Annotated in this window: 34 protein-coding genes (1 of these 34 running past the window's edge); 1 reads left to right on the top strand and 33 read right to left on the bottom strand. The window is 38.5% G+C overall.

Annotation, left to right across the window (positions count from 1 at the left end; genetic code table 11):
* The 17 genes from N8M20_RS06490 to N8M20_RS06410 all read right to left on the bottom strand — a co-directional run.
* On the bottom strand, window positions 1-10,303 hold the 5' portion of the coding sequence (locus N8M20_RS06490; RefSeq protein ID WP_261079485.1) for a MiiA motif-containing surface protein. 1,919 nt of this gene lie to the left of the window's left edge; 10,303 of the gene's 12,222 nt are visible here — the first part of the coding sequence; it begins with the start codon at window positions 10,301-10,303; its stop codon lies beyond the left edge, outside the window.
* Window positions 10,304-10,857: 554 nt separating this feature from the next.
* Entirely contained in the window at window positions 10,858-11,781 is a 924-nt protein-coding gene (locus tag N8M20_RS06485; protein WP_261079484.1) for an Rpn family recombination-promoting nuclease/putative transposase, read from the bottom strand.
* A 100-nt stretch (window positions 11,782-11,881) separates the two neighbouring features.
* Window positions 11,882-13,570 carry an alpha-L-fucosidase gene (locus tag N8M20_RS06480; protein ID WP_261079483.1) on the bottom strand — a complete coding sequence of 563 codons (1,689 nt, stop codon included), beginning with the start codon at window positions 13,568-13,570 and terminating at the stop codon, window positions 11,882-11,884.
* Between the two features lies 1 nt (window position 13,571).
* Window positions 13,572-17,360: a glycoside hydrolase family 2 TIM barrel-domain containing protein gene (locus N8M20_RS06475; RefSeq protein ID WP_261079482.1), complete on the bottom strand. Its 3,789-nt coding sequence runs from the start codon at window positions 17,358-17,360 to the stop codon at window positions 13,572-13,574.
* A gap of 237 nt (window positions 17,361-17,597) precedes the next feature.
* Window positions 17,598-22,427, bottom strand: a complete 4,830-nt coding sequence (locus tag N8M20_RS06470; RefSeq protein WP_261079481.1) for a ZmpA/ZmpB/ZmpC family metallo-endopeptidase — start codon at window positions 22,425-22,427, stop codon at window positions 17,598-17,600.
* A gap of 202 nt (window positions 22,428-22,629) precedes the next feature.
* Window positions 22,630-23,514, bottom strand: coding sequence for an SPFH domain-containing protein (locus tag N8M20_RS06465; protein ID WP_004235732.1), 885 nt, complete (start codon window positions 23,512-23,514; stop codon window positions 22,630-22,632).
* 145 nt (window positions 23,515-23,659) lie between these two features.
* The gene (locus tag N8M20_RS06460; protein WP_261079480.1) at window positions 23,660-24,811 is read right to left on the bottom strand and encodes an iron-containing alcohol dehydrogenase; all 1,152 of its coding nucleotides are present in this window, start codon (window positions 24,809-24,811) and stop codon (window positions 23,660-23,662) included.
* A 146-nt stretch (window positions 24,812-24,957) separates the two neighbouring features.
* The gene (locus N8M20_RS06455; protein ID WP_261079479.1) at window positions 24,958-26,724 is read right to left on the bottom strand and encodes an L-fucose isomerase; all 1,767 of its coding nucleotides are present in this window, start codon (window positions 26,722-26,724) and stop codon (window positions 24,958-24,960) included.
* A gap of 56 nt (window positions 26,725-26,780) precedes the next feature.
* A complete protein-coding gene (locus tag N8M20_RS06450; RefSeq protein ID WP_261079478.1) occupies window positions 26,781-29,897 on the bottom strand; it encodes a glycosyl hydrolase family 98 C-terminal domain-containing protein in 3,117 nt (1,038 codons plus the stop codon).
* Between the two features lie 9 nt (window positions 29,898-29,906).
* On the bottom strand, window positions 29,907-32,201 hold the full coding sequence (locus N8M20_RS06445; RefSeq protein WP_261079477.1) for a glycoside hydrolase family 95 protein: 2,295 nt from the start codon (window positions 32,199-32,201) through the stop codon (window positions 29,907-29,909).
* A 58-nt stretch (window positions 32,202-32,259) separates the two neighbouring features.
* Window positions 32,260-33,060, bottom strand: coding sequence for a PTS system mannose/fructose/sorbose family transporter subunit IID (locus N8M20_RS06440; RefSeq protein WP_000981723.1), 801 nt, complete (start codon window positions 33,058-33,060; stop codon window positions 32,260-32,262).
* Window positions 33,057-33,830, bottom strand: a complete 774-nt coding sequence (locus N8M20_RS06435; RefSeq protein ID WP_000899622.1) for a PTS mannose/fructose/sorbose/N-acetylgalactosamine transporter subunit IIC — start codon at window positions 33,828-33,830, stop codon at window positions 33,057-33,059. The genes N8M20_RS06440 and N8M20_RS06435 overlap by 4 nt, the downstream gene beginning before the upstream one ends.
* Before the next feature lie 24 nt (window positions 33,831-33,854).
* Window positions 33,855-34,325, bottom strand: coding sequence for a PTS sugar transporter subunit IIB (locus N8M20_RS06430; protein WP_000020992.1), 471 nt, complete (start codon window positions 34,323-34,325; stop codon window positions 33,855-33,857).
* Window positions 34,316-34,747: a PTS sugar transporter subunit IIA gene (locus tag N8M20_RS06425; protein ID WP_061372632.1), complete on the bottom strand. Its 432-nt coding sequence runs from the start codon at window positions 34,745-34,747 to the stop codon at window positions 34,316-34,318. Before N8M20_RS06425 ends, N8M20_RS06430 begins: the two co-directional genes overlap by 10 nt.
* Entirely contained in the window at window positions 34,740-35,180 is a 441-nt protein-coding gene (locus tag N8M20_RS06420) for an RbsD/FucU family protein (protein WP_261079476.1), read from the bottom strand. The genes N8M20_RS06425 and N8M20_RS06420 overlap by 8 nt, the downstream gene beginning before the upstream one ends.
* Before the next feature lie 11 nt (window positions 35,181-35,191).
* Entirely contained in the window at window positions 35,192-35,830 is a 639-nt protein-coding gene (locus N8M20_RS06415) for an L-fuculose-phosphate aldolase (protein WP_001286139.1), read from the bottom strand.
* 114 nt (window positions 35,831-35,944) lie between these two features.
* Entirely contained in the window at window positions 35,945-37,348 is a 1,404-nt protein-coding gene (locus N8M20_RS06410) for a rhamnulokinase (protein ID WP_261079475.1), read from the bottom strand.
* 175 nt (window positions 37,349-37,523) lie between these two features.
* On the opposite strand from N8M20_RS06410, the gene N8M20_RS06405 reads away from it, so the two are divergent.
* Window positions 37,524-38,297, top strand: a complete 774-nt coding sequence (locus N8M20_RS06405; RefSeq protein WP_261079474.1) for a DeoR/GlpR family DNA-binding transcription regulator — start codon at window positions 37,524-37,526, stop codon at window positions 38,295-38,297.
* Between the two features lie 1,170 nt (window positions 38,298-39,467).
* Here N8M20_RS06405 and adcA read toward each other — a convergent pair.
* The 16 genes from adcA to N8M20_RS06325 all read right to left on the bottom strand — a co-directional run.
* On the bottom strand, window positions 39,468-40,973 hold the full coding sequence (gene adcA / locus N8M20_RS06400) for a zinc ABC transporter substrate-binding lipoprotein AdcA (RefSeq protein WP_261079473.1): 1,506 nt from the start codon (window positions 40,971-40,973) through the stop codon (window positions 39,468-39,470).
* Window positions 40,974-40,982: 9 nt separating this feature from the next.
* A complete protein-coding gene (locus N8M20_RS06395) occupies window positions 40,983-41,789 on the bottom strand; it encodes a metal ABC transporter permease (protein ID WP_000950030.1) in 807 nt (268 codons plus the stop codon).
* Window positions 41,782-42,486, bottom strand: a complete 705-nt coding sequence (locus N8M20_RS06390) for a metal ABC transporter ATP-binding protein (protein WP_001269496.1) — start codon at window positions 42,484-42,486, stop codon at window positions 41,782-41,784. The genes N8M20_RS06395 and N8M20_RS06390 overlap by 8 nt, the downstream gene beginning before the upstream one ends.
* Window positions 42,486-42,926, bottom strand: coding sequence for a zinc-dependent transcriptional regulator AdcR (gene adcR, locus N8M20_RS06385; RefSeq protein WP_001249314.1), 441 nt, complete (start codon window positions 42,924-42,926; stop codon window positions 42,486-42,488). Before adcR ends, N8M20_RS06390 begins: the two co-directional genes overlap by 1 nt.
* Window positions 42,927-43,078: 152 nt before the next feature.
* Entirely contained in the window at window positions 43,079-44,347 is a 1,269-nt protein-coding gene (gene dltD / locus N8M20_RS06380; RefSeq protein ID WP_261079472.1) for a D-alanyl-lipoteichoic acid biosynthesis protein DltD, read from the bottom strand.
* The gene (gene dltC, locus N8M20_RS06375; protein ID WP_000351967.1) at window positions 44,340-44,579 is read right to left on the bottom strand and encodes a D-alanine--poly(phosphoribitol) ligase subunit DltC; all 240 of its coding nucleotides are present in this window, start codon (window positions 44,577-44,579) and stop codon (window positions 44,340-44,342) included. Before dltC ends, dltD begins: the two co-directional genes overlap by 8 nt.
* A gap of 13 nt (window positions 44,580-44,592) precedes the next feature.
* Window positions 44,593-45,837 carry a D-alanyl-lipoteichoic acid biosynthesis protein DltB gene (gene dltB, locus N8M20_RS06370; protein ID WP_261079471.1) on the bottom strand — a complete coding sequence of 415 codons (1,245 nt, stop codon included), beginning with the start codon at window positions 45,835-45,837 and terminating at the stop codon, window positions 44,593-44,595.
* A complete protein-coding gene (gene dltA / locus N8M20_RS06365; protein WP_261079470.1) occupies window positions 45,834-47,384 on the bottom strand; it encodes a D-alanine--poly(phosphoribitol) ligase subunit DltA in 1,551 nt (516 codons plus the stop codon). The genes dltB and dltA overlap by 4 nt, the downstream gene beginning before the upstream one ends.
* A gap of 20 nt (window positions 47,385-47,404) precedes the next feature.
* A complete protein-coding gene (locus N8M20_RS06360) occupies window positions 47,405-47,536 on the bottom strand; it encodes a teichoic acid D-Ala incorporation-associated protein DltX (RefSeq protein WP_000813667.1) in 132 nt (43 codons plus the stop codon).
* 312 nt (window positions 47,537-47,848) lie between these two features.
* Window positions 47,849-49,027 (bottom strand): ryptide export MFS transporter, encoded by a 1,179-nt coding sequence (locus N8M20_RS06355; protein ID WP_261079469.1) that lies wholly within the window; start codon window positions 49,025-49,027, stop codon window positions 47,849-47,851.
* Window positions 49,028-49,238: 211 nt separating this feature from the next.
* The gene (locus N8M20_RS06350; RefSeq protein WP_261079468.1) at window positions 49,239-50,816 is read right to left on the bottom strand and encodes an ATP-binding cassette domain-containing protein; all 1,578 of its coding nucleotides are present in this window, start codon (window positions 50,814-50,816) and stop codon (window positions 49,239-49,241) included.
* A 346-nt stretch (window positions 50,817-51,162) separates the two neighbouring features.
* Window positions 51,163-52,026, bottom strand: a complete 864-nt coding sequence (locus tag N8M20_RS06345) for a helix-turn-helix domain-containing protein (protein WP_261070754.1) — start codon at window positions 52,024-52,026, stop codon at window positions 51,163-51,165.
* Window positions 52,027-52,171: 145 nt separating this feature from the next.
* Window positions 52,172-52,876, bottom strand: a complete 705-nt coding sequence (locus tag N8M20_RS06340; protein ID WP_000980824.1) for an MIP/aquaporin family protein — start codon at window positions 52,874-52,876, stop codon at window positions 52,172-52,174.
* 70 nt (window positions 52,877-52,946) lie between these two features.
* Complete coding sequence (glpO, locus tag N8M20_RS06335; protein WP_261079467.1) at window positions 52,947-54,773, bottom strand: type 1 glycerol-3-phosphate oxidase; 1,827 nt, start codon at window positions 54,771-54,773, stop codon at window positions 52,947-52,949.
* Between the two features lie 41 nt (window positions 54,774-54,814).
* The gene (gene glpK, locus N8M20_RS06330; RefSeq protein WP_000076785.1) at window positions 54,815-56,323 is read right to left on the bottom strand and encodes a glycerol kinase GlpK; all 1,509 of its coding nucleotides are present in this window, start codon (window positions 56,321-56,323) and stop codon (window positions 54,815-54,817) included.
* Window positions 56,324-56,646: 323 nt separating this feature from the next.
* The coding region (locus tag N8M20_RS06325) for an LPXTG cell wall anchor domain-containing protein (RefSeq protein WP_261079466.1) at window positions 56,647-57,671 on the bottom strand (1,025 nt) is incomplete at its 5' end.

The raw sequence follows: 57,671 nt of genomic DNA, 5'->3' as shown, positions 1-57,671 counted from the left end.
CGTCCACTACAACTTTAGCTTCTGGGTTGACTGCTTTCACTTTATCAGCGATTGCTTTCTTCTCATCATCAGTAAGTTTAGCTGGATCTTTCACCACAGTCTTATCAGCTGGTGTAACGATATCGTTTCCTGCTTTTGGTTCTTTAGTTTGTGCTTCTGTCTTCGTTAAGTCTGATGCTGGAATTACAACTGGTTTTCCATCTTTTGGTGTTACTGTTGCATTTCCTTTATCGTCAACTACAACTTTAGCATCTGGATTTAAGGCTGTAAGCTTATCTGTGATGGCTTGTTTCTCATCATCAGTAAGTTTAGCTGGATCTTTCACTAAAGTCTTATCTGCTGGTTTAACTACGTCGTTTCCTGCATTTGGTTTAGCTGCATCTTCCGCTGTTTTCACTAAATCAGCTGCTGGAATGACTGCTGTCTTACCTTCTGGTGTTGTTACTGTTGCGTTTCCTTCGTCGTCTACTACAACTTCAGCACCTGGGTTGACTGCTTTCACTTTATCAGCGATTTCTTTCTTAGATTTTTCTAAGTTAGTTGGATCTAAGACTGTCTTATCTGCTGGTGTGTTTACATCGTTTCCTGCATTTGGTTTAGCTGCGTCTGCTTCTGTCTTCGTTAAGTCTGCCGCTGGAATTACAACTGGTTTACCGTCTTTAGGTGTTACTGTTGCATTTCCTTTGTCATCAACTACTACAGTTGCATCTGGATTTAAGGCTGTAAGCTTATCTGTGATAGCTTGTTTTTCTTCATCAGTAAGTTGTTCTGGATTTGCTACTACAGTCTTATCTGCTGGTTTAACTACGTCATTTCCTGCTTTTGGCTTAGCTGCGTCTTCTTTTGATTTCGTTAAGTCTGCTGCTGGAATTACCGCTGTCTTACCTTCTGGTGTTGTTACTGTTGCGTTTCCTTTGTCGTCAACCGCTACAGTTGCACCTGGATTTACTGCTTCTACAGCTTTCTTAACAGCTTCTTTTTCTGCATCTGTAAGTTGTTCTGGATTTGCTACTACAGTCTTGTCAGCTGGTGTGTTCACATTGTTTCCTGCTTTTGGTTCAGCTGCTTCCGCTTCTGTTTTCACTAAATCAGCTGCTGGAATTGTTGCAGTAGTTCCATCATTTAGAGTTACTGTTGCATTTCCAGCTTTGTCGAATACAACTTTTTCAGCATTTGGATTTACCGCTTTGATTGCTTCTGTAACCTTAGCTTTATCCGCATCTGTCAATGCATCTGGATCACTTACAACCACTTTGTCAGCTGGTGTATTCACTTTATTTCCTGCATTTGGTTTAGCTGCGTCTGCTTCTGTTTTCACTAAATCAGTTGCTGGAATTGTTGCTGATTTACCATCTTTCAATGTAACTGTTGCATTTCCTTTGTCATCTACAAATACTGCTTTAGCATCTGGATTTACTGCTTTAACTTTATCTGCGATTGCTTTCTTCTCTTCTGGAGATAGAGCATCTGGATTTGCTACTACAGTCTTATCTGCTGGTTTGTTAATGTTGTTTCCAGCTTTTTCGTTAGCAGCTTCTGCTTCAGTTTTCACTAAATCATCTTTCGGAATAACTACAGTCTTACCGTCTTTAGTTGTTACTGTTGCATTTCCTTTGTCATCTACGAATACAGTTGTTCCATCTGCTGGTGGGTTAACGGCTTTAACTTTATCTGCGATTGCTTTCTTCTCAGCATCAGTTAGAGCTTCTGGATTTTTAACTAAAGTTTTATCCGCTGGTTTCTTAACTGCATCTTGCTTAGCTGGATCTTGTAAATCTGCTTTTGGTTTAACTAAATCTGCTACTGGAATTGTTGCAATGTTACCTTCTTTAGTCTTAACTGTAGCATTTCCTTTATCGTCAAATACTACTTCAGCACCTGGATTTACTTCTTTGATTTTCTTCTCAACTTCTTCAAGCTCTTTAGCAGTTAATTTAGCTGGATCTTTCACTAATACTTTATCTGCTGGAGTATTTACTTTGTTACCAGCATTTGCTGTATTCTTATCAGCTTCTGTCTTCACTAAATCATTTACTGGAATTGTAGCTGTTTGTCCGTCTGGAGTTGTGACTGTTGCGTTTCCTTTTTCGTCCACGTATACAGATGCTCCTGGGTTAACTGCTGCAACTCTGTCTTTGATAGCTTTGATATCTTCAGGAGTTAAGTTGTCTTTATCTGCCACTAATTCTCTATCAGCTGGTTTGTTGATGACGTTACCTGCTTTTGGATCCGTTAATTCTTCATCTGCAGTTTTCACTAAATCATCCGCTGGAATTACTGCTGTTTTTCCGTCTGGAGTTGTTACAGTTGCGTTTCCTTTGTCATCAACTACTACTGTTGCTCCTGGGTTAACTTCTTGAACCTTAGCTTTAATTGCTTCTTTTTCAGGCTCTGTTAAAGAATCTTTATTAGCAACTACTGTTTCATCGATTGGTTTCTTAATCGCATCTTGTTTAGCGGCATTTTCTAAGTCGTCTTTAGCATTTGATTTCACTAAATCTGAAGCTGGAATTGTTGCTGTAGTCTTAGTTCCATCTGGATTTGTTACAGTTACTGTTGCATTTCCTTTGTCGTCTACTACTACTTTTGCTCCTGGATTTACTGATTCTACAGCTTTTTGAATAGCATCTTTAACATCTTTTGGTAATGTTGCATTTGGATCATTCAATACTGCTGGATCTACAAGTGCTTTTTCAGCTGGAGTGTTTACTTTGTTTCCTGCTGATGGAGTTGCTTTAGCAGCTGGATCTTTTAGTAAGTCTTCAACTGGGATTGTTGCTGTCTTACCGTCTGGTGTTGTTACTGTTGCGTTTCCTTTATCGTCTACGAATACAGTTGCACCTGGGTTAACTGCTTCAACCGCTGCTTTAATTTTAGCTTTAACTTCGTCTTTCTTATCTCCAGTTAAGTCTGCTGGTGTTGCTGAAACTTTATCCGCTGGTTTGTTGATGTTGTTTCCTGCTTTTGCACCTTCAGCTTCTTTTGCAGTTTTCACTAAGTCTGATGCTGGGATTACTTCAGTTTTACCGTCTGGTGTTGTTACTGTTGCATTTCCTTTTTCATCTACAACTACTGTTGTATTTTCTGGATTTACTTTTGCTACAGCTGCTTTGATTGCATCTTTTTCAGCTGGAGTTAATTTAGCTGGGTTCTTAACAAGTGTTTTGTCTGCTGGTTTCTTAACTGCATCTTGTTTTTCTGGGTTAGTTAAGTCAGCATTCGTTTTCGCTAAGTCTGATGCTGGGATTGTTGCTACAGCTCCGTCTTTCGTTGTTACTGTTGCATTTCCTTTTTCATCAAATGCTACTTTAGCATCTGGATTTACAGCTTTGATTTTAGCTTCGATTGCTTTTTTCTCTTCTGGTGTTAAGTTAGCTGGATCTGCTACAACTACTTTATCTGCTGGAGTGTTTACTTTGTTTCCTGCATTTGGAGTTTCTTTAGCTGCTGGATCTTTTACTAAGTCTTCAACAGGAATTGTTGCTGTTTTACCATCTGGAGTAGATACTGTTGCATTTCCTTTGTCGTCTACGAATACTTTAGCATCTGGGTTTACTGCTTTAACTTTAGCTTCGATTGCTTTGATGTCTTCAGGAGTTAACGCATCTTTGTTTGCAGATACTTTATCTGCTGGTTTGTTAACGTTGTTTCCTGCTTTTGCACCTTCAGCTTCTGCTGGAGATTTCACTAAGTCAGTTACTGGAATTGTTGCTGTTTGTCCGTCTGGTGTAACTACAGTTGCGTTTCCTTTGTCGTCTACTACTACTGTTGCATCTGGGTTAACTGCTGCCACTTTTGCTTTAATTGCTTCGATGTTTTCAGGAGTCAATGCATCTTTATCAGCAACTACTTTATCTGCTGGTTTGTTGATGTTGTTTCCTGCTTTAACAGTTTCTTTATCAGCTTCTGTTTTCACTAAGTCAGCTTTTGGAATAACTACAGTTTTACCACCTGGTGTTGTGACTGTTGCGTTTCCTTTGTCATCAACTACTACAGTTGAACCTGGGTTAACTGCTTCAACCGCTGCTTTAATAGCATCTTTAGCTTCTGTTGGTAAATCTTGATCAGCTGCTACTAGTGCTGGATCAACTACTACTTTATCTGCTGGTTTGTTTACAGCATCTTGTTTTGTTGGGTCAGCTAAGTCAGCTTTAGGTTTTACTAAGTCGCTCGCTGGAATTGTTGCTGTTTTGCCTTCTGGCGTTGTTACTGTTGCATTTCCTTTGTCGTCAAATACTACATCAGCACCTGGGTTTACAGCTTGGATTTTAGCTTTAATAGCTTCTTTATCTTTGTCTGTTAATGCAACTGGGTTTTCTACCACTACTCTATCTGCTGGAGTGTTTACTTGGTTTCCACCAGTTACATTGTCTTTGTCAGTTGAAGTTTTCACTAATTCGCTTACTGGAATTGTTGCTGTTTTTTGTTCTACACCTGGTGCTGCTGGTGTTGTTACAGTCGCGTTTCCTTTGTCGTCAACTACTACTGTAGAACCAGGGTTTACTGCTTCAACTGCTGCTTTGATTTTAGCGATTTCTTCTGGTGTTAATTTAGCTTTATCTGCTACTTGTACTCTATCTGCTGGGTTGTTGATATTGTTACCAGCTTTTGCAGAAGTTTTCTCGTCAGCGCCTTTAACCAAATCATCAGCATCGATTACTGCTGTTTTGCCTTCTGGTGTTGTTACTGTTGCATTTCCTTTTTCATCAACAGTTACAACTGCATCTGGATTTACAGCTTTAACTTTGTCTTCGATTGCTTTTTTCTCATCTGGTGTTAAAGCATTTTTATTTGCTACAACAGTTTGTGAGTTTGGTTTGTTGATGTCATCTCCACCATTTGGTTTCTCAGCATCTTCTGGTGTCTTGAATAAGTCACCTGCTGGAATTGTAGCAATTGTTCCGTCTGGGCGAATTACTGTTGCATTTCCTTCATCATCATATTTAACTTTAGCATCTGGTCCATTTAATTTTTGAAGTTTTTCAGTTGCTTTTTCTTGATCAGCTGGGTTTGTTGCATCACCAACTACTTTATCAGCTGGTTTACGAATTCCTGTATTAGCTGAATCAGGTTTTGCTGCGTCCTCTAATGTACGTACTAATTCTGATGCTGGGAATGCTGCTGTATTTCCTTCTGGAGTTGAAACAGTTACTGTTCCGTTATCGTCCATAGTTACTACTGCGTTAGGGTTAACGTCACGAACAGCTTGTTTGATTTTTGCTTTTTCTTCAGGTGTTAAGTTCTTAGGATCTTTAACGATAACTTTATCCACTGGACGGTTAATGTTGTTACCACCAGCTGGGGTATCTAAAGCATCTGCAGATTTTGTTAAATCAGCTTGTTTTAATGGCTCTGTTTTACCATTTGGTAATGTAACACTTGCTGTTCCATCAGGATTTACTGTTACAGTTGCACCTGGGTTTACAGCCTCGATAGCTTTTTTAAGCTTATCTTGTTCTTCAGCATCTAGATTTGTTGGGTTTTTAGCAACTAATTTGTTACCTGGTACACGTGCAGAGTTGATTGCTTTAATCGCTTGTTCACCTGCTTTTTTAGCTTTATCAACGTCAGCATTTTTCTTAGCACCAGTGATTGCTGCATCTGTTGCTTCTTTAATATCGTCTACTTCTTTTTTAAGTTTTTCTTTAGCTGCTTCAGATAATGTGTTGTCATTTTGAAGAGCTTGTTTTTTAGCTTCTGCTTCATCTGCTACTGCTTCTTTAGCAGTTGTTTTTTTGTTAGCTGGTGGATTTACCGCCGCTACTTTATCAACACCGTCTTTCTTAGCTGCATCTACTGCATCTTGAGCTGTTTTAGCTGCTTCTGGAGTTGCTTCTTTATCAGGTTGAGCGGTAATCGCATCTGTTGCTTTTTTCGCTAATCCTTTAGCTTCTTCTTTAGCTGCATCTTTTTCTTCTTTTGTTAAATCTGTACGAGCGTCGATTTCTTTTTCTTTTTTAGCTAATTCGTCAGCTACTGCTTTTTTAGCTTTTTCTTTAGCGATTGGGTTTACAGTCTTAACGTCTGCTACACCTTTATCTTTAGCTGCATCTACTACTTTTTGCGCTTCTGCTGCTTCTGCTGCTGTTTCTTTGTTATCAGGTTGTTTAGCAACTTCAGCTAACTGTGCATCTGCTAATTGCTTAGCTTCTTCTTTAGCTTTTGCTTTTTCTTTGTCTGATAAATCTGTACGTTTATCAAGTTCAGCATTTTTAGCTTTTAACTCATCAGCGATTGCTTGTTTAGCTTTTTCTTTCGCTACTGGGTTTACTTTTGCTACAGCATCAGTACCTTCAGTTTTAGAGGCAGAAACAGCATCATTATTTGTAGCTTCATCAATTTTATCTAATGCCGCTTGTTTTCCTTCGTTTACTTTAGCAATAGCTTTATCTTTTTCAGCTTGTGTCAGGTTATCATTACCATTAATAGCTGCGATTTGGTCGTTTGCTTTGTTAGTAACTTCATCGATAGCTGGTTGCTTGTCTAATTTAGCAACTTTATCTACTGGAATCGTATCTTTAGAACCATCTTTATAAGTTACTACTAAGTTAGAGCCATCTTGTGTTACAGTATCTACTGCTTTCTTAACGTTTTCTGGAGTAACTGCTTCATCTTTATTGATGTTCTTATCTTTATTTTTCTTAGAGTATTCTAATTGAAGTTTTTCTTTAACAGCTGCTAAATCATCAGGAGTCAATGTTGCACTATTACTTACAACAATTTTGTTAGCGTCATCTAATTCTTTAACGTCATATTTAGCTGTTTGAGCTTTTAAGACAATTCTGAATCCACCTGGGTCATTTGAATATGATGAACCAGTCGCATTGTTGAAGATATTTCTTCCGTCTTTATCTGTTGCTGTTGCGTAACGAGTTACGATAGGATATTCACCATTCTCATCTGTTGGGAATTTCTTAGCATCTAATCCTGGTGTTGTCTTAGATAAGTTACCAGTGATGTGAATAGTTGCAGGGTTGTTTTCTGTTGCTTCCGTATCTTTAGAAATTTTTCCTACTGTCATATTATATTGATTATCTAAAACATTAGGATCATCTTGTCCAGTCTTCTGAGGTAGTTCTTTATTTCCACCCTGTCTAATAGACGCTTCCACTACCCTACCACTATCATCTGTATATTTAATAGGAATATCGAAATCTTCATTCGCATATACATATACGTCTTTCTTACCGTCTACAGAGTAAGGGATTTTTACTTCTGGAGCGTTGTTTGTACGAACTACATCTGTAACAGGTTTAGTATCTTTAGAACCATCTTTATAGGTTACTACAAGATTATCGCCATCTTTTTCTACTTTATCAACAACTTTTGAAGCATCTTCTACTTCTTTACCTTTTTTGTCAGCTAAACGTGCATCATCATTTGTTTGAGCATATTCAACTTTAAGATTGTTTTTGATTTTTTCAAGATCTGCATCTGTTAAATCATTAGCATCGTTAACAGCAATTTTGTTTTCTGCATCTAGTGTTTTAATGTCATATTTAGTAGTTTGGTCTTTTAGAACAAAACGGATATATCCATTTACAGTCTTATTATTATCAAATGAAGCAGAAGTATCTTTATCATCTGTATCTTTTGCATAAAGGATACGAGTCATCCCTGTATTAGAGTTTAATCCCCATGTTCCTTTTGGAATAGCACCTGTAAGTTTAATTTCGTGTGGTGCATCTTCACTTGCAGTTACTTCTGAAGTTGTCATACCTTCTTGTTTTAGGTACATTGCAGATTTATTTCCACCAGTCATATAAGACTCGTTTTGTCCACCAGGGAATTTAAGAACTGCTTCTTTAACTTTTCCAGAATCATCTTTTACTTTTAGAGAAATATCATTTTCTTCTGTAGTATATAGATAGATTTGTTTTTCTTCTTTATTAGAATATGGAATATCTAATGTTGGAGCATCGTTTTTACGTACAATTACTTTATAAGTGTATTCTGCTGATTCTTTACCTTGGCTATCTACAGCTTTATATTTAACAGTATATGTTCCTGGTGTTGCTAAATCTGCTGCTTCAAGAGTTGTTTTACTTGTATCACCATTGATAGATACTACTGTTGGTGTACCTTTGGCACCTAATGTAGCATTTTGGTCATCTTCATGGTCTGTTACTTTCGCTAGAGTTGAAAGATCTACAGTTCCTCCCTCAGCTACTGTCGTTACATCTGAGTCTGTTGCTGATGACACTACTGGTGCTTCGTTAGTTACATTGATTGATTTTTTTCCTGAGAAACTTCCATGAGAAGCTGAACCATTATGCGAAATGATTTGAATGTTATTATTTCCTTCAGCAACTGGTTTTGTTAGTGTTAATGTAATTGTATCAACAAAATTACCGTGCTGAACAGATTCAATAGTTGCTCTTTCTGGATTTTCTGTAATAGACCATCCTCTGTCTTCGCCTCGTTTCAATGTCACTTGAGGTGCTGAATTTGTTTCTTTATCTTTGTACCAGAAATATGAATATCCTGTATCGTGCGGAACTGTTAGTACAACTTTCTTAGCTCCAGCGACAACACTAGTTTTGTCTTTAGCTGCCTCTGATGGTAAGATTTTTGATTCACCAATAGAAACCTCTAAGTTTGCCTTTTCGCTTTCGATACCATTTGTAACACTCACAACCTCGACTGGATTTTTAGGATCATAGAATGTTCTCGCAGCTTCACTAGCACCTAATAAGGCTTCATTACTATTCAATCCTTTATCTAAAGTAAGTTTCCAGTTTCCATCTTGTCCTACTTCTGTTGTTTTTTCAGACAATACAGCTCCAGTTTTCTGATCTTTGACCGTTACTTTAATTGTTGATCCAGCAGTTCCTGTACCTGTAATTTCATTATCAGTAGAATAGATGGTATTTCTTGCTTTAGTATTTACTACTGGAGCAGCTCCACTATTGATTAGTTTAGACTTATCAATTAAATCAGTTGTTCCATCGTTATAAGTAATAACAACTTTATCACCTTGTTGAGTAACAGTATCAATCTTACCGTTAAGGTTGTTTCCGTTACCTTCTTGCAATTTAGCTTTAATTTGATCCAATTCTGGTTGTTGAAGTTGTGCTGGATTAGCTACAGCAACTTTATCAATGTTTGCAGCTTTATTTGCTAAATCTCCTGTGTATTTTACGTTTTGTGAACGAACTTTGAACCATACTTGAGCATCTGGATCAGAGGCACCTTCGTTGTCCATTTCATTGTTACTTGCATCTTTAGCACGAACTTTACGTGATACTACGGTTGAACCATTAGGCCATGGCTTACCATTAAGGCGTGGTTGTAAAACCCCTGTAACAGAAAGTGTAGCTGGTTGTTCAGGTGTGGCAGTTGTTTCGCCATCAATATTAGAGTTATTTAATCCATAACCTACATTAATGTCAGTTCCGCCACCCATTTTTTGCATCCAACCTTTAACAATCTTACCGCTGTTATCTGTAATCTTGATACGGTCAATAATATTTGTTTCTTCTGTTGGTGTTACCCAGAATGTTTTAGATGCTGGATCATCATAATCGATTGATACTTTTGGTCTTTCTGTATCAGCAGTGTCTGCACGGAAAGCATTATCTTTATCTAACACTTTCCCATTACGTGAATCATGAGATCCTGTGTTTTCGATTGAGTTAGTACCAGCTTTTGGTTCTGTATTTTCTGCTTTTTTACCTACAGTTGGTTGTCCGTTAGTAGTGTCTACTTTCGGAGCTTCTTTTGGTTTGTTTTTTAACCCTGAACTAACAAACGTCACTAGTTTCTGATAAGCCTTTGTCAATTCATCTTGAGTAGTTGCAGAAGCGAGCGTAGACTCAGCAGAAGCCAATTCACTATTCAAAAGAGCAAGGCTTTCCTCTGTTTTATTAGCATACTTACCTGTAGAAAGTTTTGATTTAACTTCTGAAATGTAGTTTTCTAGTTGCTTTTTGTCCAAAGCTGGAGTTGTTACTTCTGGTGCAGCTGGTTGTGTTGGCTCTTCTGCAATTGGTTGTGCTGCTGGAGTACTTTCTGCTGGTTTAGCAGTAGGTTCCGCTACACCTGTATTGTCTACTTGTTTTGTAGTATCTCCCTGAACCTTATCTAATCCAGTATTTTCATCATTTGGTTTAACTTTAAGCTCTGATTCGTCTTGCGGTTGAACAGCAGTCATATCAGCTGATACAGCACCATTTCCTAAGAACATGAAAAGAGCAGCAACGGCTACACTAGCCGCACCAAAGCTATACTTGCGGATTGAATAGCGTGTTACCTTTTCACGATGTAGACGCTCAACGCGACTCATTGATGATTTGTTGTCCATTAATTTAGGATCTCCTTTTTGAAATATATTTTGGATTTTCACGCGAAACTAGCCGTTTCTTAAGCAACAGCTAATTATTATAGTTAGTGTGAATCCCTACATTGACTATTCTACTTTATTTTTGATATATATGCAACTAATTTAATTTAAAATTTTCGCAAAAAAAAAAGCGTTTTGGGAATGTAGGTAATTTTCAGAAAATTCCATTTCGCATTTTTTCACATTTTTATAAATAAAAAGTTCTAAGATTATTATATGTTGATATTTTGCTGTTTATCTGCGATTTGGAAAAATAAGGCATACATTGGTCGAAAAAGGTAAAATATATCAGTTTGAAGTATGAAACCATCTATTCTAACTTTAAAAAAAGAAATCATTCGTAAAAACAATATACTTCAGAAAATTAAAGATCAAACCAGAAAACTCCTCATAGACAGGGCACAATTGGCTAGATACAGCTAAGAGACGATGACATGGATTGGCGAGCCTCCTAAAGAGTATAAACACAAAACAAAACATGCTATCTTACGCGATAACATGTCATTTTTTACTATTTACAACAAGGCCTCAAACTCAGCGACGCTCATGCCCAATTGCTGGCTGGCAACTTCAGAAGTCAGGAGACCTTGACGTACTAGATTTACTAAACCTACTTTTAATCCCTCTTCAATGCCTTCTTCTCGTCCTTGTTCACGACCCTCTGCACGACCACGCTCTAAACCTTTTTCTTCAGCTTGTTCCAAAGCATAGTCCTGTGCTAACAAGGCTTGTTCTTCTCGCATACGTAGTTGACTAAACATCTTCCTGTCCTCCTCGGACCAGCTCTTGTAGTCCAGCAGTTGGTCTGCTTGACTGATGGCTCGCTCAGGTTGTTGGGTAAAGGGCTTGTTACCAAAAAACTCCAACCACGGTTTGCGAATGCTATCTTTGCTGGTTTCTCTGTATTTTCTTAATTCCAAGAATGCCATCTTGACCAGATGGTGTTCTTGTCCATTATTGGTGATGGTTAAAACCTCGCCTGTCGTGTCCTCCCGCATACTAAAGCTGTGAAAAGCCAAGTCATCTGAGAAGTAATTACTATCTACGATGGCAATAGCATAAACGGGTGCAATATGCTTGTAACTCTGGTGTGTATCGCCTTCTCGTTGGCGAATTTTTTCGAGATTTTGATTGACCTGACTGCACAGATAAGCCCATAAACGATTGATAAAAAAATTCTGATGATGAACTTGGATTTCAATAATTACTTGCGTTCCATTATCTAGCTCAGCTAAGACATCAATACTGGTATAGAAATCCTGGGCCGAGTACGGCAGGGAAGGCAAGACATGAATATTGCTCCCCTCCAAAATGGTTACATTTTTGGCTGGTAAGTCCAACATATCGCGAATAAATTGACAAGTGATTTCTGGATTGCTAAAAATTTTCTTAGCAACCAAATCATTTGTTGGGCTGATGCCCGGATGTCTTAAAGTCATCCATTTCCTCCTTCTATTATACCATATTTTTAAATCTAATTTTGCTAGATTCGATGGTTCTATCTATTTATTCGAAAAGGAAATGAATTGTGAAGATATTTTATCTCGTTTCAACTAAAATATGAGCTTGATCAATCAGTTGTCCATCAACAGTCAGATTCAGATAGAAATCCAAGGTCTTATCAGCAGCAAAATACAGGGTTGGTATGGTCAAATCTTTTTTGCATTCCCCAGCTTGGAATTGGAGGACTTGAATTTCGTCCTGATAGGCGATACCATGGACACCTGTCCCCGGTTGAATCGAAATCTTAGCCTCCAAAGGAGTATCACTTTCGCTACGTTCAATCCTAAAATGAAGAGTCTCTCCCTTTGCTACAGCTAGACTTTTTTCTGCAAATGCTAGACTCTGAACAACTACTTTTTGTGATAAGCTAGGAGTTTTATAGAGGGAAATCTTGGTCAATACAGGCATAGATTGTGCCTCTGTAATTATCACGCGCACCTTCTGTGCCTCTACTAGCGGACCTCGCAGGAGACGCTTATAACCAACTGTAAAGCCTGTACCAAATTCTTGCCAGATGCCGTCCACCTCTACTTGCACATGAAAAGCTGCGATTCGTTGGCCCAGCTTCAAATCTTCTCTTAACTCAAGCACATCGAAGATTTTGGGAGAACCTAAATCAATTTCTAGCTGGATGGGCAAGTCTGCATCGCTTGCCCATGAACTAGTCTCAAGTCCGTCTGTCAGATGATGACAGGCAAAGGCTACGGAACGTGCTGGACCAGATACCTTGGCTCCCAGAGCCAAATCTTCTTTATAGAGCTCATTGCGATAGGCCGCAAATTCATAAAGTCGTTCAATATCCTTTGTGTCAAATAGCCCATCTTGATTCGGCGGAATATTGAGCAAGAGTGGAGTTCCTCGCCCTACTGAGTGAAAGTAGATTTCAACCAATTCCTCAAGAGACTTAGGATCCTGGTCCTCATGGTAAAACCAACCTGGCCGAATGGAAACATCTGCCTCACCGATTGAAAAAATAGTGCCTGAAGAATCTCCATGCTGAAGATAGTCCAGCTCTGCCTCTGTCCCTAGTTTGTCAGGATTCACCTTTTGCCATAGGGGATCACCTGCATACCCTCGTTCATTGCCAATCCAGCGTATACTGGTACCTTCTGTTGAAAAAATTAAACAATCTCCCTGCAAGTCACGAATGGTTTCAAACCATTTTTCAAATTCATAATTGACCTTTTGAGCGCCCTCTCCTCTGGCACCATCCATCCAGACCTCAGCAAATATCCCTTCATTTCCATAGGCAGGATTTGATAAAATCTCCTTCAGCTGAGCCAGATAATAGGCATTATAGTCCGCTTCTCGGTCCACATGATAGAGGGGGCTGTGGGCGTCCCACGGCGATAGGTAGACCCCCATATCCATATCAAACTCTGTAGCAGCTTGGGATACTTCAAGGAGTAAATCACCCTCTCCATTCCTCCAAGGGCTGGCCTTGACCGAATAATCCGTGTATGCCGTCGGATAGAGTACAAAGCCGTCGTGGTGCTTGACCACCAAAATCAACTTCTTAAAGCCCGTTTCCTTAAGCACGCGAACCCATTCACGCGCGTCTAACCTTGTCGGGTTAAAGCGTTCAGGATCCTCCTGACCTGTCCCCCATTCCTGGTCATAAAAAGTATTAGGCCCAAAATGAATAAAGGCTGCTAGTTCATCCTCTAAATAAGCTAGCTGGGCCTGACTAGGCAAAGGTTCATGCTGTTTTATTTCTCTTACCATACTACTTCCTATCTACATTTTTCTTTACTTTTTTGGCATGTACTTGCAATTCTGTTAACGCTAGAGGGCTTGCCAAGCCTTCAAATCGAAGACGAAGGGCATAGGTTTCCACCTTGTCAAATTCAAAACGAAGCTCTTCATCCTTGTCGCTTGAAACTTTTCGGATAGCTGATACAGGGCGCCAATTCTCCTCTTGCTTGAGCAGAGAATCCTTGTCCAAATGGTTAGGAGTCCGAGGCAAGGCAGGTTCATTTCCCACATAATAATCGATATAGGTCGGCTCCACCGCCACATAATCTTGATTTTCAACATAATACAAGGTCACATTATCCACAAATCGCGGTTTTAAAATCCCTGCATCTCCAAACAGAATACCGACGCTGGCTTGCTCTGACTTGGTAATCCAAGTATTGGCTGTCGATTTCTTCCGAGCAATGACCTTATCATTGAGGTAAGAGGCTGGGTGATTAGGCTCTGAATGGGAAGCAAAGACCAGAGGCAGGTTAGACCCAGTCCACTGATTAGAAATAACTTCCCCATCTACACTAGCATCTGTCACATGAATGGTGACTGTTGCTGGCAACTCACAGCCCGCTACTTGTCCTGTGAGCACACTTTCTCCTACCTGAGCATAAACTTGAGGTTCGAGTTCATCCCAAGTCACCTTGGCCATATCTCGTCTGCCATCTGATAAGACTAGCTTAACTCGATCTGGCAAGTGTGGGGCTTCCTTGACAAGCGTCCAAACACTTTCAGACTCAATAGCGCAAATCCCTTGGATACAAACCTGAGCAGAAGCCTTTAAATCTAAACCCTCTAGCTGACCATATACCGTAAACTCATGAAAGCTTGCTATATCTTCTTCTGATATTGCCTCCCAAACAACCTTGACTCGTTTTGCACTACCGAACTCATAGTCCACCAAGACTGAAGATGGCAGCTGTGGATAAGTTCTCTTAGCTGTATGCAAGCGAAGTGTTCGTACAAAAACTGCTTGCCCTAGTGAGGTATTTTCTGCGACCTGCAAATGAGTTTGATAGGTTTTCCCTTGATAAATAGCACTGATAACCAAGTCTCCTGCAGACAAGCAATGAAGCACTCCCTGCTTGATAATGGCGTGGGCACTACCACTCGTCTCCCAAATCACTTCACTATTCCCCACCTTGTTCACAGGGTTATCCACAGTTTGTGGATAAAGTCCAATAGCTGGGGAATCCCCTTCTTGTAATCCTGCCTGCTTGTCCACTCGAATCTCAAATAAGCGCTGACTTTTCACTGGCTGGCAATCAAAAGCCTCTCCCACTAAGAGATCAAAACTTGCTGGCTCTAGCCCTCTGGCACTGGCCTTTACTCTTACTTGGCCTGCCTGCTCCAAGCTCTGAACCAAAAGTACACCTCTGCCATGAAAGGCTTTCCGCTTAAACCGACCATTTTTCTGAGCCTGGTAACGTTCACGACTGGCCTGTCTGCCATTATCCACACCTACAATGCGAGCAGGGCCTTCAATTTCAAAATGAAGCTGATTGGAAGCACTCGGCACCCAATTTCCATCCTTGTCCAATACATCAAAATAGAGATAAAGGAGGTCTTGCCCATCTGGCTCCAGTTTTGTTTTCTCGGCATGTAACCCGATTTTGGCTGGCTTACCTGCAGTCACCACCCTATCTTCTGCCACAATCTGACCTTGATAATCATAGGCTACAGCATGCAATTCTCCTGGTTGATAAGCCAAACGCCATTCGAGATAGAGTTGATCATAACCTTGTCCCTCTTGGTATTTTCTACCATCTGAAGTCCATTTTTCCTGAAAAGTCTTTCTGCCTTGGGATTTTCCATTGAGAAATAGCTCTACTGAACTAGCATTTGAATACACTCTAACAGGGATATCCCCATACTTATCCACAACTTGTTGATAACTCTTGTGGATTTCCCAATTCCAGTGGGGTAAAATATGAACCATAGGATGCTGATCCAGATCCAACCACTGACTTTGATAGAGATAATAGTCATTTTTAGGAATCCCTGCTGTGTCCACAATCCCAAAATAAGAACTCTTGACAGGCGTGTCATTTTGATTGTGCCAAGGAGTCGGCTCACCAATATAGTCCACTCCTGTCCAGATAAACTGACCTGCATAGTCTAGACGATTTCTATCTGCTATCCAAGAAGCCGTCGCTGTCTTCCCCCAAGGAACCCGATCATTACCATAGTCCGACTGTTCAAAATTTCGCAAGCGGCGATTATCCCCAACCCATTCCTTATCTGGGCGAAAATAGCTGTCACGCGTCCTTGTAGCCGATGAGGTTTCAGATCCGTAAAGTCGCCACTTGGGATGTCTTTTGCGAATCCCATCAATATTGTCTTCTGAGTAATTCAAACCCACTACATCCAACAAATCAGCAATCTTTTCATGACCTCCAGACCCATCGCCAAAGCGGAATTGATCCATTCCCATGGTCACAAAACGACTATCATCCACTTCCTTGACCCTTTCTAGCAAGCGTTTGATAGTCTTCAATGAATGAGCATCGCCATTTGCTTCACTGACTTCATTTCCCAAGGACCACATAAAGATAGCTGGATTGTTCTTGCCACGCTCAATCATAGTGCGCAAATCATAATCTGACCAGAAATCGCCTGCTTTCGCTTCTGGATGAGTCGCTTCTTCCTCAAAAAAGCGACCATAATCATATTCTTTCTTGCCTCCATACCAGGTATCAAAGGCTTCTTCTTGGATGAGTAGGCCCATTTTGGCAGCTACATCCAGCAAAATACTACTAGCTGGATTATGCGTGATTCGAATCGCATTGACCCCCATTTCTTTCATCTGGCGCAAGCGTCTCTCGGCAGCTGACCTATTTTCCACAGCTCCCAGCGCTCCGTAGTCATGATGCAGACAAACTCCATGAATCTTCAACCAGCGACCATTTAGAAAGAAGCCCTTATCCGCTTGCCAATCCATATAGCGGTAACCAAAAGCCTCCTCTTCTTCATCAACCAAGATGCCATTTTTGTAAAGACGAGTCTTCAATTGGTAAAGGTGAGGGGAATCAATATCCCAAAGCAAGGGTTGAAAAATTGATATTGCTTGTTGGAAAGAATATTTGTCCCCAGACTCAATCATTACAGAATCAGTCGCCTGCCAGTCTGACAGCTGTTGGCCATCATACCAGATACTCTGTTCCAAATACACCGACACGGACTGAGGCCCATCATTTGAAACCTTGCTTGTAAGCTGGGTTTCCACCCAAGATTGCCTTTGTTCCTTTAGCTTGGGACTTTCTATCTTAATCCCATATAAATCCAGATGCACCGAATCTGTAATCAATAATTTTACTTCTCGGTAAATACCGCTACCAGAGTACCAACGACTGCTAGGTTGCTGATTTTCCACAAAAACCGCAAGCTGGTTGGCCGTCCCATCATTTCTTAGATAAGGCGTGATATCATAAGAAAAAGGTGTGTAGCCATTGGGATAATAGCCCAGTACTTGCCCGTTAATATAGACTTGGGCATTCATGTAAACTCCATCAAACAACAAACGCACCGATACAAGACTGGCATCTTCTTCCAAGTAAAACTGCGTACGGTACCAGGCTTGACCCCCGTTTAACTGCCCACCCTCATTTTGCGCTGGCGAATACTGGTCAAAATCATTGTAAATACTCCAGTCGTGTGGCACTTGAATAGCCTGCCAATTTCCCCTCTGAAAATCCGACGCCAAGGCCTCTTCCTTCCCCACCTCTTGGCTAAAAAACCAGTGATTTCGTAAAACTTCTTCTCTTCTCATACAAGCATTCCTCTTTAAACGAATCGATATACTTGACTATAGCACAAAACAAAAGCGCTTTCAAGACTTCCTCCATCACTCCCTAAATCCTCAGAAAAGATTCTATAATTTGTGGAAAAGTTTGAAAATAACTCCATGTTCATATAAACTGTCATTTTTAAGAAATAAGATCAAATCTGACAAGAGCCAAAAAAACACCCCTCTGAATGTTCATTCCAGAGAGATGTTCCTTTTACCTTAGCTATTGTAAATCGATTGTCTAAAGTCATCTGAATCTTTGAGATAAGCTTTATAAATCGCTTTTTTCAGTTTTTGAACGGGAGTTTCGATAAATTTAAACTTTTTAGCCGTTGTATTGCCTGCTTTTATTTGAGCAAGTTCTTCTTTAACAGCTTTCTGCATCAATTCACTTAACTTCTGACCTGTCAGACTTATTTGCTGACCTTCATATTGGATTTTCAAAGGTTTCAATTGATTAAGCCTATCTACTCTTTCCTTGATCTGTGCTTTTTTGAACTCAGCATAACTCTTACCATTCAAAATGTTATTAAAAATGTAAGTATCAGATAAAGGCTTGTTTTCAGCCTCTGCTTCTTGCTTATATTGATTTGACACATAAGGAACAAATCCTTCATAATAGCCCAAAGTAGCCATCAATTCAAAGGCTTGTTTTCTAAAGGTGATATCCCCACTCATACCAGAGTCATTTTGACTAACACCATAAATGGTATCAAACATATCAACGGTATAGTAACCATTTGCTGCAATTTTACCTTTATCTGAAAAACCAGCAATGATATAACGATTGACCATGATATGATTGTCAATCAAACTATCAATATCTGTCAATTTTTTGGCATCTTCTAAGGTCAGAGCTTGGATTTCCTCACTCTTATGAGTCGGTTTAACCGCTGTATTACGGTAATCTACCCAAGTTCTAGACCCTGTTGAAGGAATCGGCATTATTTTTTTGAAATAACTCATCTTGTCTTCTGCAGATAAGTCTTTACTTGCCTCTGCTTCTAGGTAATCTAGAGTATAAAGGACATCAAAACTTCCCTTCATGTAAGATTGTAAATCTTCTGCCGTTTTAAATCGATCAGGTGTTTTATTGTAAAATCCATTCTTATCACTCTCATCATATACAAAGTTGAGATTAAAATAAGTATCCTTTTCCGGATTATAGGAGTTTTCAAAAATACCACGCGCATAAAACTCTGCCGCTGTACCATCTCGACGACCATGATTATTAAACAAGACCGTTCTATCTAGTAAGTGCGTCATTTCATGAGAATAAGTCGCTGAACCCCTATCATCCAGAACTCTGTCTATGAAGTAACGGACACCTACTCCGTTCGCTTCTGCACCTACATTTTGCGATGGCGAGTACATTCCTAAAGGTGTCATGAAGTCTTTAACCCCTTTATCCGCTGTTGGTCCTGATTCTTTAGACCATGTTGTCGCTATTCCAGCAGACGTATCCGTCGTATATTTTTTCATCGTATCGACAATCACTCTACTTGTAACTAATTTAGAACGATTTTCTTCTTTTGTAATTCGATATAAAGTATCAACATAATTAGCCTGCCTTGTAGCTGTTAATTCTATCAATTCTTTAACCTTATTAAGCTCTTCGTTATACTTAGCTTTATTGGTTTTCTCTAAAGAAGTATCCATATACGTTCCAATGTTTCCATAGGTTACCGTCGCCATATTAGTTATAGCATACACGCTTGGTTCTTTAATATTTACCAAGCCTAATAATGTAGCTATGTTCTGTTGTCTTCTATTTTTTATTTGAAGTTCTTCTGCCCCGTATTTCTCAGGAGGCGTAGTTAATTTTGTATATAATTCTACTTTTTCATCAGGTTTTTCTTTTGAAGTTTTTTCAACCACGATAGCTTTAGTCGCTTTCTTCAACCACGTATCACCGTCCATATTAGTGAATGTAGTTCTATTGTAATCTAAGAATTCTAATAATGTTGGTTTATCTGTAATTTTCCCAAAATATTTCTCAAATGTTTTTGGACTATTCGTTAATCTTAATTCATCATAACTCATAGACCCAAGGTGTGTTAACCAATCCAAAGAAGTAAGGTCTTTTTTACCGAACGAGCTTGGATTATAAGCTAGAATATCACGGATATTGGTATCTCCAAAATCAATATTATAAAAACGATTGATATAGGATAACCCTAGTAATATTTTCTCTTTATTAGCTTCAATATCACCTTTTACTTTTTCTCTATTTTGTTGATTGTCACCTAAAATACTCAAGGTATGCGCCGCAACTTTTTTCAAACTAGCTTCTAAATCGGTTTTAGTCGCATCGAGTGTTTCTTTAATAGATAATTTTTCAAGATATTCTTTTCGTAGAATTTCTTTTACTTCAGACTCTGTTATATTTGGATTAGTTTTTCGTAATTCGTTTCGTTTTAAGAATAAATCTCGATTTATTTCTATATCTGATGGAGCTAACTGCGCTTTTAACTTCTCATTTGTCAACAAGTCTACATTTCTCATCTCCGCAGTAGCTTCCATCACATCCACTGCATTTTCTAACTCGCTATTTTCTGGCAATAGATGTGGTTTGTCTTCTTTAGTACCAACCAAGATTACTTTTTGGCGCATAGCTTTAGTTGTTTCAGTCTTCTCTACTGGATTTGTTAACTCTCCTGTCTCCGGATTAACTTTATAAGTTTTAGTTATTGTTGTTTCACCTTGTTCACCTGTATCTTCAACTACTTCTTTTCCTTTCGGAAGTTCAGGGTTATCTTTTCTCAACTCAGTGATTTCTATAGGTGACACTATCTTTTCCACATTTCCAACTTTTATTACTTTGTCTTTAGCTGGAATATTTTCAGTTGTAGTTTCTTCTGAAATAGCCCCTGTTTCTTGATTTAATGTGTATTTTGTAGTTGATACTGAGCTACCATTCTCCCCTGGTGTTTCTTCTTGTTGCACATTGTAACTTAAATCTGGCGATGCTTTATAAACTGTCTTAAAAGGAATTTCTTGTGATTGAACTGTTGGTTTTGTTCCTACTGCCGTTATTTTCGCTTGCATTGGCTTAGCGATTTTTGTCGTTACATCTGGCTCAGTCAAGTCTCCTGTCGTCGAATTTACTTTATAAACACTTATAGTCGTTGTTTCTTCATCCTGACCTTGATTTCTGACTTCTTTGACACCTTTACCAAGTGACTCATCCGCGACAAACTGTTCACCTCTTTTGGTTGTTGAGGTTGTTTCTTCTACATTTCCAACCTTAACAACTCTATCTACTGGATGTTTTTCTATCTTTGTTGAAGTGTTTTCTACTATTTTCCCAGTACTTTCATCAAAACTGTAAGAAGTAGTTGTCACTTCCTTACCATTTTCGCCTGCTACTTCTACTCGTTGCTCTTTGTAATTTAAGGCTGGTGAAGCTTTATATGTTGTTTTATAGTCCAGTACTTTTTCTTTCATTACTGGACTTGGGACAGTTGGTTGCTCTTGGGGAGCTAAGGGTTCAGGCTGAACAGCTGGTTCTGGTTCGTTTCCTTGACTTGGGTTGACCTCTGGAGATGGAGGCGTTTGTTCTGGTTGTTTTTGGGTTTCTTGTGGGGCAGACTCACCAGTATCTTTTACCCCCTCAACTGAATTCTCCAGCTGTTTCTCCTCACCCTTTTGTTCCTCAGGAGATTGATCTTCTTCGCGTCCTGATTCCACGGCTGGGGTTGCTGGATCTGGTTGCTTCGGCTCGGCTTCGGGTTTGTCAGGTGTTTGTTTCTCGCCCGATGTTGCTTCTGTACCCGGCGTTTCTTCTGCTCCTGGTCTTGGTTGTCCTATTCCATCAGCTGGTTTTGTCTCTGTTTCATTCTCTACTATTGGTTTTTTCTCAATTTTTTCAGGTTGAACTGGTTTAACTTCCTCCGGCTCTGGAGTTACAGGTTGTGTTGGTTTTGGTGCAACTTCTTCCTTAGTCCCAACTGCAATCACCTTGTTCACCGGCTCTTTTGTGATTATATTTTCTATAACTTTGCTAGATTTTTCCCCATTAACGATAGTGACTTCCGTATAGATGGTGCGTTCACCAACAACACCGTCTTGAACAACTTTAATTTGCCCTTTAGCTAAGGTTGAATCTTCTTGTTCCATCGTTTGGAAAGCAACCTCCTCTGTAGTGATTAGCAATTCTGGTTTCTCTACTGTGACATTTAACACACCTTCCTCAGGACTTGTTTTATAATCACTATTATTTTCTGCTTTCGGTTGTTCTACTTTGGGATTTCCTGCAACTTCCTCCTTAGCCCCTATAGATCCAATTTCAGCAGGTGCTTGTTGGCTTACAGGAGCTTCAACAATTTTCTCAACTACGTAGGATGGTTGAGGAGATTGCACAAGATCTTCAGTTGAGCTAAAATGAGATGCAGTCTGTGGTACAATCTTCTTAGATTGAGGTTCTGAACTTTCCTCCTTTTGAGATAATGCTGGCGATTCTACCTTATCAACAGAAAGTTCCTTGCTAGCACTATCTCTTACCAAATAATATCCCGTAAATTCATATCCTTGAACTGTTTCAGGACTTGGTAGAAACTGACCTTCTACTCTCTTAACAAGGGCTGGTTGCAATTCTACCAGATTTTCAAAAGCAGAGATGGATGCTCCCCAGCCACCAACAGCAAAGACGGTCACAAGGAAGTAAGACGCTCCCTTTTTTCTCTTGATTAAAGTGAAGGAAAGCAATAATAATCCTGCTCCCAAGATAAACATCCCATCATTAGAAAACAGACCTGTTTCTGGTAATCTTGTAGCCAATTTTCGATAGACAAAGTAATATTCTTTTCCCTCTTTTACCTCAATCTTATTTTCTTCAAACCATTGCAACTCAGATTTCAGCTTTTCAGGTAAATCCTGCTCATCCAAATAATGACTTGAAATTAGTGTTGAACTCGTTTCTGTAGCCTGTACGGGTTGAGCACCCATACCAGCAAAAAATAAACTCGTTCCTAGCAAGACCGAACAAGCTCCTATTGTATATTTCCTCAAAGAAAAACGCTGCTTTCTCTCAAATTGAAATTCTTTCATCCCATATCCTATCATTCATTATTACTGTATATTTAGTATATCAGAAATAGTTTGTATTCACAAATCTTTCTAGTTATTCCCTCATCATTCCAAGTTAATGGGGATAACATACAATAATTTTTATTTAAATGTATATCAATGCTCTTTGTTTTTCTTAACAAATGCAATGCAAAAAGAGCCTGTTGCCAAGCTCTTTAGTCTATTATTTCTTCTCAGCACGGAGAGCTGACAAGATTTGGGTACGGATATCATCCACACCATTTGGTGTATTTGGTAAAAAGATAGTTTGATTTCCTTTAGAGGCAAAGGTATTCAAGGTATCCAAATACTGGTTGGTCAAGAGGATGGACATGATTTGTTCTTCTGTCATGCCAACATTGGCTTCCTTGAGTTCTGTGATAGACTCTGCCAATCCATCCACAATCGCCTTACGTTGTTGGGCAATCCCCACACCATGGAGGCGGTCTTTTTCTGCTTCGGCTTCAGCTGCAGTGACGATCTTAATCTTATCGGCTTCCGCCAATTCTTGCGCTGCGACCCGCTTACGTTGCGCCGCATTGATTTCATTCATGGATTGCTTGACTTCTGCATCTGGTTCGACCTTAGTAATCAAGGTTTTCACGATAATATAACCGTAAGTAGTCATTTCTTCTGCTACTTGGTGTTGAACTTCAAGGGCAATCTCATCTTTTTTCTCAAACAATTCATCCAAGGTTAATTTTGGAACAGAAGAGCGAAGGGCGTCTTCGATATAAGATTTAATCTGAGATTCTGGACGCATGAGTTTATAGTAGGCATCTGTCACGCTCTGCTCATTAACACGGTACTGAGTCGCTACATTCATCATAACAAACACATTATCCTTGGTTTTAGTCTCAACAACAATATCGCTTTGCAACAAACGTAACTGAATCCGCGCTGCAATCGAGTCAATCCCAAAAGGCAAGCGAATGTGAATACCGCTATTGGCAACCTTTTGGTATTTCCCAAAGCGTTCAATAATCGCCACCGACTGCTGACGAACCACATAAACTGTACTCAGTGTGACTATCACCAATAGGAGCACACAAACCACCACAAAAATCATCAAAAATGTTGCCATTATCGTGACCTCCATCATTATTTTTCCTGTATTATAGCACATTTAAAGAAGGCTGTGCAGTTTTTACTGCGATTTTTCCTGAAATGTCAATATTTAGAGGTGAATTGTCACATTGTCGTCTAATCTCTGCCTAAAACAACTCTTTATAAAAAGCAATCGTTTCTTCTAAAGTTGGCATAAATGGATTTCCTGGTGCGCAGGCATCAATCAAGGCATTCTTAGAAAGGTATTCAAAGTCAAAGTCTTTTTCTTCAATACCAAGCTCAGTCAGTTTCTTAGGAATACCTACTGTTTCAGACAGTTTCTCAATTTCAGCAATTGCATAATCAGCACACTCTTCATCTGATTTACCTTCCACATGAAGTCCCAAGGCCTTGGCAACATTGCGGAAAGCTTTCGGAACACGTTTAGCATTTTCACGTTCGATAACTGGTAGCAACATGGCACAGCAAACACCGTGTGGCAAATTATATACTGCGCCAAGTTGGTGAGCCATTGAGTGAACATAACCAAGACCTGCATTATTAAAGCTCATACCACCAAGGAAGATGGCATTGACCATGCCTTCACGCGCTTCAATGTCATGTCCGTTTGCCACTGCATGAGGAAGGTATTCCTTGATAAGCTCAATTGCTCCAATAGATAGCTTCTTGGTCACATCATAAGCACCAGGTGTCACCAAAGCTTCAACAGCATGCGTCAGAGCATCCATACCTGTCGCTGCAGTCAATCCTTTAGGCTTAGAGAGCATCAATTCTGGGTCATTAACAGAAATCAAGGCAAGGCTATTCTTGTCAACCATTACCATCTTAACCTTGCGTTCTTCGTCGGTAATCACATAGTTAATAGTGATTTCTGCAGAAGTTCCTGCCGTTGTATTGATAGCCACAACTGGCAAGCCTTTTTTAGCAGACTTATGAAGCCCCTCATAATCCTGTGGTTTTCCTCCATTTGTAGCTATGATAGAGATACAACTAGCTGCATCCTGTGGAGATCCACCACCAAGACTGATAATAAAGTCACAGCCATGTTCTTCTAAAGCAGCTACCCCATCTGTGACATTCTTACAAGTAGGGTTTGGCTCTACATCGCTAAAGATGACATATTCGATTCCTTCTGTATCTAGCGGTTTTAAAACCTTAGGCAAAATGTCACTGCCTTCGATGTACTTATCTGTCACCAAAAGTGCCTTTTTATAGCCAAGCTCCTTGATATAAGGACCTACTTCATTTACAACACCTTTCCCAATAAGGTTGACTGCCGGAACGTAAAATGTCGCCATATAATTTTCCTCCTGCGCCTCCGCGCTATTTACTTAACATCATTATATTACTTTTTGTATTCGTTTTCAATTATTTGTGAAATATTTAACAAATGTTTTTTAAAAGGATAGGAGGGACGTAAGTTCACCTCCTATATACACAATTTTTATTTATGTAGCGGTCCCAACAACTGACATGCACGATAGTCTGCTGATTCTAGATCTTCTGTCCCGAATAGAGACCAATTTTTAGGTCTAAAGATATCTTCCTCAGGTACATTATGCATATTGACAGGAATTCTCAACATAGAAGCTAAGGTAATCAAGTCTGCTCCAATGTGTCCATAGGTTATCGCTCCGTGATTGGCTCCCCAATTATTCATGACGTCATAGACAGACTTGAAAGCCCCTTTTCCGGTCAAACGTGGAGCAAACCAAGTAGTTGGCCATCCTGGATCTGTACGATTATCTAAAGTATGGTGAACATCTTCAGGAAGTTCAAGTGTGTAACCTTCTGCAATTTGTAGCACTGGACCAACCCCTTTTAGAAGATTGAGACGTACCATTGTTACTGGCATATCACCCTTCGTCAAGAAACGAGTTGAGAATCCTCCTCCACGGAAGTATTCGCGGTTTGCTGGTGGAAAGTCTGTGTTTTCAAGCATAGCCTGTACTTCACTTTCATCCAACTCCCAGAATGGTTTCATAACAGGTTTGCCATCTCGAGTAGCTTGACCTGTACCATCCAATGTACAAGAGCCAGAGTTGATTAGATGTAAGAATCCATCTGCAGCACGCCCCTCTAAAGTATGTCCTGTTACACGTTTAACAGCCTCGGGACTCCAATAAGTACGAACATCAGCAAAGATTTGTGGAGTATTTGTTAACAGATAATTAAAGAGCATAGACACACCATTTAGTGAATCATTCTCTGTCGCAAATACAAATGGTTTTCGAATACCATTCCAGTCAAACTGAGTATTGAGGAAAGTTTCCATAAAGTCCCCATTTGGGAAATGGTCTGTCCACTGGCGTTGGCCTTGGAATCCAGCTACTAAAGCATGGTGACCAACTGCTTCTTCCTCAAAACCAAGCTCTGCTAAACGAGGATTCCCCTGCATAAGATCTCGACCAATCATGAACATTTTTACCACAAATTCCCATTGTTTTTCTTTCTCTTCTTTAGAGAGAATCAAATCTTCACGATTTCGGTCAACGCCTTCTTTGATATGTTCTTTTACCCAAACCATAGCACGTTCGAACTCTTCTGGGTCATAAATACCACGGTCAATACGGCGCGTGAACTCCGTCATATCTACCGATTCATTTCGCATTCCTAGGTATTCTTGGAAGAAATCTGGATTTACAATAGAACCGCCAATCCCCATCGAAACACTACCCATTGATAGGTAAGCAGTGTCTCTCATCAAACCAGTTGCAAGAGCTGCACGCGCATAACGTAAAAGTTTTTCTTTGACATCTTCTGGAATATCTGTATCATTAGCTTCCTGAACATCTCTACCATAAATCCCAAACGCTGGAATCCCTTTTTGAGCATGTGAAGCTAGTACAGCTGCAAGATAGACAGCTCCTGGGCGTTCTGTCCCATTAAATCCCCAAATAGCATGAGGAATATCTGGAGACATATCCATAGTTTCACTACCATAACACCAGCATGGTGTAACTGTAATTGTTGCGCAAACATTTGACTTTTTAAACAACTCATGTGAAGCTGCTGCCTCTGGTACACGGCCAATAGTAGATGGAGAAATCACGCATTCCACAGGCTCTCCATCTGGATATTTCAATGTACTTGAAATAAGATCTGCCACACTTTTAGCCATGTTCATTGTTTGCACTTCAAGTGATTCGCGTACACCTTGACGACGACCATCAATAGTCGGACGAATACCAATACGTGGATGTTGAATCATAATATTTTCCTCTTATTTTTCTGTTTCTTTCATACTACCGATGATAATTTTTAAAATTACTTATAAGTATAAACCTCTACCTCTGCCAAACTTAAAGGAATTCCTGCGTTTCTCAAAGAAATTCTAACCTTTTTTCCCTTCAGTCCTTTTAAGTCTATGGATAGATTATTGCTTTCTAAACTGTCAATATGTTGTTTAAAAACTTCATGATTATTTGAATCATATATAATAATATCAAAATTTGATAATCTCTGAATTTCAGCATCTATTCTATTATAAATAATTAACTTTTCTAATTCTTCGGTTTGTGCTAAATCTATCTCCCACCATGAAGGAGAATCTCCTTTGGTATGAGTCACCGAATGATGACCATAATCTCCGTTTTTATTTCCATCAACTGCTAGACGAGAAAAACCATTGTAATCCGTTGAACTCTGTCTAGTTTCTTTTGCTAACGCAATATTGGAAAGTTTCTTCGGAGTTCTCTTTGAACCATAGACTTCAACTTCCGCTAAACTTAACGGAATAGCTGATGATTTTAATTCTATTTTGACTAGCTTAGCCCCTACAGAAGGTACTTTTAAAGATAACAGACCATCAACTACTTTATCAAAATGTCTTCTAAAAACTTCTTCTCCTGATGAAGATAGAAAAATAACATCAAAATTAGATAAACGCTGAGGTTCGGCGTCTGTTCTATTATAAATATCAACTTTAGAAACTGTAAACTCTTCTCCCAGATCGACCTGCCACCAAGCATTAGAATCTGCCTTAGTATGAGTCACCGAATGATGTCCGTAATCTCCGTCTTTATTACCATCAACTGCTAAGGCAGCCACACCTTCATAATTAGTTGAACTTTGAGTAGCTACCTTATTTGTAGAAACTACTTTATCTTCTGTTATTTTATCTATATCTTCTTCAGATTGCTTACCATCTGATTCTCTAAAAACCTCTACTTCTGCTAAACTCAAAGGTACACCACTCGTTAGTAATTTAACTTTAATATACCTTGCTCCTTTTTCTTTGAAATCTAGACTAACAGATTCACCCGACAAGTTATTAACATGTTTCTTAGCAACTTCGTTTCTATTATTGTCATATAGAATCACATCAAAATTAGATAGTCGTTGAGTCTCAGCATCTGTGCGATTATAAATTTTAACAAGCCCAACTTTATCCATTTTTTTCAAATCGACTTCCCACCAAGAGGGATTATCTGCCCTAGTGTGTGTTACCGAACCAGAGTTAAAATTACCATTTCTGTTACCATCTACAGCTCTATTAGGGTCTCCATTGTAATCTACAGAACTTTGTGTTGTTGGTTTTGCATATGCTATATTCAAATTACCATCATTAAATTTATCTGGTGTTGGGAAAGAGACTGGGCCTGTCCCCTCAGTATTTATAGACATCTCTACCATTCCATTATGATTAACCGTAATGGTATAAACATGGGTATTCTCATCCCAATTTTCTGTATAAGTATAATGATTTTTATCGCCACTTATATTTATCTGAGGTTTATGACCAGTATGCCCTTTTAATGTAAGTGTTGTTGTCCTAAAGTCATTATCTACAGGATTGATGGAATAATTTTTGCTTATCCAGTTCGCTAACTCTAATTCTTCTTTCTTCCAACTTTTTGATGCATCAAAATTTCCTGATAATGCCCACATAGCTGTCTTATCTGTCCTGTAATTGTTCAATAAAATATGTAAATTATTTGGATTTTCTTTAACAACAGCGTAAGTATGAGGCGTTAAATCTAACGATAACGACTTTGTATTATTAGTATACATAGGCAACATTACTTGCTGATTTTTATTGATGTTAGCATTACTATTATAAATATACCAGGAATTACCTACACGCTGAGCATACCCATCTCCTTCATAAAGTTTTGGATAAAGCGAGTTTAAATAGTTGACTTTACTAGACAATTCCTCACTATTTTTAGTCAAAATTTTTGCATTAGGGAATATAGATGAAATCTTTTCCTTATCAATTTTCTCATGTATTACAGGAAGAATATGGTATCTCCCATTATTATATAAAGGCATTGTTTCATCATTCGAATAAAGTCCTTGATAAAATCCGTTTAATGAACTAATCCTACCTTCTCCATTCCAAAATACAGCTTTTGTTCTATTTACAACTTCTTCCTTACTTGGAGCTGGATTTTGTATAGCATGTCTAAAGAAAGGAATAATACCTTTAGTAAATGCTGGAGTTGGTACATCATTTGTCATAAATGTATACGCGGCACATTCGAAATTATAAACTGTGCCTCCCCCAGTATATACATTCATCATTTCCATAGCAATCATTGATTCTGGTTCCGATGCATAGGATCTCATATCCCTAGCTCTTCCAGTTTCAAATGTGTTTGTATAATGTTTTTCCCACCATTTCCATGTATCTGTTGATGAGCCCCAGTTATCACATAAGCCACTCAACCAAAATCCACTAACGATAGAATCTGTACCCGCATCATCTCTTATTGGCGTATTTTTAGTTGCCAACACCAAATTTTTATGATATTTTTGACTCGCTTCAAAGAATGTCGGATCATTCATAATAGTTTCCCAGAACCATTTTTCATGATCATGCCAGATAAAATGCGCTCCATATTTGGCACAAACTTCCAAATATTTAGCACTATGCGGAGCTAACTGGTTATTGTAAATCCAATAATTCTCAATATTTAAAACACCTTTTAACACACTATACTTTTGGAATTGTTCATCTAACCACTCTGGAGGAACTGTATTACGCTCTCCAGCCGACATAATAACCAAGAAAACTGGAATGTTTAGACTTTGAGCTTCCTCCAACATCTTGACATACCATTCTCTCAATTCTTTCGTATCTCGTGGAATACAACTTGTTGGTTTACAGACTTTTGCAGGATGAAGTTCAATCGCTGCATATGGCTTTACATCTTCAGGAATAGCTTCCCATGCTCCCTTCAATGTGTTCCCCCACCATAATCCGTTACCATTATCATTGCCATACAACGGAGAAAGCAACAATGGCGATTCATTATTAATCGTCGTTCGCATTTGAACACGATTATCAGCCTTAACTCCTGCTAACAATCCAAAACATAACATCCCAATACATACAAACAGTATTGTGATTAATCTTCTTTTTATTTTTTCTTTATTCATGACTTATACCTAAAAATTTAACTCAATAATTTTTTCTGAATTAAATACCAATTCAATATTTTGTACATCAGTATTTTTGCCATATATTCTTACTCTTACTTTTTGATCTTTGTTTCCTCCTTCCAATTTTAGGAATGTTATATCCCCATTTTTCCAAGCAAACGATATCTTATATCCTCCTCTTACTCTGAGACCTTTCACTTCTCCTTCTGACCAAGCAGAAGGTAAAGCTGGAATTAGGGATAACCAATTATGATGGCTCTGTACTAATAATTCACAAATTCCACTCACCAAACCTAAATTACCATCAATTTGAAATGGTGGATGGTCAAGAAATAAATTCCCAAGAGTCGCATTATTTAACAAACCATTAATCTGGTTATAAGCAGGTTCACCTTGATATAGTCTCGCAAAAAAATGAATCAACCATGCAGCGCTCCAACCTGTTTGTGTACTAGCATGCAAACCACTTACTAACCAATTATTAATCGCTTGTTCCCTATCCTGCGAAGATAAAAAGTTAGCATTTGATAATCTCCTATTTATGGTGATTTCCGCTGCTTCTGCTAATTCAGGAGTTTTATAAATATCAATCTCATTATAAGGATAAAGCCCAAATAGAGGTGAAATGTGTCTATGACCAGGCTCTACTTCTTCATAATCCTCTAGCCATTCTTGTATTTGCCCATTACTACCTATTTTTGTTTTAGGTAATTTCTTTTTTAACTCCTTCACACGACTAATAAAATCCGAATTGTCTCCTAATTGTTTTGCAATTCCAATGCATGAGTCACAAAAATATCTTAGAATTTGATTATCAATTGTAGATGATAGACAAGCATTTCCTTCCGTACCATTTTTTAAACGATATTTATTTTCCGGTGAAACACTTGGACCTGTCATCAAGTAGCCGTCCACCTCAAATAAATAATCTTCAAAGAAAAGAAATGCTTCTTTTATCATTTCAAAATGTTCCGTAAGAATACGCTCATCTTGAAAATATAAATAGTGTTCCCAAATATGAGTACATAACCACGGAATAGTTAATACCCAAATTGCAGCGCCCATAGCATGAGATTGGGGAGCCGTATCGCCAAAACCATCCGTATTATGATGTGCTGTAAAACCTCTAGCTCCATACATTTTCGTAGCGGTTAGTCTTCCCGGTTCTCTCATTCTTTCGAGCATATCAAATAATGGATATTCTACTTCTGGTAGATCACATGGCCCGACCATCCAATAATTCATTTGAGTATTAATATTAATTGTATATTTAGAACCCCAAATTGGATTTAATTCATCACACCATATTCCTTGAAGATTGGCAGGTAAACCATTCGGCTGACTAGACGATATTAACAGATATCTTCCATAATGAAATAGCAAATTAGTCAAGTAGTTACTATACTTTTTAGTGTTTTCAAGAAGTAGATTCGTTGGAATGCTCAGACAATCTTTACTATAGTGTAGTTTAAAATCAACTCTATTAAATTGCTCCTGATATTTTTTTACATGTTCATCTTTTTCTGTAAAGTAATCAATACTACTAAATTCTCCTTGAAGAGAAGAAATATCTATGTCTCCCCAATAATCCGTCATTGATTTGAGATAAAGAAATACCTCTGTAGCATTCCGAATAACTATTGTCTCTCCCAATACACTTACTTCACCATCCGTAACCTTAGAATGACATACTACTTTAAACTGAACACCTTTTCTACCTCCAGCAGAGGCCGACATTAAAATTGTACTTGAATCCAGTTTAGATACTTCATCATTAAACCGTTTATTTCTACCCAAATTAATGTTTAAATTTAATGTGTTTTGAACTGATGATACTATACGGCAACATAAAATATTCTTATTAAAACTCGTAAAATATTCTCTTTTTATTTGTAAATTACAACTATTAGGCTCAAACACAACATTAGAAATAGCTGTATCTAAATCTAGCTCTCTTTCATACAATGAAAGAGCAGAATGCTGAATATCTATATGCTCAATGTAAAGTTCCCCAAGTAATTCATAGTGGCTTTGATCTCTTGGAGTAGCAAACATTGTTAATTTTATCAATTCTTCAGCTTTCTGAATTTCTCCATCTAACAGATATCCCCGAATTTTTTTAAGATGCAATAGTGAGTCTGGATTATTTCTATCTGACTTTCCTCTATACCAAATAGTCTCATCATTTAGTCGAATACATTCTTTTGTAGCTGAACCATAAATCATACCACCTAAATGACCGTTCCCAATCGGCAAGGCTTCATTCCAATTTGAGGCAGCTTTCTTATACCATAATTTCACTCTTTACCTCTCTTCCAAAATGGAGGTGATATCCCAAATACCACCTCCACACTTTCTACTACTTCAAAATTCCTAAAACAACTAGGATAACTCCAATAGCCATAACACTAAAGATTAGTACAACCGGATTTTTTCCTTTTCTAATTAATTTACACATTAATAAAGTCAAAGCCATAGGGATAAATCCTGGAATTAATTTTGTAATCATTTCTTGAACAGAAATAACAAGTTCTCCCTGCTTAAATTCTAATCCAAAATTAATACCAACCATTGATGGAATCAAACCACCCACTAGTACTAGCCCTAATGCTGTCGCCATACTCGTAACGCGATTCAATGTCCCTTTTGTATTATTTTCTTGGATAAGACTAGAACCCTTAGTATAGCCATATTTCAAACCGAAATATTTAACAGGAATATTAATAACATTAAACAATATTAAGGCGATAAAGATACCTAAAGCACCGCCGTCTTTAGAATAAGATGCACCAATACTAAAACAGATAGGAACTAGTGTCAGCCAGAACAAACTATCTCCTAGACCAGCCAGTGGCCCCATCAAGCCAACTTTAATACCAGTAATTGAATCTGCACCTTCATTTCCTTCTTGTTCTTCCATAGCGGAAGTAACTCCAAGAATAAATGGTGCCGCTGTTTGATGAGTATTGAAAAACTCAAGGTGACGTTTCATAGCAGGAGAAGCTGAATCTTTGTCTGGATATAGTTTTTTCAATACTGGAAGAATTGTATATAGAAAACCTAGGTTCTGCATTCTCTCATAGTTCCATGAAGAACCATACATAAAACTTCGTTTGAAAACTTTTTTAAGTTCAACTTTAGTTACTTTATTATTCATCATAGATCAAGATCCTCCTCAACATCACTATTTGAAGTTGTTTCTTGTGGTTTACTTCCAATCATATCGTAGAAGTATGCTACCGCAATACCAACTAGTGAGATCCCAATGGTTGACATTCCTCCATACACAGAACAAATGAAGCCAATCAACAAGAATACCCACATATTTTTCTTGAGCATCATATTTAAAAGCATACCAAAACCAATTGAAGGTAATAAAGCACCTGCAGAGTTAAGTCCCTGCATAACGATTGGTGGAACCTTAGCAAACAAGTCTGCCACATATTCCCCTCCAAGCATAATAGCTAGGAAAATTGGCACAATTTTAAATAACGTGATTAAAACCAAACTTGAATAATGATAAAAACCGATCTTTGAGTAATCTCCGTTTTTAGCATCATTATCAGCTTTTTTCACAAAATAAACATCTAAAGTTTTTGCAAGAACATCCAACTGTTGGGTAGCAACTGCAATTGGAACCGCTATAGCGATACCAGCAGTTTCTCCTTGCCCAGATAAAATACCAAATGCAGTACCAATAATCGCACCTGAAATAGTATCTGGTGGAGTGTAGCCTCCAATACCTGTTACACCAAGCCAAGTTAATTCAAGAGCTGAACCAATAAGAACACCTTGGGTGAAATCTCCTAAGACTAAGCCAACCATTGCACTTGTAACTAACGGACGGTGAATCATAAATAACGGTCCATTATAGTCAATAGTGGCAATAATCCCAACTAATGTCACCAGTAATGCTTGTGTGAATAGCATATACTGTACCTCCTTAAATTATTTTTATAAAAATTTTTCCAACATTGTAACTTTATCATTGGGAACCATTTGAATTTCAACTCTCGTTCCCTTATCAACTATTTTCTTAAAATAATATTTGTCTTCTTCACCTAGAGCTACACCTCCAGTTACCTTTTCATTTTCCTCCGTTTTACTCATCTGTCCTACATTGAGGTACTCCAATTTTAAATTTCCTTCAATAGAGTCATACACATCTTTTGGATTGGTATATATCAGCATTGTTCTCTTTTTTATTGGCACAGAGTTTAAAACTTCCACAAACCGTTTTACACTAAAGAAAACAATTTTTAAACCTACCGGTGCAGAAATCTTTAAAATAGATTGTCGTGTTTTATCTTCTGAGATGCGATCATTAACAATGATAACTTGCTCAATATCATACTTTTTTAGCCACGTAGTGACAACTTGACCATGTACCAGACGGTCATCAATACGAACAAACTCTATAGACATAAATCCTCTTCCTCCTCTACGTTAAGTTGTTGTTTAACATTAAACAAACTATTTTGAGCATTGTGAATAATTTCTTCTAAATTAATTTTTGAATCATAACTTGATATTAATTCCACTAGGAGAGGAATATTAAAACCTGTTACAATATCAACTGAATCCAAATTTAAAAACTGTGACAAAGCCACATTATTAGGACTTCCTCCAATCAAGTCAGTCAAAACGATAACCTCTTGATTTGAGTCTAACAGTTCATCCACTTGATTTTTAAAATAATGCTCAAACTCTACAATATTCTCTCCAGGCATCAAACCTAATGTTCTAACTCTATCATTTGTTGTCTCACCAACAAACATTTCTGCTGTCATGAGAGCTCCGCTAGCAAAATCACCATGACTGGCAACTAAAATTCCTCTATTAAACATTTCCTCTTTCAACAACTACTCCTTTCTTAAGGATAATATTAGCATAAAGTGAAGTTTCTCCTGTAGCAACAATAGCATAAGCTTTCTTACTACGTTCATAAAAATCTTCTCTTCTAAGATAAGTAATCGTTTTAAGATCTGTACCATGACCTTCAATCATCTGTCTATAGGTACCCCATATCTTAGGAATATCATCCCCCGAAACAACGTTCATAAACTGAATTGAACTATCAACGTAACTATCTAATGGCATTAAATACAGAATAGAATCTAATAATTCGGGAATATTTACACCATCACAACGAATTAACTTATTCGCACATGAGGCAGAAGGATAGTTCGCGTCAGCTAATACTATTTCATCTCCATGTCCCATTTCCATTAAAGTCTTCAATAAATCTGGAGAAATATTCTTCGGTATATGTTTTAACATTAATATCCTCCCTATTTTCTCTGACCGTATGTTTTAAATTTTTCTGCCATTAAATCCATCTCCTCATCAGGAAGAACTACTGGCTCTCCAAAATTCTTAGCTAAACAATAAATTTTTGCACAATATTCAACTTCTTCAACAATATTAAATGCATTCAATAAATTTTGTGCACCTGCTAAAATTCCATGATTCGCTAGTAAAACTGCTCTACGACCTTCCATTGCTTTAGCTGCATTCACAGCTAATTCTTTCGTACCATATGTTGCATACTCAGCTACCCGAACATCTTTCCCTGCCACTGCAATCATATAATGACTCGCCGGAAGTGGTTCTCTGAGACAAGCTAATACTGTTGCATAAGTTGTATGAGCATGGATAATTGCATCGATATCATCACGAGTTTGATATTGAATCAAATGCATATACCACTCGCTAGATGGCAAGCGTTCTCCCTCTACAACATTTCCATTAATGTCCATCACTACAATATCGGATTCTTTGATTTCAAAGAAATCAATACCCGACGGAGTAATTGCCATTAATTGTTTTTCACGATCGAAAACACTGAGATTTCCACCTGTTCCTTTCGTCAAATCTGTTTCTACTAGCTTCTTACCATATTTAATTAATTCTTGTTTTACATCTGACATTCTTGTCCTCCTTATATCAAAACACTAAAGATTTTTCAATTCACCAATTATTCCCCCTTCTTGTACAAAACTTAAGAAGGGGGAGGGAGGCAAATTTACAAACTCTCAATCTTTTTAATTCTTTTGGGAGTAATAACTCTCTAATTGTAGGAACTCCTCAATAACATGGTGAGCTTCTTCCATCCCTTTTAATTGTCCCATAGCTATGAGCTGCACAACAATATTCCCCACAGCTGTAGCTTCAGTTGAACCTGTAAGAACCTCTTTACCAGTTCTATCAGCAATCATTTGATTAAAGTAACTGGCTCTAGCACCTCCTCCAATCACATATATCCTCTTATAAACCTTATGAGTTAGTTCCTCTAGTAACTCTATCGTTTTCTTATACGTTTCAGCTAGGCTTTCATAAACGATCTTAAATAGTTGTCCATCTGTCCACTCTCTAGTTTCATGATGATAAGCTAGATATTCTGTCAAAGTCTTGTACATATCAGATTCGGTTGCAAATTCAGGTGATTCAGTATCAATCAGAGGAAGATCTTCTTTTTCTTTCTCTATCATTGTTTTTATATCACTAAAAGAATAGGCTTTCCCTCTTCGTTCAAATGAACGTCTTAGTTCCTCTATGATCCACAACCCTGTACAATTCTTCAAAAAAGTAATCACTCCATCTTTGCCTACCTCATTTGTAAATCCATAGCTGAAAGATTCGGTATTAAGAATCGGTGAAGTAAGCTCCACTCCAACTAAAGACCAAGTACCTGATGAAATAAATAAACTAGCTTCTGTCTTAGGAACTGAGACAATCGCACTGGCTGTATCATGGCTACAAACATTCACAACAGGAATATCTCCTAAACCATACTCCTCTTTTATCCTTCCAAGGACATTCCCCTCTGAAACAATTTCAGGAAGTAAAGATGAATCCAATTCAAATAGTTTTAGAATATTCTGATTCCATTTTTGAATCCTAGGATCAAATAATTGAGTTGTTGAAGCAATGCTTTTTTCTGTAGCAAATTTACCTGTCAAGAGATAATTAAACAAATCTGGCATTAAAAGAATCTTATCAGTTTTATAAAATGAATTAGGAAATTCTTGCCGTACCTTAAAGAGTTGAAATAAGGTATTTATCTCCATAATCTGATTTCCTGTTTCTGAATATAGTTTTTCTAATTCAGTAATTTCAGATATTTCCTTTAACACTCCTTTTGTTCTTTCATCACGATAGTGAACAGGTTGTGATAATAGCTTACCTTCATTATCAATAAGCCCAAAATCAACACCCCATGTATCAATACCGACAGATAAAATCTTGTAACTAGTATTAGCCAATCGGATACTTTCAAGAATTTTAGCTAGTAGAAAGTCAACATCCCAAGATAAATGCCCTTTTACTCTAATAGGTAGATTAGAAAAACGATTTATTTCTTCCATTACTAGTTTATTTTCAGAAAGGTAACCAACGATTGCTCTTCCAGAAGTCGCACCTAAATCTATTGCTAAAACCGCTTCCATTTCTCTCCTCTCTTCGTCCTTAATTAAGTTTATTATAATCCCCACGTTTTATTTTTTCAATATGTGAACGCTTACTTGAATAAAATTCATATATTTACTCCATAAGCATAGAAATAATTCAAATTCCTCCAATTTGTGCTATAATATAGTTGAAATGATAAATTAGGAGGAGCTTATGATAAAAGATGAACGTGTACTTGAATTGATTGAAATTATCAAAAAGAAAAAAAGAATTGCCGTAAAAGAGTTGGCAGAAATCACTTTCTCCAGCACAAGTACCTTACGTCGTGATTTAATTTTCTTAGAAAATCAAGGTCTTATCAAAAGAAAGCACGGATACGTGACCTTGTCCTCCATGAATACAATTGAACTTTCCCATCAAATACGTGAAGGAGAAAGTACTAGACAAAAAAGACTCATCGCTAGTCTAGCTAAAGATTTTATTCGTTCTGGCATGTGTATCTATCTAGATTCTAGTACTACTACCTACGAACTTTGTCCCTATCTTTCTGAACTAGATAATTTGATTATTTTTACAAATGGTTTACATACTGCACAAACATTATCTGAAACAGTTAGAGATAGTTCTAAAATTTTTATCACATCTGGAGAGGTAAAGCATCAATCTTGTTCCGTCATCAACTATGATAAAGAAAATTCTTTATTAGATCATTTTAATATCGATTTGGCATTTTGCTCAGCAAGAGGTATTGATGACCAATATGTTTATGAAGCTTCTCTCAGCCAAGCTATTTCAAAAAAGAATATTATTGACAAAGCCCATGAAACCATCTTACTGATTGATAGTTCTAAATTTTACAAGACTGGATTTTTTAAAATTAATCCCCTCTCTAAATATACAACCTTTATCTCTGACACCGTGCCAGATCAAAAATTATTAGACGCAGTCGAATTATTTGATGGAGAATGGGTTTCTGATATTCAATGAAAATCAAACAGGAAGCTAGTCTCAGCTTGCTCAAAGTACAGATTTGAAAACTGATGAAGTCAGCTCGAAACACTATTTTGGGGTGGTGTATAGAACTGACGAAGTCAGTCACATATATACGGAAAGACGAAGCTGACATGGTTTGAAGAGATTTTTGAAGAGTATTCGTTCTGTCTGCTGACTTATCTACAAATACTCACCACATGATATTATTTTCTCAGCAACCCCAAAAACAGAGGCTGGACAAATACCCAATTTCAGGAGAAAATGGAGTAAATCTTCCCACAAGAAAACGCATAATATCAAATTTTTGCACACCTGATATTATGCGTTTTTCTGATTTTAAATACTTTTTACCTATCCCCTATATTTAAAGCATTAAGCAATGTTGATGATCTAAATTTGATGTGGTATAATATTTTTGTCATCGGTTACCGATTACGTTCCTATGGGTTCGTGAGAGGAGGTGAAACTAATGAGCCTTATCATAGAGCTCGCTCTTACTATTATAGCGGATGTCATAGCTGGAATTATCTTGTATTTCGTCTGCAGATGGCTAGATAGTAAGGAGTAGACCGAGTGACTAGCCTATCAACACCCGTTAAATCGCTAAGATACGTAAAAAAAGCCCTTAACTACGGCCATAGTTAGGGGCTTTGGTGTTCTAATGAACCTTATCAATTAACTATATTCTAGCATATAAGTCCTAATATTTCAAGCATTAAGTAAGGTTGATGGTCTAAATTTATTGTGGTATACTATTTTGGTCATCGGTTACCGATTACGTTCCTATGGGTTCGTGAGAGGAGGTGAAACTAATGAGCCTTATACCTGAGCTTGCTCTTACTATTATAGCGGATGTTATAGCTGGAATTATCTTGTATTTCGTCTGCAAATGGCTAGATGGTAAGAAGTAGACCGACTGACTAGCCTATCAACACCCGTTAAATCGCTAAGATACGTAAAAAAAGCCCTTAACTATGGCAGTAGTTAGGGGCTTTGGTGTTCTAATGAACCTTATACACTACCTACATTCTAGCATATAAGCTCAGATATTTCAAGAGTTTTATTTATTTTTTTAAGTTCCTTAGGTATTTGAAAGGTCTATAATGAAGTTAGCCATCTAATATCTAAAAACCGACTAGCTCTTATGAACTAGTCGATTTCTCATCAATGCGCCAACATTTCTTGGGCGATTTCTTGTCCAGATAGGTTATCTGGGTAATAGGTTGGCCAGTTATCCATTTCTTCAAAGAGGGCTTCTTGGCTTGTGCCTCCAAAGAAAATATGGAAATGTTCTGCCTTAACTGGGGCGATATTGTGGTCACTAAACTGAACATACTTGAACTGTCCAGCATCAGCATCTGTCGCTTCAAAGAGGAAACGCACACCACGATTGCCTTTCTTATAAGTCAAGATTTTCTTGCCAACATACTTGTAAGTATGTTTCTTACTTTGTCCACCTTGAACAAATTCCATAGTATTATCAGTAATGTTGATCTTAGTGACATCTGTCTGATAGCCTTTTGTATAGTAAGCCTTGTACTCAGCCTGGGTCATCTTACCAGTCAACTTAGCCTTGTAGTCAAAGACTTGATCAAACGTGCCATCTTCAAGGAAAGGATAAACTGATTGCCAGTTACCTGCATAGTCACTCAAGGTGCGGTCCTTGACAGCTGCATCCTCAAAGTAACCATTTTGAACTGTCTTGGTATCCTCTGCCTTTTCAGGTTCGATAGCTGGACCTTCTTGGTCTGTTGTTTGTTTCAAAGCTTTGAGATTTTTCTCCATGATAGAGATGTAATTTTCTCCCGCCTTGGTGTCCTCTTCTGTCAGACTTTCTAAAGGATTGAGGACATCAGTTTTGACACCTGCTTCTTTTGAAAGTGTATTAGCAAGGGCTTGTGAGGCATTTTCCTCAAAGTAGATATAGGCGATTTTATTTTTCTTGACGTACTCTGTCAATTCTGCCAAGCGAGCTGCTGATGGCTCTGCATCTGGAGAAAGGCCTGAGATTGCGACTTGTTTGAGTCCATAGTCCAAGGCAAGATAGTTAAAGGCTGCGTGTTGCGTTACAAAGCTCTTTTGTTTGGCTTGAGACAAGCCTTCTGCATAAGCCTTATCTAAGGCTTGTAATTTTTCTATATAGGCAGCAGCATTCTTCTCAAAGGTATCTTTTTTATCCGGATAATCTGCTGATAGGCTATCACGGATGTGCTCTACAAGTTTAATAGCACGAACTGGTGATAACCAAACATGGGGATCGTACTCATGGTGATGACCTTCTTCGCCATGGTCATGGTCTCCCTCTTCTTCCTCGCCACCTGGCAAGAGCAACATATCTCCTGTCGCCTTGATGGTTTTGACCTTTTTCTTATCCAAGGTATCTAGCAATTTAGGAACCCATGTTTCCATATTTTCATTTTCATAAACGAAGGTATCTGCATCTTGAATTTTGGCAACTGCCTTGGCAGACGGTTCATATTCATGGGGTTCTGTACCAGCACCGATGAGGAGTTCTACATTAGCAGTATCTCCTGCGACTTGCTTAGTAAATTCATAGACAGGGTAAAAGGTTGTCACAATATTTAGTTTACCATCTGCCTGCTTTTGATTGGAACAAGCCACTAAAAACAAGGCACATAGACTGGCTAGCAATAAGCTAATTTTTTTCACATTAGTCTCCTATTTGATAAAACGTCTTACTAAACTGATCAGTAAAAAGACAGTTACAAAAATAATAGTAATACTTGCGCTTGCAGGTGTTTCTGCATAGTAGGAAATGTAGAGTCCTGCCACCATTCCCAAAAATCCAATAGCACTGGCTAGCAGCATAACCGATTTAAAGTTTTTCCCCAGACGCAGGGCAATACTAGCTGGCAAGACCATAATGGTCGATACCAGAAGAGCTCCTGCAGCAGGAATCATAAGGGCAATGGCCACCCCTGTAACCATGTTAAAAAGAATAGACATGGTACGAACGGGCAAGCCATCCACAAAGGCCGTATCCTCATCAAAGGTCAAGATATACATAGGACGAAGGAAGAGGAAGGTCAAAATCAAAACAACCGCCGCAATGACAAAGAGGGAAATAACCTGCTCTTCGCTGATAGTCACGATTGAACCAAAAAGATACTGGTCCAAACTCATTGAGCTAGAGCTTTTACCCTTGCTCATAACAATCAGAGAAACAGCCAGTCCTGTTGACATGAGGATAGCTGTCCCGATTTCCATAAAGCTCTTATAAACCGTACGGAGATACTCCAGAAAGACCGCCGCAATCAAGACAATAGCAATAGTTGAAATAGTCGGAGAAATCCCCAGAACCAGACCAAAAGCTACACCCGACAGCGAGACGTGGCTAAGAGTATCACTCATCAAACTCTGACGGCGCAAGATAAGAAAGGTTCCTAATACTGGCGAGAAAAGACTCATGGCAATAACGGCCAGAAAGGCACGTTGCATAAAGTCATAAGATAACAAACTAAGCATGGCCCACCTCCTGGTCATTCTCATGAACGTTGAAACAACGCCATGGCGAGTCTTGGTTACGAACTAGATGGATATTGCGGTCCGCATAGTCCTTAACTTCTTCAGGGTCATGGGTAATCATCAAAACAGCCTTGCCATGATGATGGGCGCTGTGGTGCATGAGTTCGTAAAATTCATTTTTACTTCCTGCATCCATCCCCGTTGTCGGCTCATCTAGAATAAACACATCTGGATCCGAAGCAAACATGCGCGCAATCACCGCTCGCTGCTTTTGTCCTCCGGATAGAGACCCCAAGCGTTTGTCTCGGTGTTCCCACATACCAACTGAGTCCAAACTAGCCTTGATATGCTCCTCATCATGAGCATTCAAACGACGGAACCAACCTTTTCGCGGATAGCGACCCGACTTGACAAATTCATAAACTGTACTTGGAAAACCCGCATTAAAACTGGCAATCTGCTGGGGAAGATAGGCTATTCTCAATTTCTTACCCTGCGTATTTGTCTTTGAAATAGTCACCTTGCCAATGCGTGGTTGGAGGATTCCAAGACTGGCCTTGATGAGTGTCGTTTTAGCTGCCCCATTCTCCCCTGTCAAGGTAACAAATTCCCCACTATCAACACTATAATTGATATGTTCAAGAACAGGTTCCTTATCATAATAGAAGGACAAATCCTCTACCGTAATATATCTCATTATTTGATTTCTCCTACTAAAGCAGTCAAAAACCGCTGGATCACTTTTTGTTCATTTGGAGTAAACTGAGTCGCCACTTGTTCATAGGTTAAAAGCGTATGCTCATGGTGATGGTGGTGCTCCTCAGCAATTGGACGAGCCAAGTCAGTCAACTGATAAAAAATCACACGCGCATCCTTAGGATCTTTAGATGTTTCCAACATCCCTTCCTTGACCAAAGACTTGATGGCCTTGGTAACTGCTGCCTGACTGACATTGAGACGACGAGCCAACTCTGAATTTGTTAAAGATTCCTCTGACAAGAGCATGAGGATATGCTCCTGGGTATTGGTCAGGGCTACCTCGCTAGTACAATGACCTATTAGGATTTCATGCTGATTTTCCGCCTGCAAAATTACCTCATTCAAAAAGCCATCGATATCCTTCGCTAGCTGTCTCATATCTGACTCCTTTCCTTTTGGACTTCTCTTTTTTAAGAGAAAAATACTATTCTTTGACATTTTATTTACCAGTTAATTATATCACAAGCAAAAAAAGAGTCAAGAAAAAACGTGAAAACTAGTTTCATTCTTGAACTCTTCTATATTATGATCTATTGAAATTCTTTGACATCTCCATCATAAATCGCCCAATCTTTGCTGAAAAAGCGCTCATTCAGATGGTAAGTCGGAGCTGGTGTGGGATTGGATAGGAAAGGATCAACTGCCTTGTCAAAAGCCAACCACCCCAACCAACCAAGGTGAATGGTGTCCTTCATAAAGAAAGGCTCCCCGCCGTCCTTAGAAAAATCTGCTATATTGTTAAACCCTTGACTTTCTAACTGGTAGCGAATCTTCTGCACCGTTTGTTGGTACATATCCTCTCGTAAACCAGCGTAGTCCATCCATTTTTTATTAACAGGTGGAATGATAAAAATCGGGTTGACCCTAGATTTAGAAAACTGTGTTAAAACCAACTGCAAGTCATTATACTCTGGCGACTTGAGATAGGTAAAGCTTTTCTGAGAGTCCTTTAATTTCTTCAAATCCTTCTTGATCTGCGTATTATAGAAATAATTTTCCATTCCCAGATCATTATTGGAAGTATTCTTTTCAGCATCTGCTTTAACAATATCTTCTATAGCTTGATAAGAAAACTGGTCTGGCAAGGTCTTTAAATACTTAACTACATGCTTATCATAATTGACGTAGCCTCTAACTGAAAACTGACCAAAAAAGGAAGCTTGGCGTTCATTAAACCGAGCCAATAATTCAATCATTTCATTGTCTGCCGTCGACAATTCTTCTTTGCTTGCCAACTTCTGAACCAAATCCTTCATAGCTACGTTAGAAAACTGCTGTAGTAAGCGAGTCGCTGCATATTGACTAGCCTGATCTCCAGATTGATGTTCCAGAAAACTGGTCAACTGGTCTCCATTAAAATACTGCTGAAAGGCTGCTGGCTCATAGCCATTTTTACTGAACCACTGAGGTGAGATAACATACACAACTTGTTTATTCTCCAGCTGTGGCAGCATCTGTTGCATCCCAAAATACTGATTGAGCGAGGCAGCTCCCCTCTGTCCTAAAAGATAAGGACGGTAGGAGCGATTGTATTTCTCAGCTAATACCGCAGGATGAGCACCGTCAAAACGAAGCCATTCACTAGAGCCAAAGAAGGGAACAAAACGCATATTTGGATCAGATAGTGCTCTGACTTTTTGACTTCGCTCCTTAAAACTATCGATAGTAGTAGCCACCGCTGAACGCTTTTCAGCTCCTAGATTATGATGCATCTCAGTAGGATAAAAGAAAATGAGCAGAAAAACCAACAAACCAGCTATCAAGACCGGTCCGAAGATCATCCATAAGCGTTTAAGCATTTTGTAGCTCCACAATACCAGCTATGATTTTATTAGCTGTATTCCAGTCGTCGCGACCAAACTCTGTCACAGGGACACGAATATCAAAACGGTTTTCAATCTCCACAATCAACTCAACCGTTCCCATACTATCCAAGACACCTGCATCAAAAAGATCTTCATCCATCATGTCAGAAACATCTTCCATAAACAACTCATCAATAATTTCGATAACTTCTGATTTGATATCCATATTTTATTTCCTTTTATTTTTTAAACCATAAATCATTCAAAAATCCAGAAAAGATTAAGAATGACAGCATGACGACATGGAAGGTGATAACCATGCCAAGCAACTGAATCCAGCGATTCTCAGGTAGAGCAGCTTTCCCTGCTTTTTTCCGTTCCTTATTGAGCGTTTTTTTCTTACGAATCCAGGCATCATTGATCACCAATCCCAGTCCATGAAAGAGTCCATAGGCGATATAGTACCAAGTCACTCCATGCCAAAATCCCATAATCAGCATATTTACAATATAAGCCACGCTTGAGGTTACATTGCGATTCTTAAAGACCTTCTTTCTAGTCAACACCATGACCATTCGCATAAAGACAAAGTCACGGAACCAGAAAGAGAGACTCATATGCCAGCGATTCCAAAATTCCTTTAAATCCCTTGATAAAAAGGGCTTATTAAAGTTGATAGGGCTACGAATTCCCATCAAATTTGAAATGGCCAAGGCAAACATAGAGTAACCTGCAAAGTCAAAGAAGAGCTCCAGACCAAAGGTATACATAACTGCCAAGGCATAGAGGTTAAAGAAGCCACCTGATTGCAGGGCTAGATTCTTCAGAGGAGGCAACAAAGTCTCTCCTAAAATATGAGCTAGGATAAACTTGTACAAAAATCCCCACATGATATAGCGAACAGATTCATCCAGCATATCCATCAACTCATCCCGCTCAGGAATGGTCTGATAATTTTCATTAAATCGCTTAAAGCGATCGATTGGACCACTCGAGAAAGTTGGCATGAAGAGAAGGAAACGAAGGAATTCCCAGAGGGTAAAATTCTTAATCACTCCATCTCTCAGCTCGATGATAATCCCAACCGAACGAAAGGTCAGGTAAGAAATTCCCAAGAACCCAAGCAAAGACTGCGTTCCATTGATAGCTGGCTGCACCTTAACAAAGATAATCGGAAGGAGGGATAGAAAGCTAACTAGGTAGAAGACCCACTTGCCATCCTTGCTTTTTCGATAATGCTTGTAGAAAAGCAGGAGCAATATCTCCCAGCAAAGGTAAATACCCAAGGCAGCTAGTTGATTGGTCTTCCCACCTACCAACATGGTGACGATAAAGAAGAGGCTAACCAGCACTTCATACCAGGCAAAGCGTTTCTTGAAAAAGAGGCCGATAAAGATGGGCAAGGTTGCAGCAATCACATAGACAAAATACTGAGGATTGCCGTATGGCTCTATATGAGGAAGCTGTTGAAAGAACTCCATCATCTCTTATTCACCTCGTTAATCAATCCTTTGATGTCAATTTTCCCATTTGGAGTCAATGGCAAACTGTCTCGGTAAAGGAATTTAGACGGCATCATATAGGACATCATGATGTCTGTCAAATCTTCCTTGATGGCCTTGGTAATATCGATATCACGCTCAAACTGTTCACGCACACCATCTTTTAAGATGACATAGGCCAACAAATTTTGTACCTTGTGGTCCTTGTTATAGCGCGGAACAGCAACAGCAGACTCAATAAAGCGAGACTTATTAAGGTTTTGAGAGACATCTTCTAACTCAATGCGGTAACCGTTGAACTTAATTTGGAAGTCCATGCGTCCGCCGTAGAGAAGCAAGCCCTCATCTGTCATAGTTCCCACATCGCCTGTGTGATAGGCTGGCAGACCTTCAAATTCAAAGAAGGCTTCCGCTGTTTTTTCAGGATTGTTCATATATCCTTTTGAAACAGCTGGTCCAGAAACAATGATTTCTCCCTGTTCGCCATTTGGCAATTTATTGCCTTCCTCGTCAATGATAAAGGTTGGAGAATCAGCCTTGGTATAGCCGATTGGTAGGCGTTTGAGAGTCGCTAGCATCTCATCTGTCACGGCAACTGCTGACAGGGCCACTGTCGCTTCTGTTGGGCCGTAAGCATTGATAATACGGGCATTTGGGAAACGCTCGCGCAGTTTTTGAGCCGTTTTAACCGTCAATTCTTCGCCATCAAAGTAGAAATGCGTGATGCCAGGCATTTTCTCGCTATTAAAGTCTTCTGACAACATGGCCATATCTGCAAAAGAAGGGGTTGATGTCCAGATAGCGATTGGCAATGAAAAGATGGTCGCAAAAAGTTGCTTAAAGTCCTGAGTAATGGCTGAAGGAAGAGCAAAAAGCGTACCACCTAATGCCAAGGTCGGAGCCCAGTACATGACAGACAAGTCAAAAGAATAAGGTGGTTGAGCCAGCATTTGCGGACGACTTGGCGTCGCAAATTCCTTGTCCGTAATCATCCAGTTGGTAAAGCTGAGGAGGTTATCATGTGAAATCTGCACTCCCTTAGGCTTACCAGTCGTACCAGAAGTAAAGATAATGTAGTAGTTATCATCGCCCTTGACTGGATGCGTGATCTCATAGCTAGTCCCTTGAGCAAAGGCTTCTTGAACCTGAGCTAAAGTCATCATTGGCGTAGAAATCTGCTCCAATGGAAAATCTGAGATGGCAATAATCAAGCTTGGCTCTGCTACTTCTAAAATAGCCGAAACTCTCTCCAAGGCCGAATGGCTATCAATCGGAATGTAGGCATGACCTGACTTAGTCAGTGCTACAAATGTTGCCAACATTTCATATTCTTGGCCACCAAAAACGACCACAGGAGACTTCTCAGGCAAGCCTAGTTGGTCAATGGCTGCAGCCAAACTATCCGAATCAGCCTTTAAATCTCCATAAGTGTGTTCCTGCCCCAAAACATTGTAAACAGGATAGCTAGGCTGTGTCTGAGCAAAATGCTCTATGGTTTCAATCATATCTACTATTGGTTTATTTGACACAATAGGGATTCTCCTTCAAGTTAAAATTCATTATAGATAAAGCTTCCTTGACCCTGACCAAGATAGCTAAAGAAGTAAAGCAGCCCTAGAAAGATAAGAAAATACAAGGCTGTCCGACCAAGAAAGAGGTACAATTCTTTTCTCTGTTTCATCAAGAAAAACCATTCATTTCTGTAATTTTTACTAAATAAGATGAACTCTTACTATAGTATTTTTCTACCATTGTACCATTTTTTAGGGTAATTTTTCAATTGTTTGCCGTAGATTTTCAGTAGATTTCAGTTTATTTTAAGGATTATGCGGTTTTTCTATGTATATTTCAAATAGAGTGATCCTGCTTCAAAACTCCATTTCAGTAGAAAATGAAGGGAATCTTTCCATAATAAAACGCACAATATCAAGTTTTTCATCAACACCTGATACTATGCGCTTTTCTGATTTTTAAAGACTTTTTAACCAGTCTCTCATTTAAAATAATCTCGTCTGATATAAATTAAAATAGCTTCTATCATCAGACAGATGGCTGATAGCCAAAAACTGATGCTAATACCAAAACTCTCAGTAATATAGCTCATTAGCAAAACAAATACTGAAAATGCTAATGTCGAAATCACTTCAAGAACAGAATAGACATTAACCAAATGATTTTCCTCTACTGTTTCCTGAAGAAATACACTTTCAGGAACTTCTTTTAGCTGTGATAACATACCAACTAGAGCTGAAAATACTAAAAACATCTGTGCATTTGGAAAATATAGAATAGTCAGTGTCACTATTGCCATGGCTACAAGAGGAAAAAGAATACTTTCCCATTTAGCAGCAAGAAACTTTTCAGATAGCCTAAAAGCAATTAAGCCACTAATTATAATCCCGATAGAGTATGCTGTATTAGAATATCCCCAGTAACTTTCCGTTTCATTTAATAGCTCAGTTACAAAGACAAGTATGATAGAAGAAACCCAAATCGTATTTGAAAAAATTTCCAATAAATTTGCTGATACAAAAAGTCTTAATCTAGGATCTCTAGCAACTAACTTCCAACCTTTGAGCAAAATTTCAAGATTAGTTTCTGACTCTAACACCTCCACTTCAGCATTAGGAAGAAATAACATCAGAAAGCTAGAAATTATATACAAGATTAAAATGATAAACGTGGTAGGTAAAAGACCAATTGTTGCAAATAAGAGTCCACCTAATCCCCAACCCACCAATTGAACAGCTTCACCACTCATTGATAAAGCTGAATTAGCCTTACCCAAATCGGTCGCATAGCGTGGCACAATAGCATAGGAAACGGGTGCTGCAAAACCATCTAATATGGAAATTACAACAACAAATAGATAGATCACCAAAGGCGCTACGGATTGCATTACGGTGAACATTCCTACCAGTATCGTTAATAATATAGTCTTTCCAAATTGGGATAAAGATAAAACCCTATTTAGCGCTATCCTTTTAGTAACTAAAGGAACTAAAAGACTCGCAACAAAAGAGGATATCCCTATTAAAATGGGAACTAGTGACGTGGCAATTACTGATTTTGAAATAATGTATATGTTAGCAATGATTGTTACTCTAAAGAAAATATCTGCTAAATTTGCAAACAATTGAGAGACTAACAACTTGATAAATGAATTAGACATATAGCGCTCCTATAACATAAAAATATTTAACTGATAAATGGTATAGTAGACTTTGTTTGATAACTATTTGACACAAGATTAGGTGGTCAGAAATTGAATTTTTAACATTCCAACTTAGCCATAGTTTTTAGTTCTCACATCTTTAAATCAGCTAAAAAAATCCATAATATGGCATATATATTATAGCTTGCAAGATGCCGAACAAGTCTATTTATTTTATTCTATATTTTCCCAAATCAATTACTTGATTATAAACCGTTTCTGAATCAATATGATGAGCAACTTCAATCAAAATGATAGGCAACTGCAAAAGTAACTGGCGCACTTGATATGCATTGTCCTTGTCTAAGGATGATGTAACCTCATCCGCCAACACAATGTCTTTTTGTCGAAGCAGACAGCGAACTAATTCAAGTCGTAAACGTTGTCCACCTGAAATGTTTTCTCCATTATTTACCAGTTGATAATCCAAGATATTGGTGATTTCATTCGTTAAACCAACTTGTTCTAGGCAACAGAGTAATTCTTTATCTGAAATCTCCTGTCCTAATGTTAAATTTTCTCGGATTGTCCCATGTCTGAAAAATGGATTCTGAGAGATATAAGCGATATTCCCTTGATAATGAGTAAATTCTCGACCTGATTTATCACGTACGATAATTCTACCACTATTCGGACTTATCTTTCCTGCTACCAATTGTAGGAGAGTTGACTTTCCGGTACCACTAGCTCCCTTTATTAAAACTTTACTTGGCTTAGTTAGTCTAAGTGACAAATCATAAAAGAGCACTTGCTCTCCAACCTGTTTTGAAACGCCCTCCAAAACTAGCTCAGCTAAAGATTCGACTGTCGGATATGATGTTTCTAAACAAGATTCTTCCAATAATGAAAATATTTTTTCTTTCACTGTTTGCGATCGCTGTATATCAGATATGCTATACATAATTCTTTGAATAGGTCCGCTAAGATTCATTGTAGCTATATACATAGAGACCAAACTAGCTGTTGTTAACTCTATACCACTCTTTTGTAATAAAAGACCAAGTGCAAGAGGTAGTACCTGACTAAGGAATTCTAAAGGACCATTGAAAAAATAAACGACATTGCTAGTCCATTCATTTTTCCAACGAGCATTTTCGTAACACTCGTTGTTTTTTCTCATCTTAGCAAAGTTTTCTTTACTAGCGCCATAAAAATAGATCGTATCTGCTCCCTTAAAAAAATCTCCTACAGATAGATGAAAAGCTTTTTGCATTTCCGAAAAATTTGCACCACTTTTCATTAAACGATTATTCATTACCCATTGAGGTAATGGTCGAAGAAAAGAGAACACAATAAAAACAATACCAAGCCAAAAATTTTGCACCAAAATAAAAACAATCGTTGTACAAAGTATAAAAACTCTTCCAACTATCATATCCAGGGGTAAAAAGAAGCGATTATAGAGCAGTTCCATATCTTGTGTAACAATTGAAACTTTTTCATCATATACAACATTTTCTTTCAAAAATAGTTTCTTAATAAGCTGATCTTTTAAACGAATTTGCAGATGACGCTGCAGATTATTACTGACAAAATTTGCTAGCAACATCGTGCTATAAAAAAACAGGTGTAAACACAGGCCATATAAAACAAAGTATGCAATTGTATCAATTGTAAGTTGCTCTTCACGAATATTCAATAGCTTATCCAATAACAATGGCTTTATTAGAGCCATCCCACTATTCAAAAGCACTCCTATTAAAAAATAGATAAAAATATTAGTTTTAATGTATTTTAGAAATTTCATAAATAAGCCTATCTAAAAAAAAAGCAAATAGATATAAAAGCCTCAGTCTAAAAGTTATAAACAAATTAACTCCAACTGAGACTATACAATAATTTAATTAACCTATATATGATGCTGTTTATTAAGAATGATTATTTTTACTACTGAAAAATAATTCTCCTGTTTCACTTTTCTTTCTTAAAATATATGGAGATAGAACTTGCATATTAAATACCTCAAAATTGACAACTTCGAAAAATCCTATCGCTCAAATACAATGAACTGATAAAACAACCGTAATTGAAATTTCTAAAGACAATTCTACCAAAATATTATTTCGAGATACTTCCTTTCCCATATCTGCACACTACCCTTTATCTGCTAAAATTTTTTCTAAGTGCCTTTCATAATTCTTTGCCAAATGGTTACTTCCCGCTAATTTCATTGCTCCAATACACTTCCTCATTTCAATAATTGCTTTACAATCCATTTCTTTTTTGTATCGATACAGATGTTGTGCATACTGAAACACCAACCGTTCATAAATTTCTATCTCGGTGAAAAAGCATTGGTTTAGTCGTTTTTCAAAATACAAAGCATCAAGAAATTTTCCTCTTTCAATACATGTGATATATCCGTTCAATAGCATAGATGAAATCAGTCGTCTATTATTAGGAATTTCTTTATAAAAATCAGAACGTCTAGACATCTCTCTAGCCAAAACCATAAAGACATCGTGTTTTAGGACATCTAAAGTATTTGAAAAAATCAATAATTCATAGTATCCCCAATATTCAACACTAAAGAGATAGTCAGTGAGATAAGATAAATCATCACCAGAATAATAAGCTTCTCCCGATAAATCTTGTAAACGAATTTTTAATAAAATAATGTTAAGCTTATGAAATTTCTCTTGTTTAGAATCTGACTCCATCTGAGAATAAAGTAGTTTTTTCAACCCATCCACATCATGATTTGATACAAAATGCCTAACCTTTGATAAGAGTTCGTTCAGTTCATCACGATGAAAATCATGAACAGCATACATAAATTCATCAATAGGCATGTTAATTTCATCCAAAATAGCCATAAATTTTGAAATGGTTAAATCAGTCTCTCCCTTTTCAAAACGTGAGAGCTGTGATGTTGATATACCAGCTTTTTCGACATCTTTCAAGCGAAAACCTCTAGATTCTCGAAACTTTTTAAAAATTTCTCCAAATTTTTTCATAATATCTCTCCAACAAGCATATATGGGAACAGTTTTTGATTTTTAATATTTTAGCATAAAATAGAAGAAAATAAAAGTGAGGTATTTCACATGAAAAAGCCTGAGATACTCATCTCAAGCTCTATCAACATAATTGTTTTCTAGATTAGAAAAGTGAGAATACAAGCACGGCCAAGGCTGCTCCGATAACAGGTCCCACAACAGGAATCCAGGCATAAGACCAGTCTCCGTCTCCCTTGTTTGAAATTGGCAAGATACTATGCATGATACGAGGTCCAAGGTCACGAGCTGGGTTCAGGGCATAGCCTGTTGTCCCACCTAGTGATAGACCGATACCGACAATCAAAGTCCCCACTGCGAAGGTTCCGATTCCTGCTTGAAGGTCATAAAGTCCCAAAGCAAAGATTGTTAATACCAATACAAAAGTTCCTAGGATTTCACTAATCAAGTTTGATACAGTATCTTTGATAGCTGGTCCTGTGCTGAAGGTTGCCAGGATATTGCCTGCATTTTCTTCTGCCTCATAATGCGGTTTGAATTGCAACCAAACCAAAATCTGACCCAGCATAGCCCCTGCGAACTGAGCTAGGATATAAGGGAAAACGGAAGCCCAAGGCAAACCACCTTTCAAGGCCACACCAATGGTCACAGCTGGGTTTAAATGAGCTGGACTGAGCTTGCCAGATACAAATACTGCAACCGCAACTGCAATCCCCCAACCCATAGTAATCACAATCCAACCTGAACTGTTGCTCTTGGTTTTTGGAAGAACCACACCTGCAACAACACCATTTCCTAGAAGAATCAGGATTAAAGTCCCCAAAAATTCTCCAAATAATTCATTCATCATCTTTCTGTCTCCATTAAAAAGGAGGAGAGGGTAGACTAGGAGTCCTGCCCTCCACCTCTTTTATTTTTTCTTAATTTTTTAATTCTGCTAAATCGTTGTTAGCGAGAGCTGCTTCGACATCTGCTCGGTAGCCTGCTTTTTCTTCTTCTGACCAGTCATAGAATCGTCCCATTTCATCCAAAACTGGCTCAACGATGCTATCCAAACTATCACGCATAAAGAGCATGTGGTTGGTACGGCGAAGGAGGAAGTCAACCGGGCTAAGAGCCAACTCATTGCGCATTGCATAGTGAAGGGACAAGGTATCTGCCAAGCTGAGTCCTGGTGCTTGTTCCAAGCTGTGAGCAAGGGCAAAGACCTTCGGTACATTTGAACCGTAAAGATTTGCTAGGTAATGAGCTTCCTTGCTATCCAAGCCACGTGATACTCCAAGTTGCGCAAAGGCTTCGATTTCCGAGTCCACATTTGCTGGGTTCAATTCCCCACCTGAAACAGGGTAAGTCTTAGAATTGATGAGTTTAAAGCTGCGGTCAAATTCTGCTTTGAGGATGTCAACCACGCGCTCCATAGCTCCTTCAGCCATCTTACGGTAGTCTGTGATTTTACCACCAGCAAGAGTCAAGAGACCATTGTCATCACGGTCCAAGCTCGAACCACGTGAAACTGCAGATGGGTCCAAATGTTTCTCAGAGGTACTGCTTTCAAGCTTGCTAACAGCAGCCTCTACATCTTCACGAGTTTTTTCTTTAGAGAGATAAGATTCAACAGTCGCAATCAAGTTGTTAAAGCTTTCATCACTGATGGTTCCGTTATTTCCTCCATTGTAGTCAGAAGCGCTATTGCCTGCGATCAATGGACGAAGACCTGCCCAGCTGCTTTCGATATCATCAATGGTAATGTTAGCTTCTGGGAAGCGGTTGTTGACAATGCCAAGTAGATAATCTACATCTTCCTGCGTCACTTTTGGATATTCCAAATCACCTGTGTAGTCTGTATCAGTTGTACCAAAGTAAGTCTTGTTTTCACGTGGGAGAACAAAGACCATACGGCCATCACCCAAACCTGTGTCAAAGTAAACTGGCTGTGAAACCTTGATCTTGCTTGAATCCACTACCAAGTGAACTCCCTTAGTTGGACGCATTTGTGAGAATTGTGTTCCCTTATTAGACAAATTGCGTACCTTGTCGCTCCAAGGACCTGTCGTGTTGATAACCAGACGAGCCTTGATTTCAAAGACTTGGTCTGTCAACAAATCACGAGCTACGACACCTGTAATCTTGCCACTTTCGTCAAAGAGGAAGCCTTCTGCCTTCACGTGGTTAGCAATGAGGGCACCGTCTTGGTTGGCACGTTTGATATTTTCAATCACGAGACGCGCATCGTTGTTACGGAAGTCAAGGTAAACCCCACCTCCTACCAAACCTTCTTTCTTCAAGTTTGGCTGGCGTTCCAAGACTTCTTCCTTGCTCAAGACCTTATTAGCAGCTGGCGTGTTATTAACTCCTGCCAAAAGATCGTACAAGTCCATAGCTACTTTAAGACGGAAGAGGCTAAAGGTCGCTCCATCTTCATCGTAAACTGGCAAGAGCATTGGGTCTGGTTTTGGAATGTGTGGAGCGATTTGTTGAACTACTGCACGTTCTGAAACTGTATCTGAGACCACTTCTACGTCGAATTGTTTGAGGTAACGAAGACCGCCGTGAACCAATTTTGTTGAACGGCTGGATGTTCCTTCTGCGAAGTCCTGCATTTCAATCAAACCAGTATCTAGACCACTAGCTGCCGCCTGCAAGGCTACACCAGCCCCTGTGATTCCTCCACCGATAATCAAGAGGTCTAGGGTACGTTCTTGCATTTTTTTAATTGATAATTCACGTGTTTTCTTTGAAAATTCCATATTTACACACTTTCTAATTAAGTCGCTTTATTCTTCCAGTATTAATCGTCGATTTCCGCAAAGACTTGGGTTGCTTTCACAGCCTTCTTCCAGCCCTTGTATAGTTGTTCCTTGCGAGATTCGTTCATCGATGGCTCAAAGAGTTCTCCTGTCTCGTTCAAGAGTTTCAACTCATCCAAGTCCTTCCAATAGCCTACTGACAAACCTGCTAGGAAGGCTGCACCTAGGGCTGTTGTTTCCAAGTTTTTGGCGCGTGCGATATCGATTCCCAAAATATCAGCTTGGAACTGCATGAGGAAATTGTTCATAGCTGCACCACCGTCCACTTTCAAGACTTGGATAGCTGTCTGAGCATCCACTTGCATCGTATCGATGATATCACGGACTTGATAAGCGATAGATTGAAGAGTTGCCTTGATAAAGTCTTCTTTAGTTGTTCCACGAGTCAAACCAAAGACAGAACCGCGAGCATTTTGGTTCCAGTATGGAGCACCTAGACCTGTAAAGGCAGGAACGACATAAACTTCATCATTGTTGTGAGAATCACGAGCGTATTTTTCAGATTCTGGTGAATTTTCAACCATGCGAAGACCGTCACGAAGCCACTGAATAGCACTTCCTGCGATGAAGATTGAACCTTCCAAGGCATAGTAAACCTTACCATTGATTCCGTAACCAATCGTTGTCAAAAGGTTGTTTTCAGACAACTGCATCTCTTCCCCAGTATTCATGATGATGAAAGAACCTGTTCCATAAGTATTTTTAACCATACCAGGTTCAAAGGCCAACTGTCCAAAGAGGGCTGCCTGTTGGTCACCAGCCATACCTGAGATTGGCACTTCTCCACCATAGAAATGGAATGGCGCTGTCTTACCGTAGATTTCAGAGTTAGAACGAACTTCCGGAAGCATAGCCTTAGGAATGTTGAGGATTTCCAAAATCTCATCATCCCATTTGAGTTCTTTAATGTTATAAAGCATGGTACGAGCTGCGTTTGAGTAGTCCGTCACGTGAGCCGCACCGTCAGTCAATTTCCAAACCAACCAAGTATCGATAGTACCAAAAAGCAATTCTCCTTTTTCTGCTCGCTCTTGAGCGCCTTCTACATGGTCCAAAATCCAACGAACCTTGGTAGCAGAAAAGTAAGCATCGATGATCAAACCAGTTTTTTCATGGAATTTTTCTACATAACCTTGGCTTTTTAGTTGCTCAGCCAAAGGTGCTGTCTGGCGTGACTGCCAAACGATAGCATTGTAGATAGGAAGCCCTGTTTTCTTATCCCAGACAACAGTTGTTTCACGCTGGTTAGTAATCCCGATTGCTTCGATTTGATTTGGCTTGACACCACTTTCGATGAAAGCACCCGCAATAACTGACTGAACCGAGTTCCAAATTTCATTGGCATTGTGCTCTACCCAACCTGCCTGAGGGAAAATCTGGGTAAACTCTTTTTGACTCGAGCTGACCTTTTCTCCTTTTTTGTTGAAAATAATGGCACGAGAACTTGTAGTTCCCTGGTCAATGGCCATGATGTATTTTTCTTGTGACATGTGCTGTCCTCCTGATAAAGATCTTGAGGATGTTTCCTCTTTACACTAACTAGTATACAAAATAAAGCGCTTTCTTGTTCATCAACTTTTTTTAATTTTTTAAAAAATGTGAGTAGATTGTGTGAATTTCACAAAAAAGATGAATGATTTACAATAGAGAAGAACTTTTCTTGGTACAACAAAATAAAAAACGCATAATATTAGGGAACAAAATCCTTGATATTATGCATCTCATTATGAAAATGGAGAAGACAGACAAAGGCTGTCCTCTCCAAATATCAGTTTTTTATCAACCCACTATAGTTGATAAAAATTTATAGAAATTAGTTTTTGCGTTTAGCAAATGGAAGGGCACCAAGGAGTAATCCTAGGAATCCTAATGATGCAATTGCAACATTATCTTTTCCACCAGTATTTGGAAGTTCTTTCTTATCATCTGCTTTTGCAGCTGGAGCTTGATAAGTGTTATCTTGGCTAGTACCTGCTACTGCTGGAGCTGCCGTTGCTGGGGCTTCAGCTGCTGGTGTAGCTGGAGTTGCCGCTGGTGTTTCTGCTGGTGCTGGTGTGCCAGGTGTTGGAGTTGGAGCTGGTGTTTGTGTTGGTTTGTTAATAATATAACGGTCACCAGGGTAATCTCCACCATTTCTACCTGACTGTTGTTCTATTTGAGGTCCCTTATTATAATTTCCATCTACTTTTCTGTAGTAGTTAGTAATAATACCATCTTCATCAATAAATTTCACAAAAGTATAACCTGCAATTGGTTTACCTTTGAAATGACCTTCTTCAGCATTCAAAATATCAGCATTAGTATCAATATCGACATAGCGTGTAACTTTTAGAACTTTTTTATCTTCTTTTTGATCTAAAACTTCAGATTCGTTGCCTGCTAAGATTTTTAAAGCTTCTTCTAAATCAGCTAAACGGTTTTTTAAACCTTCTTTATAGTAATCTTCAACGCCTTCATTTTCTTCAGCGTCTTTGATTTCCTCTTTAACTTTATCGATTTCGTCTAAGATTTTATTTTCTTCTGTTGGTTCTAATCTCTTAAGTTTTCCGTCTAGTTCATCTTCAGCTTTTTCTAATTCAGCTTTCTTAGCTTCTAATTTTTCTTTAGCTGCAGTAACATAGTCAACTGCATCTGGATTATTTTCATTGTCAGCTACTTCTTTTTCTAAGTCAGCTACTTCTTTTTCTAAATCAGCTACTTTATTTTGAAGATCTTCAACCTTAGCATCTTCAGCTGGTTTACTTGGTGCTGGTGTTTCTTCAGCTGGGTTTGCAGGTTCAGCTGGTTGAGCTGGGTTTGCAGGTTCAGCTGGTTGAGCTGGGTTTGCAGGTTCAGCTG

It is taken from the genome of Streptococcus mitis (assembly GCF_946190275.1).
Taxonomy (GTDB): domain Bacteria; phylum Bacillota; class Bacilli; order Lactobacillales; family Streptococcaceae; genus Streptococcus; species Streptococcus mitis_DC.
Note: the sequence above shows the minus strand (reverse complement) of the source record. Positions and strands in the feature narration are given on the sequence as shown.

Coding starts and splice junctions, on each gene's coding strand:
- dltB (WP_261079471.1), bottom strand. CDS start 45,837: ATGATGGAGTTCTTTCAACAGCTTCCTCATATAGAGCCATACGGCAAT.
- N8M20_RS06475 (WP_261079482.1), bottom strand. CDS start 17,360: ATGAGAAGAGAAGAAGTTTTACGAAATCACTGGTTTTTTAGCCAAGAG.
- N8M20_RS06430 (WP_000020992.1), bottom strand. CDS start 34,325: ATGTCTATAGAGTTTGTTCGTATTGATGACCGTCTGGTACATGGTCAA.
- N8M20_RS06465 (WP_004235732.1), bottom strand. CDS start 23,514: ATGATTTTTGTGGTGGTTTGTGTGCTCCTATTGGTGATAGTCACACTG.
- N8M20_RS06450 (WP_261079478.1), bottom strand. CDS start 29,897: ATGAATAAAGAAAAAATAAAAAGAAGATTAATCACAATACTGTTTGTA.
- N8M20_RS06455 (WP_261079479.1), bottom strand. CDS start 26,724: ATGATTCAACATCCACGTATTGGTATTCGTCCGACTATTGATGGTCGT.
- N8M20_RS06485 (WP_261079484.1), bottom strand. CDS start 11,781: ATGACTTTAAGACATCCGGGCATCAGCCCAACAAATGATTTGGTTGCT.
- N8M20_RS06390 (WP_001269496.1), bottom strand. CDS start 42,486: ATGAGATATATTACGGTAGAGGATTTGTCCTTCTATTATGATAAGGAA.
- N8M20_RS06415 (WP_001286139.1), bottom strand. CDS start 35,830: ATGTCAGATGTAAAACAAGAATTAATTAAATATGGTAAGAAGCTAGTA.
- N8M20_RS06405 (WP_261079474.1), top strand. CDS start 37,524: ATGATAAAAGATGAACGTGTACTTGAATTGATTGAAATTATCAAAAAG.
- glpK (WP_000076785.1), bottom strand. CDS start 56,323: ATGTCACAAGAAAAATACATCATGGCCATTGACCAGGGAACTACAAGT.
- N8M20_RS06395 (WP_000950030.1), bottom strand. CDS start 41,789: ATGCTTAGTTTGTTATCTTATGACTTTATGCAACGTGCCTTTCTGGCC.
- N8M20_RS06355 (WP_261079469.1), bottom strand. CDS start 49,027: ATGTCTAATTCATTTATCAAGTTGTTAGTCTCTCAATTGTTTGCAAAT.
- N8M20_RS06470 (WP_261079481.1), bottom strand. CDS start 22,427: ATGAAAGAATTTCAATTTGAGAGAAAGCAGCGTTTTTCTTTGAGGAAA.
- N8M20_RS06435 (WP_000899622.1), bottom strand. CDS start 33,830: ATGCTATTCACACAAGCATTACTGGTGACATTAGTTGGGATTATTGCC.
- adcR (WP_001249314.1), bottom strand. CDS start 42,926: ATGAGACAGCTAGCGAAGGATATCGATGGCTTTTTGAATGAGGTAATT.
- N8M20_RS06440 (WP_000981723.1), bottom strand. CDS start 33,060: ATGATGAATAATAAAGTAACTAAAGTTGAACTTAAAAAAGTTTTCAAA.
- N8M20_RS06350 (WP_261079468.1), bottom strand. CDS start 50,816: ATGAAATTTCTAAAATACATTAAAACTAATATTTTTATCTATTTTTTA.
- N8M20_RS06425 (WP_061372632.1), bottom strand. CDS start 34,747: ATGTTTAATAGAGGAATTTTAGTTGCCAGTCATGGTGATTTTGCTAGC.
- glpO (WP_261079467.1), bottom strand. CDS start 54,773: ATGGAATTTTCAAAGAAAACACGTGAATTATCAATTAAAAAAATGCAA.
- N8M20_RS06345 (WP_261070754.1), bottom strand. CDS start 52,026: ATGAAAAAATTTGGAGAAATTTTTAAAAAGTTTCGAGAATCTAGAGGT.
- N8M20_RS06360 (WP_000813667.1), bottom strand. CDS start 47,536: ATGAAACAGAGAAAAGAATTGTACCTCTTTCTTGGTCGGACAGCCTTG.
- N8M20_RS06340 (WP_000980824.1), bottom strand. CDS start 52,876: ATGATGAATGAATTATTTGGAGAATTTTTGGGGACTTTAATCCTGATT.
- dltC (WP_000351967.1), bottom strand. CDS start 44,579: ATGGATATCAAATCAGAAGTTATCGAAATTATTGATGAGTTGTTTATG.
- N8M20_RS06480 (WP_261079483.1), bottom strand. CDS start 13,570: ATGGTAAGAGAAATAAAACAGCATGAACCTTTGCCTAGTCAGGCCCAG.
- N8M20_RS06420 (WP_261079476.1), bottom strand. CDS start 35,180: ATGTTAAAACATATACCGAAGAATATTTCTCCAGATTTATTGAAGACT.
- N8M20_RS06460 (WP_261079480.1), bottom strand. CDS start 24,811: ATGGCGACATTTTACGTTCCGGCAGTCAACCTTATTGGGAAAGGTGTT.
- dltD (WP_261079472.1), bottom strand. CDS start 44,347: ATGCTTAAACGCTTATGGATGATCTTCGGACCGGTCTTGATAGCTGGT.
- N8M20_RS06410 (WP_261079475.1), bottom strand. CDS start 37,348: ATGGAAGCGGTTTTAGCAATAGATTTAGGTGCGACTTCTGGAAGAGCA.